The sequence below is a fragment of the Xanthomonas sp. DAR33341 genome (genome assembly GCF_003992815.1).
Classification (GTDB): Bacteria; Pseudomonadota; Gammaproteobacteria; order Xanthomonadales; family Xanthomonadaceae; genus Xanthomonas; species Xanthomonas cissicola.
Genome location: NZ_QEYV01000009.1, coordinates 1 through 57,671, shown reverse-complemented (window position 1 = coordinate 57,671; position 57,671 = coordinate 1). Strand labels below are relative to the sequence as shown.

At 64.7% G+C, this 57,671-nt stretch carries 42 protein-coding genes, 1 other RNA gene, 3 pseudogenes and 1 riboswitch (1 of these 47 running past the window's edge); of the genes and pseudogenes, 17 read left to right on the top strand and 29 right to left on the bottom strand.

Annotated elements, in window-relative coordinates; translation table 11 throughout:
* The 13 genes and pseudogenes from cbiB to EO156_RS00230 all read right to left on the bottom strand — a co-directional run.
* Positions 1–243, bottom strand: partial view of an adenosylcobinamide-phosphate synthase CbiB gene (cbiB, locus tag EO156_RS00290; RefSeq protein WP_029828374.1) — the beginning only. It extends 672 nt beyond the left edge of the window; only the first 243 of its 915 coding nucleotides appear in the window; its start codon is at positions 241–243; the stop codon falls past the left edge of the window.
* Between the two features lie 70 nt (positions 244–313).
* The gene (gene cobO / locus EO156_RS00285) at positions 314–925 is read right to left on the bottom strand and encodes a cob(I)yrinic acid a,c-diamide adenosyltransferase (RefSeq protein WP_005913590.1); all 612 of its coding nucleotides are present in this window, start codon (positions 923–925) and stop codon (positions 314–316) included.
* A complete protein-coding gene (locus EO156_RS00280; protein WP_016850686.1) occupies positions 922–1,527 on the bottom strand; it encodes a hypothetical protein in 606 nt (201 codons plus the stop codon). Before EO156_RS00280 ends, cobO begins: the two co-directional genes overlap by 4 nt.
* A complete protein-coding gene (locus EO156_RS00275) occupies positions 1,527–2,111 on the bottom strand; it encodes a hypothetical protein (protein WP_016850687.1) in 585 nt (194 codons plus the stop codon). The genes EO156_RS00280 and EO156_RS00275 overlap by 1 nt, the downstream gene beginning before the upstream one ends.
* A gap of 127 nt (positions 2,112–2,238) precedes the next feature.
* Positions 2,239–2,314: non-coding RNA, sX9 sRNA (locus tag EO156_RS00270), on the bottom strand.
* A gap of 60 nt (positions 2,315–2,374) precedes the next feature.
* Entirely contained in the window at positions 2,375–4,252 is a 1,878-nt protein-coding gene (gene btuB / locus EO156_RS00265) for a TonB-dependent vitamin B12 receptor (RefSeq protein WP_033483105.1), read from the bottom strand.
* A gap of 113 nt (positions 4,253–4,365) precedes the next feature.
* Positions 4,366–4,589, bottom strand: a riboswitch (cobalamin riboswitch).
* A 147-nt stretch (positions 4,590–4,736) separates the two neighbouring features.
* The gene (clpB, locus tag EO156_RS00260; protein ID WP_005913582.1) at positions 4,737–7,322 is read right to left on the bottom strand and encodes an ATP-dependent chaperone ClpB; all 2,586 of its coding nucleotides are present in this window, start codon (positions 7,320–7,322) and stop codon (positions 4,737–4,739) included.
* Between the two features lie 277 nt (positions 7,323–7,599).
* Complete coding sequence (locus EO156_RS00255) at positions 7,600–8,427, bottom strand: ATP-binding cassette domain-containing protein (protein ID WP_016850689.1); 828 nt, start codon at positions 8,425–8,427, stop codon at positions 7,600–7,602.
* A complete protein-coding gene (ssuC, locus tag EO156_RS00250; protein ID WP_005913579.1) occupies positions 8,424–9,218 on the bottom strand; it encodes an aliphatic sulfonate ABC transporter permease SsuC in 795 nt (264 codons plus the stop codon). Before ssuC ends, EO156_RS00255 begins: the two co-directional genes overlap by 4 nt.
* A gap of 118 nt (positions 9,219–9,336) precedes the next feature.
* A complete protein-coding gene (locus EO156_RS00245) occupies positions 9,337–10,449 on the bottom strand; it encodes an aliphatic sulfonate ABC transporter substrate-binding protein (protein WP_026007149.1) in 1,113 nt (370 codons plus the stop codon).
* An 11-nt stretch (positions 10,450–10,460) separates the two neighbouring features.
* Positions 10,461–11,499: pseudogene (gene mgrA, locus EO156_RS00240) on the bottom strand (L-glyceraldehyde 3-phosphate reductase).
* Positions 11,500–11,515: 16 nt separating this feature from the next.
* Entirely contained in the window at positions 11,516–12,844 is a 1,329-nt protein-coding gene (locus EO156_RS00235) for an LLM class flavin-dependent oxidoreductase (protein ID WP_016850692.1), read from the bottom strand.
* Between the two features lie 68 nt (positions 12,845–12,912).
* Positions 12,913–15,072, bottom strand: coding sequence for a TonB-dependent receptor (locus EO156_RS00230; protein ID WP_026007150.1), 2,160 nt, complete (start codon positions 15,070–15,072; stop codon positions 12,913–12,915).
* Positions 15,073–15,441: 369 nt separating this feature from the next.
* Between EO156_RS00230 and EO156_RS00220 the strand changes: the two genes are divergently transcribed.
* A complete protein-coding gene (locus EO156_RS00220) occupies positions 15,442–15,750 on the top strand; it encodes a GIY-YIG nuclease family protein (protein WP_005915765.1) in 309 nt (102 codons plus the stop codon).
* A 45-nt stretch (positions 15,751–15,795) separates the two neighbouring features.
* Positions 15,796–16,503, top strand: coding sequence for a glutathione S-transferase (locus EO156_RS00215; protein ID WP_016850694.1), 708 nt, complete (start codon positions 15,796–15,798; stop codon positions 16,501–16,503).
* 226 nt (positions 16,504–16,729) lie between these two features.
* Here the strand turns inward: EO156_RS00215 and EO156_RS00210 are convergent, their stop codons facing one another.
* The 5 genes from EO156_RS00210 to EO156_RS00190 form a co-directional block, all read right to left on the bottom strand.
* Positions 16,730–17,548: a DUF3014 domain-containing protein gene (locus tag EO156_RS00210; protein ID WP_016850695.1), complete on the bottom strand. Its 819-nt coding sequence runs from the start codon at positions 17,546–17,548 to the stop codon at positions 16,730–16,732.
* Positions 17,549–17,889: 341 nt separating this feature from the next.
* Complete coding sequence (locus EO156_RS00205) at positions 17,890–19,056, bottom strand: lysozyme inhibitor LprI family protein (RefSeq protein ID WP_026007151.1); 1,167 nt, start codon at positions 19,054–19,056, stop codon at positions 17,890–17,892.
* Entirely contained in the window at positions 19,056–20,657 is a 1,602-nt protein-coding gene (locus EO156_RS00200; protein ID WP_003488646.1) for a hypothetical protein, read from the bottom strand. The genes EO156_RS00205 and EO156_RS00200 overlap by 1 nt, the downstream gene beginning before the upstream one ends.
* 137 nt (positions 20,658–20,794) lie before the next feature.
* Complete coding sequence (locus EO156_RS00195; protein WP_016850697.1) at positions 20,795–21,859, bottom strand: hypothetical protein; 1,065 nt, start codon at positions 21,857–21,859, stop codon at positions 20,795–20,797.
* Complete coding sequence (locus tag EO156_RS00190; protein WP_005915776.1) at positions 21,826–22,299, bottom strand: DUF3574 domain-containing protein; 474 nt, start codon at positions 22,297–22,299, stop codon at positions 21,826–21,828. The genes EO156_RS00195 and EO156_RS00190 overlap by 34 nt, the downstream gene beginning before the upstream one ends.
* Positions 22,300–22,525: 226 nt before the next feature.
* Between EO156_RS00190 and EO156_RS00185 the strand changes: the two genes are divergently transcribed.
* The 6 genes from EO156_RS00185 (at position 22,526) to EO156_RS00150 (ending at position 34,799) form a co-directional block, all read left to right on the top strand.
* On the top strand, positions 22,526–24,961 hold the full coding sequence (locus EO156_RS00185; protein ID WP_016850698.1) for a TonB-dependent receptor: 2,436 nt from the start codon (positions 22,526–22,528) through the stop codon (positions 24,959–24,961).
* A gap of 221 nt (positions 24,962–25,182) precedes the next feature.
* Complete coding sequence (gene otsB / locus EO156_RS00175) at positions 25,183–25,941, top strand: trehalose-phosphatase (protein ID WP_005915781.1); 759 nt, start codon at positions 25,183–25,185, stop codon at positions 25,939–25,941.
* 48 nt (positions 25,942–25,989) lie between these two features.
* Positions 25,990–27,768, top strand: coding sequence for a glycoside hydrolase family 15 protein (locus tag EO156_RS00170; protein ID WP_016850699.1), 1,779 nt, complete (start codon positions 25,990–25,992; stop codon positions 27,766–27,768).
* Positions 27,765–29,132, top strand: a complete 1,368-nt coding sequence (gene otsA, locus EO156_RS00165) for an alpha,alpha-trehalose-phosphate synthase (UDP-forming) (protein WP_003488630.1) — start codon at positions 27,765–27,767, stop codon at positions 29,130–29,132. Before EO156_RS00170 ends, otsA begins: the two co-directional genes overlap by 4 nt.
* A gap of 641 nt (positions 29,133–29,773) precedes the next feature.
* On the top strand, positions 29,774–32,212 hold the full coding sequence (locus EO156_RS00160; RefSeq protein ID WP_029828368.1) for a glucose/quinate/shikimate family membrane-bound PQQ-dependent dehydrogenase: 2,439 nt from the start codon (positions 29,774–29,776) through the stop codon (positions 32,210–32,212).
* Positions 32,213–32,930: 718 nt separating this feature from the next.
* The gene (locus EO156_RS00150; RefSeq protein ID WP_016850701.1) at positions 32,931–34,799 is read left to right on the top strand and encodes a methyl-accepting chemotaxis protein; all 1,869 of its coding nucleotides are present in this window, start codon (positions 32,931–32,933) and stop codon (positions 34,797–34,799) included.
* Positions 34,800–34,951: 152 nt separating this feature from the next.
* On the opposite strand, the gene EO156_RS00145 is transcribed toward EO156_RS00150, so the two are convergent.
* The 4 genes from EO156_RS00145 to rluD are packed head-to-tail and all read right to left on the bottom strand — an operon-like array spanning position 34,952 to position 37,709.
* A complete protein-coding gene (locus EO156_RS00145; protein ID WP_005921375.1) occupies positions 34,952–35,386 on the bottom strand; it encodes a thiol-disulfide oxidoreductase DCC family protein in 435 nt (144 codons plus the stop codon).
* Positions 35,373–35,879, bottom strand: coding sequence for a DUF4166 domain-containing protein (locus tag EO156_RS00140; RefSeq protein ID WP_005915793.1), 507 nt, complete (start codon positions 35,877–35,879; stop codon positions 35,373–35,375). The genes EO156_RS00145 and EO156_RS00140 overlap by 14 nt, the downstream gene beginning before the upstream one ends.
* 20 nt (positions 35,880–35,899) lie before the next feature.
* On the bottom strand, positions 35,900–36,712 hold the full coding sequence (pgeF, locus tag EO156_RS00135; RefSeq protein ID WP_026007152.1) for a peptidoglycan editing factor PgeF: 813 nt from the start codon (positions 36,710–36,712) through the stop codon (positions 35,900–35,902).
* Between the two features lies 1 nt (position 36,713).
* A complete protein-coding gene (rluD, locus tag EO156_RS00130) occupies positions 36,714–37,709 on the bottom strand; it encodes a 23S rRNA pseudouridine(1911/1915/1917) synthase RluD (protein ID WP_003488615.1) in 996 nt (331 codons plus the stop codon).
* Between the two features lie 120 nt (positions 37,710–37,829).
* On the opposite strand from rluD, the gene EO156_RS00125 reads away from it, so the two are divergent.
* Positions 37,830–38,711, top strand: a complete 882-nt coding sequence (locus EO156_RS00125; protein ID WP_016850704.1) for an outer membrane protein assembly factor BamD — start codon at positions 37,830–37,832, stop codon at positions 38,709–38,711.
* A 288-nt stretch (positions 38,712–38,999) separates the two neighbouring features.
* Positions 39,000–39,977 carry a hypothetical protein gene (locus EO156_RS00120; protein WP_016850705.1) on the top strand — a complete coding sequence of 326 codons (978 nt, stop codon included), beginning with the start codon at positions 39,000–39,002 and terminating at the stop codon, positions 39,975–39,977.
* An 18-nt stretch (positions 39,978–39,995) separates the two neighbouring features.
* On the opposite strand, the gene EO156_RS00115 is transcribed toward EO156_RS00120, so the two are convergent.
* The 5 genes and pseudogenes from EO156_RS00115 to sucC all read right to left on the bottom strand — a co-directional run bounded on the left by EO156_RS00115 (position 39,996) and on the right by sucC (position 44,578).
* The gene (locus EO156_RS00115) at positions 39,996–41,636 is read right to left on the bottom strand and encodes an NAD+ synthase (RefSeq protein ID WP_016850706.1); all 1,641 of its coding nucleotides are present in this window, start codon (positions 41,634–41,636) and stop codon (positions 39,996–39,998) included.
* A gap of 22 nt (positions 41,637–41,658) precedes the next feature.
* Positions 41,659–42,030 (bottom strand): endonuclease domain-containing protein, encoded by a 372-nt coding sequence (locus EO156_RS00110; RefSeq protein ID WP_016850707.1) that lies wholly within the window; start codon positions 42,028–42,030, stop codon positions 41,659–41,661.
* 54 nt (positions 42,031–42,084) lie between these two features.
* A pseudogene (locus EO156_RS24245) lies at positions 42,085–42,335 on the bottom strand (hypothetical protein).
* Positions 42,336–42,508: 173 nt separating this feature from the next.
* Complete coding sequence (gene sucD, locus EO156_RS00105; RefSeq protein WP_005921370.1) at positions 42,509–43,384, bottom strand: succinate--CoA ligase subunit alpha; 876 nt, start codon at positions 43,382–43,384, stop codon at positions 42,509–42,511.
* Positions 43,385–43,408: 24 nt separating this feature from the next.
* Positions 43,409–44,578: an ADP-forming succinate--CoA ligase subunit beta gene (sucC, locus tag EO156_RS00100; protein ID WP_005915812.1), complete on the bottom strand. Its 1,170-nt coding sequence runs from the start codon at positions 44,576–44,578 to the stop codon at positions 43,409–43,411.
* Between the two features lie 231 nt (positions 44,579–44,809).
* On the opposite strand from sucC, the gene EO156_RS00095 reads away from it, so the two are divergent.
* Positions 44,810–46,423, top strand: a complete 1,614-nt coding sequence (locus EO156_RS00095) for a HAMP domain-containing sensor histidine kinase (RefSeq protein ID WP_016850708.1) — start codon at positions 44,810–44,812, stop codon at positions 46,421–46,423.
* A 264-nt stretch (positions 46,424–46,687) separates the two neighbouring features.
* On the top strand, positions 46,688–48,142 hold the full coding sequence (locus EO156_RS00090; protein ID WP_016850709.1) for a sigma-54 dependent transcriptional regulator: 1,455 nt from the start codon (positions 46,688–46,690) through the stop codon (positions 48,140–48,142).
* Positions 48,143–48,772: 630 nt separating this feature from the next.
* Here EO156_RS00090 and pilB read toward each other — a convergent pair.
* Positions 48,773–50,509 (bottom strand): type IV-A pilus assembly ATPase PilB, encoded by a 1,737-nt coding sequence (gene pilB / locus EO156_RS00075; protein ID WP_029828360.1) that lies wholly within the window; start codon positions 50,507–50,509, stop codon positions 48,773–48,775.
* A gap of 134 nt (positions 50,510–50,643) precedes the next feature.
* Positions 50,644–51,051 (bottom strand): pilin, encoded by a 408-nt coding sequence (locus tag EO156_RS00070; RefSeq protein WP_016849608.1) that lies wholly within the window; start codon positions 51,049–51,051, stop codon positions 50,644–50,646.
* Positions 51,052–51,409: 358 nt separating this feature from the next.
* Here EO156_RS00070 and EO156_RS00065 point away from each other — a divergent pair, with 358 nt between their 5' ends.
* The 5 genes and pseudogenes from EO156_RS00065 to EO156_RS00050 form a co-directional block, all read left to right on the top strand.
* Entirely contained in the window at positions 51,410–52,663 is a 1,254-nt protein-coding gene (locus tag EO156_RS00065) for a type II secretion system F family protein (protein ID WP_026006934.1), read from the top strand.
* Positions 52,664–52,669: 6 nt separating this feature from the next.
* Positions 52,670–53,533 (top strand): A24 family peptidase, encoded by an 864-nt coding sequence (locus EO156_RS00060; protein ID WP_016849610.1) that lies wholly within the window; start codon positions 52,670–52,672, stop codon positions 53,531–53,533.
* A gap of 13 nt (positions 53,534–53,546) precedes the next feature.
* Positions 53,547–54,158 (top strand): dephospho-CoA kinase, encoded by a 612-nt coding sequence (coaE, locus tag EO156_RS00055; RefSeq protein ID WP_016849611.1) that lies wholly within the window; start codon positions 53,547–53,549, stop codon positions 54,156–54,158.
* Between the two features lie 394 nt (positions 54,159–54,552).
* Positions 54,553–54,819 carry a hypothetical protein gene (locus tag EO156_RS23840; protein WP_154666337.1) on the top strand — a complete coding sequence of 89 codons (267 nt, stop codon included), beginning with the start codon at positions 54,553–54,555 and terminating at the stop codon, positions 54,817–54,819.
* Between the two features lie 14 nt (positions 54,820–54,833).
* Positions 54,834–57,671 (top strand): annotated as a pseudogene (locus tag EO156_RS00050) (DUF6531 domain-containing protein); the annotation flags it as partial.

Genomic DNA, 57,671 nt, shown 5'->3' with positions numbered 1-57,671 from the left:
GGCAAACCCTGCCGCCGCCCAGGGCGACACGCACCACAGCCCCCATTGCACCACTGCAGCGACACAGGTCAACGGCAACACGCTCACGCACCACGCCAGGATGCCGGCGCTGCGACGGTCGCGGTGCAGGCGCGCTTCGACACGTTGGGCCCAGTTGCCGACCAGCACCAGCGGATGTCCGCGCCGCGGCTCGCCGAGCAGCAGATCCAGGAGCACGGCAGAGGTGGCAATCACCAGCAGCATGGCGTGCAGTCCCGGCGCATGCCAGCCAGCATGCCGAGCCATACGAGGCGTTGCGCGCGCACGCTCACGGCTACAGCTCGATGCCGAGTTGCGCCTTGATGCCGGCATTGAAGGCGTGCTTGACCAGGCGCATCTCGGTCACGGTGTCGGCGACCTCGATCAACCCGGCCGGCGCGCCGCGCCCGGTGATCACCACGTGCTGGCGGGGCGGTCGCACGGCCACGGCGGCAAGCACCTCATCCAGCGCGATGTAGTCTTTCACCAACGCGATGTTGAGTTCGTCCAGCAGCACGAAGTCGTAGCGCGCATCGGCCAGCATGCCGCGCGCGAGCTGCCAGGCGGCCTGCGCGGCGGCGATGTCGCGTGCGCGGTCCTGGGTTTCCCAGGTGAAGCCTTCGCCCATGACGTGATAATCGAGCAGATCCGGAAAGCGACGGAAAAACGCTTCTTCGCCGGTCGAAAACGTGCCCTTGATGAATTGCACGACGCCGCAATACAGGCCATGCCCAAGCGAACGCGCCAGCATGCCGAAGCCGGACGAGCTCTTGCCCTTGCCATTGCCGGTATTGACCAGCAGCACACCGCGGTCGATCACCGCACGTGCGATGCGCCGGTCGACCAATTCCTTCTTGCGCTGCGCACGTTCGCGATAATGCGCTTGATCGTGCTCGGGGCTGGTCATGCGCGCGCTCCAAGGGGTGGACGTGCGCCAGCGGAGCGTCGTGCAGCCAACAGCGCGAAGGCCAGGCCGACATAGCCGGCCAGGGTTGCAAGGGCGTGTGGATAGTCCGCCGGCACGCGCGCAATGAACCCGCCCGGCGTGGCATGCGGGTAGCGACCAGACAGGAAATAGAAGCCGGCTTTGGAGAGCAGATAGGCGGCGCTGCCGCTGATCAGCAAGGCCAACAGCGGCCCGACGACACGACGCCAGCCCTGGCGCTGCAGTTGCAACGCAGACAGCAGGCCGCCCCACCACAACGCGGCGTACGCCAACGCCAACGCCCAGTACGCCGGCGACAGGCACCAGTCGCTGCTGCTGCCCGAGGCCAGGCCGATCAGATCCAGCAGCGATACGATCCCGAACAGCAGCGGCAACATCCACAGCGGGCGTAACAACGCGCCGGCCAGAAAAAACACCGCCCATGAGGCCGTGGGCAAGGCATCCACATTCGCAAAATGCTCGCCGCGCGCACAGACCATCAAGACGGCAAGTGCGATGCCGCACGCTCTGGCCGCTGTGCCGTGCAACGGCAACGGCGTCGCAGCTGCGCGCGGCGCCACCATCATGACACTTCCGAAGGCGTGGAGAACGGCGTTGCGGCGCGCCAGCGCAGCGCGCACCATGCGGCTGCCAGCACCACCGCCAGATACAGCGCTGTCGTGCGCACGAACAGCGGTCCCCACTGCCAGGCGCGCTGCAGATACTGCGCCCAGTGCGGGTCGGTGTAGCGCCCGCCCCACCAGTAGAACGCGCCATTGGAGATCAAGAACGACAGCACAGCGGCCAAGGTGCCCAGACCCCAGGCGATGCTCAGCGACGCAGCGCTTGGCCGCAGACGTGCGTGAGTCGCGCGCCCGGCGTACCAGAGCACGCCATAGGCCACCGGCAATGCCGCGTAGGCCGCCGTGATGCAGAAGTCGCTGACGCCGGCAAGGCGCACCGCAGTCCAATCGATCGCCACCGACAACCCCAGCAAGGCGATGAAGTAGCCGTGCCGCCGCAAGGCCAGGCCGCCGAGAAAGAACACGGCCATGGATGCATCCGGCAGGTGCAGCCAGTCACTGACATGATGGAAGCGGGTCGCGGTCATCAGCAGCATCGAAGCGATGAACAACAGGCGTTCGGAAGAGCGGGATAACGGCGGCATCGATGGTCTCCTTCAGATTTTCGATCGCCACCCGGATGGCGCAACAGACATCAGGCAAATGATCGCCCCCTGCAAACCGTAACGATCCTTGCATCCAGCAGCAAGCGCCGACTGCGCGGCTTAGAGCGGCTAACAAAATGTCGCGGGCAATCGCCAGGTGAAACGCGGACAGCGCAAGCAACCGCGGTGTACGCCTGGTCCATGCGGATCCGGGCACCGCGCGCGCCCATCCGTTGGCTGCGCAGTCGTGTCGTCGGCTGCTCTCAGTGCGCCGGTTGGTAGCGCAAGGTCAGCAGATAATTGCGGCCTGGCTGGGCGTACCAACGTGCGGTTTCGTAGTGGCGGTCGAATACATTGTTGGCGGCCAGTTGCACCTTCCAGTCCGCATTCACTGCATAACTCACGCGCAGATCCAGCAAGCCGTAGCCGGCCAGGCGATCGGTATTGGCCAGATCGTCGTAGCGTGCACCCGATCCGAACAGGCTTGCGCCGATGCCGAATGCACCGATGTTGCGGTCGGCATCGATGCGCCCGCTCTGGCGCGCACGCCGCGGCAACCAGTTGCCATGATTGACCTCGCCATCGGCCTGCGGGGCAAGCCAGGTCAACGCGCTGCGCAGGGTCCAGCCGGCCAGTTCGGTGTCGTAGCCCGCTTCCACGCCGCGGATGCGCGCCCGATCGATATTGTTCGGCTGCCCGAACGGATGCGTCGCATCCACCAACGAGGCGTCGTAGGCGATGAGGTCGTCGATACGGGTCTGGAACGCGCTGAGCGTCCAGGTGCCCCAGTCGTAGCGACCGCGCAGGCCGAGCTCGGCACTCTTGGAGGTTTCCGGGCCGAGCAGCGGGTTTCCGTATTCGGGGTAATACAACTCATTGAAGGTGGGCGCCTTGAACGCAGTGCCGTAGCTGGCGGTCAGGCGCAGATGCTCGGCGACATCCCAACCCCACAGCAGGCTGCCGGTGGTCTTGCCGCCGAACTGGCTGTTGTCGTTGCGACGCAGGCTGGCCTGCAGCGATTGGCTGCCAAACGTCTGCTGCAATTGCGCAAATGCGGCGCGGTCGATGCGGCTGTCGGCATCGTAGGTATCGCTGCTGGCGATGGCGTCGCGCTGCCAATCGAAGCCGACCGTGAGCAGACCGGGGCCGGTGTCGAGATCGGCCTGCAACGCACCCTGCTTGCGGCGGGTGTCGTAGGTCGACAGATAGGCGCCTTGGTAGTACGCATCGCTCAGATCGGCGCTGCTGCCCACGCTGGCAGTGAGCTTGAGCGCATCGCTCGGCGCGTAACGCACGCGGCCGCCGATGGCCTGCTGCACGCCCTTGCTCAGATTGCCGCCGAATGCCGAACCGTCGTATTCGTTACGGCTCTGCGCGCGCAATCCATGCACATCGGCATCCCACTGGCGATTGAAACGCCAGCCGCCCTGCGCGCTCAACGAATCGTTGCGATAGCCGTCGCGGTCCGGGTCGTAGGCGCTGGAGCCGGTATCCAGATACGCGTTGATACCGTCGGTTTCGTCGTGCACGGCGTTCACCGAATACCAACCACCGGCGTCGCTCAGATCGCCCGGGCTGCGCCCCGCAATGCCCGCGCCGTAGCGTCGCGCGTTGTCGCTGCCGGCCGCCACGCTCAAGGTCGGCACCAAACCGCCTTGCGGACGCCGGGTAAAGATCTGGACCACCCCGCCCAGCGCTTCGGAGCCATACAGGCTGGAAAACGGGCCACGCACGATTTCGATGCGTTCGATCTGCTCGATCGGCAGATCCTGCAACGCCGCGCCGCCAGCGGTGGCCGAGCCGATGCGCACGCCATCGATCAGCACCACCACATGGTCTGCCTCGGTGCCGCGCAGGAACAGCGAGGTCGCCTTGCCAGGCCCGCCATTGTTCGCCAGCGACACGCCCGCTTCGCCACGCAACAGGTCCTGCAGCGAATTGACCTGACGACGCTCGATCTGCGCGCGGTCGATCACCGTGACCGGCGCCAGCGTCTGGTCCTGGGTCTGTGCGGTACGCGAGGCGGTGACCACGACTTTGTCCAGATCGATGGCGGCCTCGGCCTGGGCCACAGTGGCAATGCACAGCGACAGCCCCACGGCGAGCACGGCACGACGCGGCGAAACGGAAGAAAGGGACATCAACTGCTGCTCCTGGAACCGCGCCAACCCGCGCGTAGGCAATCGGGCGGCAGGCAGCAACGGGCCAAGCGTCCGGCGCGCAGCGTCAGACGAGCAAGGCCACGCCCACCGCGTGCCGGGTCAATCCCTCAGGCCGGTCTCCGGGCTTGCGAGTGGAAGCTGGCGCTTCCGATGCCGCGCCTTCCCATGCGACTGCACAGTGGCGTAGTGCGGCATCTGACCTCGCCCACCGTTGCGGGGGCAGCTCCGGAATTGCAGCTCGCCAAGGCGATCCGCGCACCGGATTCCCGTTTAAACCACCGGCCAACCGGCAGTCACCTCAGGGGCGCGCATGGTAGCAGGATTGGCGGACCGCGCCGCCGAGATCTGCGGCGGCCGGCCAGCCGCACGTTCCAGCTCGACGTAGGAGCGCACCTGGGCGCGATGGGCGTTCCCGGTGAAGCCATCGCGCCCAGTGCACTCCTACGCCGTGCGGGCCTCGCGCTCAGTCCTTGGTAAACACCAGCCGTCCGCCGTCGGCACGCACGCGCACGCTATCGCCGCTGAGATACTGGCCCGACAGGATCTGCTGCGCCAGCGGATTCTCCACCTGCGATTGGATCGCGCGTTTGAGCGGACGCGCGCCGTACACCGGGTCGAAGCCGACACTGCCCAGCACCTCCAGCGCCGCATCGTCCAGGTCCAGCTTGAGGCCGCGCTCGGCCAGGCGTTTTTCCAGGCCTTGCAACTGGATGCGCGCAATCGACTTGATCTGCGCCTTGTCCAGCGGATGGAACACCACGATGTCGTCCAGCCGGTTGATGAACTCCGGGCGGAAGTGGGCCTGCACCACCCCCATCACCGCGGCCTTCATCTGCGTGTACGCCTCGGCGCTATCGTCGCCGGACAGCTCCTGGATCTGGTGCGAGCCCAGGTTGGAGGTCATCACGATGACGGTATTGCGGAAGTCCACGGTGCGGCCCTGGCCATCGGTCAGGCGGCCATCGTCGAGCACCTGCAGCAGGATGTTGAAGACATCCGGATGCGCCTTTTCCACTTCGTCCAGCAGGATCAGCGAATACGGACGACGACGCACGGCCTCGGTGAGATAACCGCCTTCTTCATAACCCACATAGCCAGGAGGTGCACCGATCAGGCGCGCGACCGAATGCTTCTCCATGAACTCGCTCATGTCGATGCGAATCATCGCTTCGGTGCTGTCGAACAGGAAATCCGCCAGCGCCTTGCACAGCTCGGTCTTACCCACGCCGGTGGGACCTAAGAACAGGAACGAGCCACTGGGGCGGTTCGGGTCGGACAGGCCGGCGCGCGAGCGGCGCACCGCATCGGACACCACCTTGATCGCCTCGTTCTGACCGACCACGCGATGATGCAGCTCGTCTTCCATGCGCAACAGCTTGTCGCGCTCGCCTTCGAGCATCTTGTTGACCGGAATGCCGGTCCAGCGCGACACCACTTCGGCGATTTCCTCGGCGGTCACGCGGTCCTGCACCAGCTTGAAATCGTGGTGTTCCACCTCGTTGGCGAGCAGCATCTGCTTTTCCAGTTGCGGCAGCACGCCGTACTGAATCTCGCTCATCTTGGCGTAGTCCTGGCGGCGCTGCGCGGCCTCCAGTTCCAGCTTGGCGTGCTCGATCTGCTCCTTGATCTTGGTGGTGCCCTGCAGCGCCGCCTTTTCCGACTTCCACACTTCATTGAGATCGGAGAACTCGCGTTCGAGCTTGTCGATATCGCTTTCCAGATCGGCCAGGCGCTGCCGCGAGGCCTCGTCCTTTTCCTTCTTGAGCATCTCGCGCTGGATCTTGAGCTGGATCAGGCGGCGCTCCAGCCGGTCGAGTTCTTCCGGCTTGGAGTCGATCTCCATGCGGATACGCGATGCTGCTTCGTCCATCAAATCGATGGCCTTGTCCGGCAACTGGCGGTCGGTGATGTAGCGATTGGACAACGTCGCGGCGGCCACGATGGCCGGGTCGGTGATCTCCACGCCGTGATGCACGGCGTAGCGCTCCTTCAGCCCACGCAGGATCGCAATGGTGTCTTCCACCGTCGGCTCGCCCACGAACACTTTCTGGAAGCGGCGCTCCAATGCCGCATCTTTTTCGATGTACTTGCGGTATTCGTCCAGCGTGGTGGCGCCGATGCAATGCAGCTCGCCGCGCGCCAGCGCCGGCTTGAGCATATTGCCGGCATCCATCGCGCCGTCGGCCTTGCCGGCGCCGACCATGGTGTGCAGCTCATCGATGAACAGGATGATCTGGCCTTCGTTCTTGGACAGGTCGCTGAGCACCGCCTTCAGGCGTTCTTCGAACTCGCCGCGAAACTTGGCACCGGCAATCAGCGCGCCCATGTCCAGCGACAGCACGCGCTTGCCGCGCAGGCCTTCGGGCACTTCGCCGTTGATGATGCGCTGGGCCAGGCCCTCGACGATGGCGGTCTTGCCCACGCCCGGTTCGCCGATCAGCACCGGGTTGTTCTTGGTGCGGCGCTGCAGCACCTGGATGGTGCGGCGGATTTCTTCGTCGCGGCCGATCACCGGATCGAGCTTGCCGCTCTCGGCGCGTGCGGTCAGATCGATGGTGTATTTCTCCAGCGCCTGGCGCTGTTCTTCGGCGTTTTCCGACTGCACGGTTTCGCCACCACGCAGCTTGTCGATGGCCGCTTCGATCTTCTTCTTGTCACCACCGGCAGCGCGCAACGCCACGCCCAGCGGGCTGGCATCGTCGGCGGCGGCCAGCACGAACCATTCGCTGGCGATGAACGCGTCGCCATGTTGCTGGGCAAGCTTGTCGGTCTGGTTGAGCAGGCGATTGAGATCGTTGCCGATCGACAGATTGCCTTCCTGCCCGGACACCTTGGGCAGCGTGTCCAGCGCCTCGCCGAGGCGCTCGCGCAGCAGCGGCACGTTGACGCCGGCCTGCGACAGCAGCGGTCGGGTGCTGCCGCCGCTCTGGTCGAGCAGCGCGGCCAGCACGTGCACCGGCTCGATGATGTTGTGGTCGCGGCCCACAGCCAACGACTGCGCGTCGGCCAGCGCCTGCTGGAACCGCGAGGTGAGCTTGTCCATCCGCATGGGGAGATCCTCTGAACAGGTGGCCGGCACCGCCGGCGATACCGTGCAGATGCGGTTGCCGAGCGGGGTTTCAAGGTTTGCCGGTGCTGGAGATGGAAGCGGCCAGGCCGACGCTACCCAAGCGGGCGTGGCGAAGCGGGACGTGCAGGTGGGGCTCCCGCCGGGTGACGCACCAGCCAGTGACCCAGCGTGTCGCCGTGGGCGTTAGTGAAGCGGTGCGCAGGCGCCGGTATGGTCTCGGGAGCCGAGCCCGACACGCACGGGGCTAGAGACGGGGCTAGAGGATGCGTTGCAACGGCGAGGTGTCCTGTGCCGTCGCCCCGCGGGGCGGACCATGGCGCGTCTGCGCCTTCGGGGCAGCTGGCTCCGGCACCTGTGTCGTGCCCAGCAGACGCGACAGCACCTGTGCCTGGATCGACGCCAGCGCCGGCAGCCCGGGCGCACGCGGATGCGGCACCGGCACCGCCACATCCAGGCCAACCTTGCCGTGTTCGAGCACCACGATACGATCGGCCAGCGCGCTCGCCTCGGCCACGTCATGGGTGACCAACACCAGCGTAAACCCATGCTGCCGCCACAACTGCACGATCAGCTGCTGCATTTCGATACGGGTCAATGCATCCAGCGCCCCCAGCGGTTCGTCCAGCAGCAACAGCCGCGGCCGATGCACCAATGCACGCGCCAACGCCACCCGCTGACGTTGACCGCCCGACAACGCGGACGGCCACGCGTTGCCGCGCGTGCCCAGGCCCACCGCGTCCAGCGCCTGCTGCGCCTGCGCACGACCGGCCCGGCCCAACCCAAGCGCCACATTGTCGATCACCCGCTTCCACGGCAGCAGGCGGGCGTCCTGAAACATCAGCCGCACCGCATCGCGCTGCGCTGCCAATGGCGCGCGCCCGCTGTCGACCGTGCCGACATCGGCCGTTTCCAGCCCCGCGATCACGCGCAGCAATGTGCTCTTGCCGCAGCCGCTGCGCCCCACGATTGCCACGCACGCACCGGGCGCGATGTCCAGGTCGATGCCGCGCAACACGTCGCTGTCACCATAACGTTTCGCGATGCCGCGTACGCGCAGCGGCAGCCCGGTGGCGGCAGCGCTCATCGGCGTAGCTCCGCACGCTGTTGTTGCGCCGGATGCCAGCCCAGCCACCAGGCTTCCAGCCCGCGCGCGGCCAGATCGGCCAGCTTGCCGAGCAGCGCGTACAGCACGATGGCGACCACCACGATATCGGTCTGCAAGAACTCGCGCGCGTTCGTTGCCAGATAGCCGATGCCGGAACTGGCAGAGATGGTCTCGGCCACGATCAGGGTCAGCCACATCAGGCCCAACGCGAACCGCAAGCCCACCAGAATCGACGGTAACGCACCTGGCAACAGCACGTCCCAAAACAGCTGCGGACCGCGCAGGCCATAGTTGCGCGCCATTTCGATCAAGGCCGGGTCCACGCTGCGGATGCCGTGGTAGGTGTTGAGATAGATCGGAAAAAAGGTGCCCAGAGCGACCAGAAACAGTTTGGCGCCCTCATCGATGCCGAACCACAGGATCACCAGCGGAATCAGCGCCAGATGCGGCACGTTGCGCAGCATCTGCAGGGCGCTGTCGAGCAGGCGCTCGGCCACGCGGCAGACGCCGGTCAACAGGCCGAGCGCAAATCCGATGCTGCCGCCAATCGCCAGGCCGACCGCCGCGCGCCAGCTGCTGACGGCCAGGTGTTGCCACAACTCGCCGCTGCGCACCAGCGTGGCTGCCGCACGCAGCACCGCATCCGGCGCGGGCAGGATGCGCTGTGGCAACCAACCGCTGGACGCTGCAATCTGCCAGCCCGCCAGCAAGCCCAGCGGCAGCAGCCAGGGCAACAATGCGTTGCCCAGGCGGCGCGCGGCGGCGCTCATCGCGACACCTCGGTCGTGGCGCGCTGCAGCGTGTCGCGTACGATCGAAACGGCTGCACAGGCCCGGCCACGCGCAGCGCCATGGCCGCGGCTCCTGCATCTGCCTGCACTCCAACGCATCATTTGCTCACCGCCTGCGCTGCGCCAGCATCCGGCGCACGCCAGACCGCCGGTGCCACCAGGACACGCTTGGGCAACAGGCGCTGCGCGTAGAACAGATCGGCAGTGGCCTGCTGCGCCTTGATGACCTGCACGCTGAGCGGCTGCACGCTGGCCGGCGGGCGGTGCGCCAGCGTGCGCTCCACCACTGCGGGCGGCAGCCCACTCACCTGCGCCAATGTCTTGATGCTGCCGGCACGGTCGCGCTCCAGCAGGCCATCGGCCTGGTTGAGCGTGCCCATCACCTGCTGCACGAACGGCCCCCACGCCGTGGCATAGCGACGCGACGACAGGAAAAACCCACCGGTGAGCCCCAGGCCTTCGCCATTGGCGAGCAGGCGTGCGCTGCCATCCAGCGTCAACGCCGAATACCACGGGTCCCAGATCGCCCATGCGTCCACCTGCCCGGCTGCGAACGCCGCACGCGCATTGGCTGGCGACAGATACAGCGGCGTGATATCGCGCATGCTCAGACCTGATTTGGCCAACACCCGCAGCAGCAGATTGTGCGCACTCGAGCCTTTCTGAAAGGCGATACGCTTGCCCTTGAGGTCGGCCACCGTGCGCAGCGCGCTTTTGCTCGGTACCAGAATGGTCTCGGCCTTGGGCGTGGGCGGCACCCAGCCCACGTAGAGCAGATCGGCACCGGCAGCCTGCGCAAACAGCGGTGGAATATCGCCGGCGCCACCCAGGTCGATGCTGCCCACATTCAATGCTTCCAGCAGTTGCGGGCCTGCCGGAAATTCCACCCAGGTAATCTTGGTCTGCGCAAAGCGCTGCTCCAGCAAACGATGCTGCTTGGCCAACACCAAACTGGAGACTGCCTTTTGATAACCGATCCGCAACTGCGCCGGCTCGGCCGCCAGCGCAGGCTGCGCCCACACAAGACTCGCCAACAGCAAGGCGCTTGCCAACGCGGCGTACGCGGCCGCACGCGCGGCCACTAGCGAGCGATGCATCGCCCGCAGCAAGCCCGTAACCCGCATTGCGGCCGTTGCTTGCACACCCCGGCCACGCCGGCACGATGGCTGCATCGCAGCCTCGATGATGATTGCGGGAACGCGGTAGCGCATCGGCAGAGTCCTCATTGCCAATCGGTGGACGGCTTTTCCCAGAGGTTGATGCCGCCTTCGACCGCATGGCGATCGATCTCGGCCAACTCTTCTGCACTGAATGGCGGCGCCTGCAATGCCGCCACGTTTTCGATCAGTTGCTCCGGACGGCTGGCGCCCAGCAACGCCGAGCTCACGCGCGCATCGCGCAATACCCACGCCAACGCCAGCTGCGCAAGGCTCTGCCCACGCCCGCGCGCAATCGCATCCAGCCCACGTGCACGTTGCAGGTTGTCATCGGACAGATGTTCCGGCCGCAGCGACTGACCGCCGGGCCGGTTGACCCGCGCGTCGGCCGGCACGCCGTCGAGATATTTGCCGGTCAACAGGCCTTGCGCCAGCGGTGTGAAGGCGATCACTCCAGCGCCGAGCTCCGCAGTGGCATCGAACAGCTCGTGCTCGGCCCAGCGGTTGAAGAGGTTGTACGCCGGCTGATGGATCAGCAGCGGCACCTTCCATGCGCAGCAGCGCAGCAATCTCACGTGTCCGCGCGGCCGAATACGACGATATGCCGACATACAGCGCCTTGCCCTGCTGCACCGCGCTGGCCAACGCACCGGCAGTCTCTTCCAGCGGCGTCTCCGCATCGAAACGGTGCGAATAGAAAATATCCACATAGTCCACGCCTAGCCGCTGCAGGCTCTGATCCAGGCTGGACAGCAGGTATTTGCGCGAACTGCCGCCCTGCCCGTACGGGCCCGGCCACATGTCCCAGCCGGCCTTGGTGGAGAGGATCAACTCATCGCGATACGGCTTGAAATCTTCACGCAGCAGCCGGCCGAAATTGATTTCCGCGCTGCCATAGGGAGGGCCATAGTTGTTGGCCAGATCGAAATGGGTGATGCCCAGATCGAACGCGGTACGCAGCAGTGCGCGTTGCGTGTCGATCGGCGTGCTGTCGCCGAAGTTGTGCCACAGGCCTAGCGACAAGGCCGGCAACACAAGGCCGCTGCGGCCAACGCGGCGGTAGGCGATACGGTCGTAACGATCGGGATGTGCGAGATAGCGCATGGGGATGTCCGGTTGGTCAGCGTGGGCTGAAGCGATTGACGGGGCGTTGCAGCCCCAGATGATCGCGCAGCGTGCGCCCGGCATATTCACGCCGGAACAGTCCACGTCGCTGCAATTCCGGCACGACATGCGCGGCCACATCGGCCAGGCCACCGGGCAGATGCGGCACCAGCACATTGAAGCCATCTGCAGCGCCCTGTTCGAACCAGGCCTGCAGCTCGTCGGCAATCCGCGTGGGCGTGCCGATCAGGCTGTAATGGCCGCGCCCGCCCGCGATACGCCGGCCGAGCTGGGCGATGCTCAACTGCTCCTGTCCCGCCAGTTCGGTGAACAACTGCTGGCGGCTGCGCTGGCCGGTTTCGGTGAGCGGTAAATCCGGCAGCGGGCCATTCGGCGGATAGGCCGACAGATCGAAATTGCCCAACATGCGCGACAGCAATGCGATGCCCACCGCCGGTTCCACCAGGTCCTGAAACTGCTCGAATTTTTCCTGCGCTTCGGCCTGGCTCTGGCCCACCACGATGAACACACCGGGCAACACCTTCAACGCATCGCGTGGGCGACCGAACTGGTCCAGCCGGCCCTTGAGGTCGGCATAGAACGCCTGTGCCTTGGCCAATGAGGACTGCGCGGTGAAGACCACCTCGGCGGTCTCGGCGGCCAGCGCACGCCCAGGCTCGGACGAACCGGCCTGCACCAGCACCGGATGCCCTTGTGGGGCGCGCGCAATATTGAGCGGGCCACGCACCTGGAAATGCGTGCCGCGGTGATCCAGCACATGCGCCCGCGCCGGGTCGTGATGCAGGCCGGCGGCCTTATCCGCAATGAAGGCATCGTCGTCCCAACTGTCCCACAGCCCGGCCACCACCTGCTGGAATTCGCGCGCACGCGCATAGCGCTCGGCGTGCACGTAATGCGCATCGCGGTTGAAATTCAGCGCTTCATCGGCGGCGTCGGAGGTCACCAGATTCCAGCCGGCACGCCCGCCGGAGAGATGATCCAGCGAGGCGAACTTGCGCGCCACGTGATACGGCTCGTTATAGCTGGTGGTCACGGTGGCGATCAGACCGATGCGCTCGCTCACCACTGCCAACGCGCTGAGCAGGGTGAGCGGCTCGAACAGGCTGGAACGCGCCATGCGCGAGGCCACCGGCCCACCGGCCGCAGCCAAACTATCGGCAACGAACACCGCATCGAACTTCGCGGCTTCGGCAATGCGCACCATCTCGCGGTAATGGTCGAACACCAGCGTGTCGGCACTGGCCTGCGGATGCCGCCACGCCGCCACATGGTGACCGGTGGCCATCAGGAATGCGCCCAGCGACAGCTGACGTGGCGCGCTCATCGCAGCGCACCGCGGACGGCAGCCATGTCACTGCTCACAGCAACATCAAGAAACATCACACCCATTCGTCAAAAATCCTTATGCACTTGCAGCCCGACATAACGCTGATCGTCGCGTGGCACCAATCGATAGACGTTGCCGGTCGCATTGGCCAGCAACGGTGCATATGCGCGGTCGCCGAGATTGCGACCCAGCACCGCCACCCGCCAGCCATGCAGATCGTCGGCCAACGCAATGCTGGCATTCCAGATTGCGTAAGGGCCCTGAATGGTTTGTGCGGTCTGGCTGAGGTCGTACTGCACACTGTCCTGCCAGCTCACATCGCCGTTGAATTCCAGCGCCAGACTGCCGCGCAACGGCACGCGATAGCCCGCGCGCAGGTTGCCCTTCCAGTCCGGCGAGAACGGCAACGGCTTGCCATCCACGTTGCAATTGGCTGCCGCAGCTGCCGGGCAGGCGAAGCGCTGGATGCGCGCCTGCGTATAGGCCAGCGACGCCGCCAGGCTAAGCCGCTCGGTGGGCCGATACTCCAGATCCAGCTCCACACCCTGCGTGCGCACCTGTCCGGCGTTGATCAGCCGCGTCACCACCTGCCCGGCCACGGTGTCGAAGAAATTGGCCTGGTAGTTGGCGTATTCGGTATGGAACAACGCAAGGTTCGCACTCAGGCGGTCGTCCAATGCGCGCGTCTTCAGGCCCAGCTCCCACGCGTTGGAGGTTTCCGGCTTCAGCGCCGGCGTATCGCGCGGCTGCATGTTGAAGAACACGTTGTAGGCCGGGCCCTTGTAGCCGCGCGAATAGGTGAGGTAGCCGGTGGTTCGCGCATCGACGTCGTACTGCAGCCCGGCACGGCCGGAGACGCCGTTTTCTGAGGTGCTCCCGCTGCTGGCGGTGGCGGGCTGGATACCGGTGACCGCGCTTGCAGAGCTGGACACGCGCTGGTGTTGATAGTCGAGCGTGTCGCGGGTGAAGCGCGCGCCGAGCAAGGCGCGCAGATCCGGACGCCAATGCCAGGTGGCCTCGCCGAACGCTGCATAGGTTTCGGCCCGGGTATCGTAATCGGCCACGCCCACGTTGCTTGCGGTCGGCGAGGTCACCGTGCGCTGGTAGGTTTCGTCGCTGCGCGCGTGCAGGTAGTACAGGCCGGCCACCGCTTCCACCGCACGGTCGCGCGGCGTCTCGATGCGCACTTCCTGCGAGTATTGCGTATACCCCAGATCGCCACGGTCGTGCGAGGACGGAAACGTTGCGCTGCGTTGCGCGGTGCGGTCGCCATCCTGGAATTGGGTGTTGTCCCACTGCCGCCAGGCGCTGATCGAGGTCAGCAGCGCATCGCCGAGCTGCTGGTCCAGCTGCAGCGAGGCGCCCTTGTTGATGTCGTCCAGGTACGTGCGGTAATCGCTGTTGATCTGCCGGTTGTCGTCCCTGGCGATGACCGGTGCCAGCGCCGCGGCGAAGTCGGCACGCGTGCTGTCCACCACCACACCGCTGGGCGCGTCGCTGTGCGATTGCAGGTAGTCGGCCAGCAGCGTCGCGTTCAAGCCAGGGTTCGGGCTCAGGTCCAGCCGCAAGCGCGCGCCGGCGCGGCGGTAGCCGTTGACGGTCTGGCCGTCGGCCACATTCCGCACGTTGCCGCCGTACTCGGCCCACAATGCCGACACGCTGGCCTTGAGCAGCTCCGGCACCAGCGTGCCGCCGACGCTGGCACGCAGGCGGTCTTCGTCGCCGCCACCGAAGTGCGAATAATCCACAGACCCGCCGAATACCTCCGGCGCCGGCTTGCTGACGATGTTGAGCACGCCGGCGGACGCGTTCTTGCCGAACAAGGTGCCCTGCGGCCCGCGCAGTACTTCGATGCGCTCGACATCGAGCAGATCCAGCGTGGCCTGGCCCGGCCGGCCCAGCACCACGCCATCGATCACGGTGGCCACGCTGGGCTCCACGCCCGGCGAGGTCGAAATGGTGCCGACGCCGCGCAGGAACAACGAGGTGTCCTTGTTGGATGCACCGGTGCGGAAGGTCAGGCTGGGCACCAGCGCCGGCAGGTCGGCCACGTTGTTGCGGTTCTCGCGCTCCAGGGTTTCGCCCTGCACCACGGACACCGCCACCGGCACTTGTTGCAGGGTGGTTTCGCGGCGCGTGGCGGTGACGGTCACCGCCCCCAGGGTCTGCGCCGTGCGCTCCGGTGCTGCGTCGGCATCGCCCACTTCGTCGGCAACGGCCGGCATGCAGGCGCATGCCAGGCTCCATGCCAGCAACTGCGGTGTCCCCCACCATCGGGAAGCAGAAACGATGCCCGCCGGGCTCCGGTGTCGCGCAATCATTGACGTCCTTTTGTATGGGCTGGTTGGTGCGCAGCGTTGCTGCGGCCGGCATGCGCCGTAGGGTCGCCGCGCCGCGTGGTTTACGTAGCGCCAGCCAAGCCGGTCTCGACCGCGCAATGCAATACGGCATGCTGTTTGCCGGCGTCGCGAGCGTCAAATAACCAATGTTTAGGTGGTTATTCACTCCTGTGGCGGATCGCGCCTGGCCGGCAGCCGGATAGCCCGTCGCGCAGCCACGCTGCGCAAGCCCAGGCGAGTGGCGATAATGCGCGGATGGATGCACTCAAGCCCTGGCACCTCTACCTGCTGCTGTGTCGCAACGGCAGCTACTACGCCGGCATTACCAACGATCTGGAGCGGCGCTTCCAGGCGCATCTGCGTGGCACCGGCGCGCGCTACACGCGCGCCAATCCGCCCGTGCAGATGCTCGCCAGCCACCCCTACCCGGACCGCGCCAGCGCATCACGCGCAGAGTGCGCACTCAAACGCCTGCCGCGTGCGCGCAAACTGGCCTGGCTGCAGGCGCAGCCGCGCACCGTCCACGAGTCACAACCTGCTGACGCGTCGATCACGCGCGTCTAGCCGGGAGTTTCCTACGCTGCGCTGCCCTCGATCGCGGAGCCGCGCATGCACTATCAACTGTATTACTGGACCGGCCTGCAGGGCCGCGGCGAGTTCGTGCGTTTGGCCCTGGAAGATGCTGGCGCCGCCTACACCGATATGGCGCGGGTGCAAGGCGACGAGGTCATGAATGCGTTTCTGGAAGGGGAACACGCAGGTGCGCAGCCGTTCGCACCGCCTTTTCTAAAAGCGGGTGACATCGTGGTGGCGCAGGTCGCGACGATCCTGCACTTCATCGGGCCGCAGCTGCAATTGGTGCGCGATTCGGAGCCGCAGCGCCTACAGGCGCTGCAATTGCAGCTGACCATTGCCGACCTGGTGGCCGAGGTGCACGACACGCACCACCCGATTGCGACTGGCCTGTATTACGAAGACCAGCAAGCCGAAGCGGCCAAGCGTGCGAAGGACCTGCGTGAGAACCGCCTGCCCAAATTCCTGGGCTATTTCGAGCAGGTACTGCAACACGCCGGGGGCACGCATGTGCTCGGCACGTATTCGTACGTAGACCTATCGCTATTCCAGCTGGTCAGCGGCCTGGAGTACATGTTCCCCAAGCGCATGGCGACGCTGGCAAAAAACGTTCCAGGGCTGAAGGCGCTGCAGCAGCGCGTGGCCCAACGGCCGCGTGTTGCGGCCTATCTGGCGTCCAAACGACGTGTGGCTTTCAACACCGATGGCATCTTCCGTCATTACCCGGAGCTGGATGCGGCATAGGCAGCGGCGCCGGTCGCCTCGGTCGATGGTAGTACGCGAGCGCCACATGAGGGTGTGCCGCGGGCCGTATTGCTGATTGCTGCTTCCGATCATGCAGTAAAACCGCCCGCCGTCGATCGCGCTGTGCAGCATGAGTCGATGTACCGACGTACTCACTTATGTGCGAAAGCCGCACGGCAGTCTGGCGTGCGGGCTTTGGCGTCAGAGGAGTGGGACGCCAGCGGCCTCAGCGCCCCTGCAGCAGGGCCGTGCGAATCCGCTGCAGTTGCGTTTTGACTGCTGTCGCCTGCGTCGGTCCCAGCCGCAGCAGCGCCTTCTGCCCCACCGACAGCGACTCCAGCGATGGGTCGACGAATCGGTAGCGGCCACGTTCGTCGCGTTGCACGGCGATCGGCTGCGTCGGCTCGGGCGTGCGCAGCAGGTGGTCGATCACATCGACGACGCGGTCGTTGAAGTAACGATCCGGCGCGCCCAGATCCGCGTACGCCTGCTGAAACAGTGGGTAAAAGCGCACATAACTGCGCGCCATGGCTTGCGCGTCCACGCCGGTGAACGCGGCTACGTAAGGTGCATAGCGCGCCGCATTGGCCTGATCGAGCACCTGATGATCGCCGCTGCCAGAGACCTGCAACTCGCCAGGCACCGGCTGCAGCAGCGAGGCACGGCGGCTGATACTGGGCTGGGTGAGATTGTCGATCATCACCACCACGCGTTCGATCAGGTGCTTGCGCAACACGATCGACAACGCGTCATCGTCCTGCACCAACGCCAGCAGCGCTTGCCACGCGGCAGCGTCGCTTTGCGCCAACGCAGGAATTGCAGCATCCGCCGCGTCGTCCGACGCTGCCGGCACCGGGTGACGTGGCTCGCTATTTACGGGCGTCGGCTGTGGGCTGACCGCGGCGGCCACAGCACTGGCGGTACGGCTGATGGGTGCAGGCAAGGTGTCCTGCGGATCGGGCGGGCCGCTGAACAACCACCACGCGGCGCCAGCGATCAATGGGACCGCCAACAACCACGGCCAGCGCAAGGATTTGCTTTGCATCTTGGAACTCCTGACATCGACAACATCCCAAGGTGTGACCGTGGGATGCTGCGGTGGTTCCATCGATTTACGGTGTCGCTCGTTTAGCCGCTTGAGTTGAGGCGTAGCGCGATACGCTCGCGATTTCCGGGAAACGCAGCGGCCGGCTCGCCGCTGTGTGTGGGACGTCCTACAGTTCGACCAGTTCAATTGGTCCTTGCCTGCCCGCTATCGCGGCACCTTGTGCAGCATGGATGCCGCCAAGGAGCTACAGGGACGGACTTGCAGCGTGTCCTGCGATGGTGGGCGGGCCAGGGCCCGACAGCGAACCGGAAGAACCTCCGCTGCGCGATCCACTTCACTTAGCCCGCGAAATCCAACCGCGCATTCACCCAGGCCGCGACAATGGCAGCGGCAACCTGTTCGGCCTGCCTGGCCGGCATGCGCTTTTCGCTTGCCAGCCAGGCGGCTGTCTCGGCGCGCACCTTGGGCAACAGCGCGCGCACGGCGTTGCGCTCGGCTACCGGCCAGTCGCTGTCCTCGCCGGACCACGCAGCAATCGCCTGATCCGGATCGTTGCCGTAGCGCTTGCGCAATTCCGGCTGCAGATACAATGCCGGCGACACGGCAGCGCGCAGCGCGATGATTTGCCACTCCGCGTAGCTGGCGTAGCGAATGGTGCCCGCGTCCTTGCTCAAGGCTTCGATCAGCCCTGCGAACCCGGCATCCAGCTGTTTCCAGCTCGGTCGCGCGAACAGCCCACCAGGCGGCTCGCAGATCGGCGCGAAACTGTCGCGGGTCGAGCCATAGAGCGGACCGAACGCGTCATAGGCCGGCTCGCCCACTGCAGCGAAGATGAAGCAGTGCACATACGGCCGCTCGGAACGATCCTCGCGCTCGATCCACATGCGCAACAGGGTCAGCACACGCTGTTGCTGTTGCATGGCAGGCGCGCCATCCACATCGTCGAGCAAGGACGCCGCGAAATCGTCGGTCTTGCGTAGCGCCTTGCGTGCGCTTTCAAAACGCGCGTTCGCCAACGCCGCATCCACGCCTGCGGCAGGCACGAAGTGATGCAGATACGCCAGCCATGCCGATGCCAGCGGCGCGTCGTAGCCCTGCAATTGGCGCGCAGCGTCCGCTGGCGTTTTCGGGATGCTGGCGATGATGCGGTCCAGCGTTTGCTGCTGGGCGTCGAGTGTCTTGCCCAGCGCATCGACCCTGGCCTTCAAACTGCGTTGCAGGCAGTCATCCACCTTGGCGTCCTGCGCGCAGGCATTGCGCTGGCGCAACCAGGCGCGTTGCTGATCGCGTACTGCCGTGAGCGAGTCACGCGGCGCGGTATCCAGCACGCCGCGATACGCCTCATCCAGTTGATCGTCCAGTTGACCGAGCGCAGGCACGGCGCACAGCCGCCTTTCCACCGGCGTACCCGCCTGTTTGCAGTCGAACGATGCCGACCATGCGGCGCCAGCGCTCAGCACTAACGCACCACCCACAATGCACCGCACAACCCGCATCCGACCAATCACTGCAACGCCTCCTTGCGCGCTGGCAGCAGCGACAGCAACAACAGCGTCGCCGCCAGGGTCACATAGGCACCGACGAACTGCCAGCTGATCACCCGCGCCAGGCCTTGCAGCGACCACGGCAGATAGATGCCGCCGCGCGGGTCCACCGAATGGATCAGGCCGAACAGGGTCAGCCCGGCAGCCACCAGCAGGAAGACCGCGCCGCGTCGCAAGCGGCCATCGATCATCGCCGCCACCGTGGCGATCCACAGCATCGCGGTGATGATGAAGCCATTGCCCAGCGCGAAGATGACTGCCAGCTCCGGCAGGCCGTGGCCATCGACCTTGGTGGTCAGCGCGACCAGCTGATCCGGCGCAATCCAGCCCGGCGCCTTGATGGTCAGCAGGTACGCGACCGACGGCAGAAAGCCCAGCACCATCGCGCCGGCGTGCTGCTTGGGCGTGGCCTGAAATGCCTGGGTGGTGATATCGATGGAGACATACACGATGATCGGCGCCAGCACGGCCAGCGGCAGCCATTGCACCAGGCCGCTGATCACGCCAAGCATGCCACCGATCCCGACGAACACCCCGGTCAGCAGCGTATAACCGGAGCGCGCGCCCATGTGTTTGTACGCGGGCTGGCCGATGTACGGCGTGGTCTGCGCGACGCCGCCGCAGACGCCGGCCACCAGCGTGGCCAAGGCTTCCACCAGCAGGATGTCGCGGGTGCGGTAATCGTCGCCTGCCGCGCGCGCGCTCTCGCTGACGTTGATGCCGCCCACCACCATCAACAAGCCGAACGGCAACAGCAACGGCAGGTACGCCACCGTGGCCGGCAGGCCGTCGATAAAGCCCAGCGTCGGCAGCGGCAGCACGATCTGCGGCGGATTCCACGCCGGCAAGGCGAAGCCGGGGGCGCCCCATCCCGCCAGGCCAAGCCCGTAATACAACGCGGTGCCGATCACGAACGCCACCAGCACGCCGGGCAATTTGGTCGGGAGGCGGCCCTTGGCGAGCAGCACGTACAGCAGCAGGCCCAGGGTGACGAAGCCGGCCACCGGCGAACGTAGCGTTTCCAGCAACGGCAACAAGCCCATCAGCACCAGCGCGATACCGGCGATGGAACCGAGCAAGGCCGCACGCGGCAGCGCGCGCGTCACCGCTTCGCCTGCGAACGACAGCACCAGCTTGAGCAGGCCCATCACCACCAACGCGGCCATGCCGAGTTTCCAGGTGGCGATCGCGGCGGCCTGCGGGTCCAGCCCCTGCGCCTTGAAACCGGCAAATGCCGGGCCGAGCACCAGCAGCGCCATGCCGATGCTGGTGGGCGCGTCCAGGCCCAGCGGCATGGCGGTGACGTCGTCGCGCCCGGTGCGCGCGGCCAGCCGCCGCGCCATCAAGGTGTACAGCAGGTTGCCGACCAGCACACCGAATGCGGTGCCGGGGAACATGCGCGCGAATACCACCTCGGCCGGGAACTGGAAGATGCCGACCAAGGCCATCGCGATGAAGCCGAGGATGGACAGGTTGTCGACCACCAGGCCGAAGAAGCCATTGAGATCGCCAGCGACGAACCAGCGCGGCGGGGCCGCAGGACGCGAAGAAGGAGCCGACATGAGAACCAAGGAAGCGTGGGGGTCGGCCGATGGTAGCCGCTGCACTGCAGGGGCGACAGCGGCGCGGTGGATCAGAGCGTGTCGTGGCCAGAGGCCATCGGGCTGTCCGCGAGCAGGCAGCCCGGCGCCATCGCCCGCTACTGCATCGCCGCATCCACATCGATCCAGCCCACGCTGTCGCTGCGGCCGGCACTGCGATAACGCACCTGCAGCCGCGCGCCGTCGGCGCTGACGTCCAGCGCATCGGCCTGATCGCCGCGCACCAGATAGCGTTTGGTGGCGGTGGCCGTCGGCGTGGCGTACAGCGGCAAACGCGTCACCTGTACGTGCAGTTGCACCGGCATGGGTTCCTCGAGCGTGGTGCCGATTTCGCTTGCCACCTTGACGCCACGCGGGTCGTACATCGGCCACACCGACAACGGCATGCCATCCTCGCTTCCCGACTCCAGCAAGGTCTGGATCTGCGGCGACTCGATCCGCTGCTGCGTCCGCCAAACGTACAACCGCCCGCCAGCGTCGTAGCGGTAGACATCGGCATACCACATCGGCCCACCGCGGCAGGAACTGGTCAGACTGCGCTGCTGTTGATCGGCAACCAGATTGAAGAATCCTTCGCACTGCACCGCCGGGCGCGTCGGTGCAGCGAGCGCATGAAAGCGTCGCTGTGCAGGATCGAACACAAAGACCCAGACCGCCTCGTTGACCTGACCCAGCATCGCCGACACCGCAAGATCCGGGCGCCCGTCGAAGTTGTAGTCGTCGCCGCGCAGCTGCACGCCGCCTTCGCCATCGTCCACATTCGCGTCGAACCACTGTTCGGCATCGCCGGGAGACAGCACCACATGCAGGCGCTGGCCGACCAAGGTGGCGGTCGCACGGGTCTGCGCATCCAGCGTTAAGCGAAGGCGTGTGTCGTCTGCCGCAGCGCCGAACGCCAGCCCGCCTGCCATCGCAATCAACAGTGCGCAAGCGGCGCGGATGGAAGGCAAATGCAACGAGGTGAAGCACATGCGCAGCTGGTTCGGAACAGTGGGCAAACACCCGCACCCCGGCTGCGCACGCGATGGGCGCCAATGCCGAAGGACGCGCGACAGACGCCGATCGACGCTGGTGAGCGTGGCGGCCGGCAACCGCACGGACCTGGCAGTGCGCAAGCCGGCCAGCCGACTCAGAACGAGACCTCCACCGGCTGCCGCGACCACAGCACCGACTGGTGCCCGGTGGCCTGCTTCCAGGCCAGCCGGATCGCTTCGATGTCGTTGCGCCGTTGCGGGGTGTCTTCGTGCAGGATCACCAGTACCTTGGTCCCCAGCCGGTTCGGCTCCTTGGCGCCGCGGAACAACCATTGGCCGTAGGCGTCGAACACGGTCAGGCCATCCGGAAAGCGCGGTGTCACTTCCTTGTCCAGAAACGCGCGCCACTGGGTTTCGTCGATGGTGCGAGTCTGTGGGCGGTCGGCCGGGCCGGATTCTTCGCCCACGCCGAAATACAACTCGCTGCGCACCCAACCCCGTGCCGCCGCTGGCCGCGCCGCATCGCCCTGCAGGCTGGCAGTGGTCGCGGTCGGCGTGACGCCGGGCGTGGTGGCGCAAGCGGTCAGCGCCAACATGGCGGCAAGCAGGCAAGACGGCAGCAACTTCATCGACTTCTCCACAAAAGATCGGGGGGCGGGCGCAGGATTGGGGGCAGGCTCATGCAAGGCCGATATCAGCTCATGCTGTCGCGCACGCACTGTGCCATCTCGCACCGCCCTGAACAACGCGATAACATCTTTCCATCCGGATGAATGTGGACAATCCGCCCCCTTGCGCCCAGCCCGGCCGGATGCCGACCGCGCGGCGCGTTGCAGTTGCAGGAGAGAGAACAGCATGACCCGCCCCACCCTTTCGGTGATCGGCATGGCTATCGCCGCCGTGCTCAGCGCCAACGCGCAAGCCCAGCAGGCCGATGCCGGCGCCACCACCCTGGACACCGTGATCGTCACCGGCACCCGTGCCAGCGACCGCACCGTGCTGGAATCCACCGTACCGGTGGACGTGCTCACCGCCGAAGACATTCGCAAGGCCGGCGTGGTCAACGGCGAGCTTGGCAGCGCGCTGCAGGCGCTGCTGCCCTCCTTCAACTTTCCGCGTCAGTCCAACTCCGGTGGCGCCGACCATATCCGCGCCGCGCAGCTACGCGGGCTCTCACCCGACCAGGTGCTGGTGCTGGTCAATGGCAAACGCCGCCACACCTCGGCGCTGGTCAACACCGACAGCAAGATCGGCAAGGGCACCACGCCGGTGGATTTCAATTCCATCCCGATCAACGCGATCAAGCGCATCGAAGTGCTGCGCGACGGTGCCGGCGCGCAATACGGCTCGGATGCGATTGCCGGCGTCATCAACGTGATCCTGGACGACAACCCCGAGCGCGGCGAACTGGAAGCCAGCTTCGGCGCCTATAACACCGATGTCGCGCCGATCGACCGCCGCGTCACCGACGGCCAGACCAGCTATGCCAGCGCCAAGGTGGGCACGCTGCTGGGCGACGACGGCGGCTTCTTCAAGGTCGGCCTGGAGCTGAAAAACCGCGAGGCGACCAACCGCGCCGGCTTCGACCAAATTCCCTCGTTCGAAGAACAGACCCCGGCCAATCTGGCGCTGCGGGGCCAGCGCAATTACGTGCTCGGCGATGGCGCCACCAAGGGCCTGAATGCCTGGCTCAACAGCAAGGTTCCGTTCAGCGCCAACGGCGAGTTCTACGCCTTCGGCACCTACAACCAGCGCGATACCGAAGGCGCCAATTACTTCCGTTACCCGGACAGCAGCGCCAACTGGCGCGAGATCTATCCCAACGGCTACCGCCCGATTTCCGAAGGCGAGAATCGCGACCTGCAACTCGTGGCCGGTGCGCGCGGGCAATGGGGCAATTGGGATTACGACGCCAGCGTCAACTACGGCCGCAACGACTTCACCTACCGGCTACGCAACTCGCTCAATGCATCGCTGGGGCCCGGCAGCACCACACGCTTCAAGACCGGCGACTTCGCCTTCGCGCAAACCGTGGGCAATTTCGACCTGACTCGCGTGTTCGACGCCGCCGGCGCTACCCATACCTTCGGTACCGGCGCCGAGTTTCGCCGCGAGCAATACCGCACCCACGCCGGCGACCCTGCCAGCTACGCGGCCGGCCCGTTCACCGATCGCCCCACCGGCTCGCAGGCCGGCGGCGGGCTCACTCCGCAGGACGAAGCCGACCTGTCGCGCAACGTGGCCAGCGCCTACGCCAACGTCTCCAGCCAGTTCGGCGACAAGTTTTCGACCGACCTGGCCGGCCGCTACGAGCATTACCAGGATTTCGGCAGCCAATGGACCGGCAAACTGGCCGCGCGCTACGCGTTCGCACCGGCCTTTGCGCTGCGTGGCGCCATCTCCAACAACGTGCGTGCGCCTTCGCTCAGCCAGATCGGGTATGAAGCCACGTCCACCGGTTACGACGCCGCCGGCCGCCTGACCCAGGGTCGCCTGCTGTCGGTCAACAACCCCATCGCGCGCGGACTCGGCGCCACCGATCTGAAGCCGGAAAAGTCGGTCAATTACAGCCTGGGCTTCACCAGCAAGGTGGGCGATCACTTCGACGTGTCGCTGGACTTTTTCCAGATCGATATCGACGACCGCATCGCGCTGTCCGAAGACATCACCGGCGATGCGCTGACCAGCTTCGTGCAGCAGAACTACGGCGTCACCGGCGTGCAGAGCGCCAGCTATTTCCTCAACGCCGCCGACACCCGCACCCGCGGTGCCGAGCTGGTCGCCAACTGGCGCCAGTACGCCTTCGGCGGCGACCTGCTGCTGACCGGCACCTACAGCTACGCCAAGACCGAGCTGGAAAACATCATTGCCACCCCGGCCCAGTTGCTTGCATTGAACCCGGAGTACGTGCTGTTCGGCGTGGAAGAAAGCAACACGCTCACCGACGCCGCACCGCGCACCCGCGCCTCGCTTGCCGCGAACTGGAGCAACGAGCACTGGAACCTGCAGACACGCGTCAACCGCTACGGCAGCGCCACCCGCGTATTCGATTTCGGTGGCGGCTTCGTGCCGCGCCAGACCTACGGCGCCGAGTGGCAACTGGACCTGGAAGCCGAATACCACCTGGGCACGCAATGGACGCTGGCCATCGGCGGGCAGAACATTCTGGACAACTACTCGGACCGTTCCATCGACGACATCGCCTACTTCGGCAACCTGCCCTACGACGTGCTCTCGCCGATCGGCAGCAACGGCGCGTATTGGTATGGGCGGGTGCGGTACTCGTTCTGAGCAACGGCGTTAAGCCCCTCTCCCCTCGGGAGAGGGGTTGGGGTGAGGGTACGGGCGAAGCCTCGCGTCATAAGTCACTACAGGAGGCTTCGCCCGTACCCCCATCCTCCCCTGCGGGGCACCTTCCCTCCCATGAAGGAGGACAATGCCCCAGCGGGAGAAGGGGCAATCCCCGCCGTTCCATAACCTGAATCTCACACCCCATTGCGCACACTAGCCCAATGGCAGACGCGCAATCCCCCCTACCGTCGCCGCCATTGCTGGACGATGCCTGTGCATTGTTTCTGGACGTGGACGGCACCCTCATCGACTTTGCCGACCGCCCCGAGGCGGTGCAGCTATTGCCCGACGTGCGCGAGGCCATCGGCCTGCTGAGCGAGCGCCTCAAGGGCGCCGTCGCACTGGTCAGCGGCCGGCCACTCGCCCAGCTGGATGCCCTGTTCGCTCCCTTGCTGCTGCCGGCCGCCGGTCTGCACGGGCATGAGCTGCGCAGCGATCTCGCGGCACGCGCGGCAATGCCCCAAGACACGTCCCAGTGGCTGCACGGCCTGCATCAACGCGCCGCGGCGCTGACGCACCACCACCCCGGCGTGCTGGTCGAAGACAAGGGCGCCAGCGTGGCGCTGCACTGGCGCGCCCGGCCGCAGGCCGGCCCCGAAGTGCTCGCCTTCGCGCAGCAGGAAATCGCACAGCTTTCCGGCTATCGCCTGCAGCCTGGCGACCACGTGGTGGAATTCGTTCCCGAAGGCAGCAACAAGGGTCTGGCGGTCGAGCAACTAATGCAGCACGGCACCTTCGCCGGTCGCACGCCGGTGTTCGTCGGCGACGATCTTACCGACGAATTCGGCTTCGACGCCGCCAACCGGCTCGGCGGCTGGAGCGTGCTCGTCGGCGATCGCGCGCAGACCAGCGCGCGCTTTCGCGTCGGCGGCACCCCCGACGTACACGCGTGGTTGCAACGCAACGCACGCAGCCGCTGAGCACAGCGCACCTGCTCTCATTCACTTCAACAGGATCGTTTGCACTCCATGACCGAGCCAAACCTGGATCTGGGCGTCATCGGCAACTGCAGTTTCGGTGCATTGGTCGATCGTCAGGCGCGCGTGGTGTGGAGTTGCCTGCCGGCATTCGACGGCGACCCGGCCTTTTGCACGCTGCTTTCGCCCAAGACCGAAGGCGGCGACTTCGCCGTGGAACTGGAAGATTTCGCCAGCAGCGAGCAGCACTACCTGCCCAATACCGCTGTGCTGCGCACGGTGTTGCGCGATCGCCACGGTGGCGAGCTGGAAGTCATCGACTTCGCGCCGCGCTGGCGCAACAACGGGCGCTTCTATCGGCCGGTCAGCATCATCCGCCAGATCCGGCCATTGAGCGGCAACCCGCGCATCATCGTGCGCGCCCGCCCGCTGGCCGACTGGGGCGGCCGCACGCCGGACACCACCTGGGGCAGCAATCACATCCGTTGGGTGTTGCCGGAATTCACCTTGCGCCTGACCACCGATGTGCCGGTGCGCTTCGTCCGCGACGGCTTGCCGTTCGTGCTCAGCCATCCGGTGAGTCTGGTGCTGGGCGTGGACGAATCGCTGACCCGCTCGCTCACCGGTTACGTGCAGGAAGCGCAGGAACGCACCGAAGAATACTGGCGCGAATGGGTGCGCTACCTGTCCATTCCACTGGACTGGCAGGAGGCGGTGATTCGCAGCGCGATCACGCTGAAGTTGTGCCAGTACGAAGACAGCGGCGCGATCATCGCGGCGATGACCACCTCGATTCCGGAAGCGCCCAACACGCCGCGCAACTGGGACTACCGCTATTGCTGGCTGCGCGATGCCGCCTTCGTGGTGCGTGCGCTCAACCGGCTCGGCGCAACCCGCACGATGGAGCAGTTCATCGGCTACATCTTCAATATCGCCACCACCGACGGCACCATGCAGCCGCTATACGGCATCGGCTTCGAATCGCAGCTGGAAGAACACGAAGTGGACACCATGGCCGGTTACCGCGGCATGGGTCCGGTGCGGCGCGGCAACCTGGCGTGGATCCAGCAGCAGCAAGATGTCTATGGCAGCGTGGTGCTGGCGTCCACGCAGCTGTTCTTCGATCTGCGCCTGAAGGATCAAGGCGATGCGGATACCTTCCGCCGGCTTGAGCCGCTGGGCGAGCGCGCCTATGCATTGCATAACGTGCCCGATGCCGGCCTGTGGGAATTTCGCGGCCGCGCCGAAGTGCATACCTACACCGCCGCGATGTGCTGGGCGGCATGCGATCGCCTGTCCAAGATCGCCGACCGCCTGGTGCTGCCCGAGCGCAGCACCTACTGGCGCGAACGTGCCGACGGCATCCGCGAGCGCGTGTTGAACGAGGCCTGGAGCGAGGAGCGCGGTCATTTCACCGACACCCTCGGCGGCCACCGGCTGGATGCCTCGCTGTTGCTGCTGGCCGATATCGGCATCGTGGCCAATGACGACAGCCGCTTCGTGCGCACGGTCGAGGCGGTCGGTCGCGTGCTCAAGCACGGCGATGCGCTGTACCGCTACATCGCACCGGATGACTTCGGTGAGCCGGAAACCAGCTTCACCATCTGCACCTTCTGGTACATCGACGCACTGGCCGCGATCGGGCGCAAGGACGAGGCACGGGAATTGTTCGAGCGCATCCTTTCGCGCCGCAATCACCTCGGCTTGCTGTCGGAAGATCTATCGTTCGAGGACGGCGAAGCCTGGGGCAATTTCCCTCAGACCTATTCGCATGTTGGCTTGATCATCGCAGCGATGCGCTTGTCGCGGAGCTGGCAGGAGGCGTCATGAGTCGTTTGGTGGTGGTATCCAACCGCGTTGCGGTGCCCGGCGAGAACCGCGCCGGTGGCTTGGCGGTTGGCTTGTTGGCGGCGCTCAAGGAGCGCGGCGGTGTGTGGTTTGGCTGGAGCGGCAAGACCGTGCGCGGCGACAGCGGCGGCATGCACGAGCAGACCGAAGGCGACATCACCTTCGTCACCATGGACCTCAACAAGCGCGACATCGATTCGTACTACAACGGCTTCGCCAACCGCACGCTGTGGCCATTACTGCACTTCCGCCTGGACCTGGTCGATTACGACCGCGCCACGCGCGAAGGCTACATGCGCGTCAATCGGCTGTTTGCCGAAAAACTCGCGCCGCTGCTGAAAGACAGCGACACGCTGTGGATCCACGACTACCACATGATTCCGCTCGGCGCGATGCTGCGCGAGCTGGGCGTGGGCTGCAAGATGGGCTTCTTCCTGCACGTGCCGATGCCGTCGGCCGATCTGGTGCAGGCCATGCCCGATCATGCGCGTTTGTTCAGTACCTTCTACGCATACGACCTGGTCGGCTTCCAGACCCAGCGCGATGCCGAACGTTTCAAGGCCTATGTGCGCCTATTCGGCGGTGGCCGCATTCTGGAAGGCGATCTGGTGGAAGGCCCGGGTGGGCGCCGCTTCACCGCCTCTTCGTTCCCGATCGGGATCGATACCGACCTGATTGCCCACCAGGCCAAGGCCTCTGCCGGCAAGCAGGCGGTGCGTGATCTGCGCGAAAGCCTGCGTGGCCGTCAGTTGGCCATCGGTGTGGACCGCCTGGATTATTCCAAGGGATTGCCGGAGCGCTTTCAGGGTTTCGAGCGCTACCTGGAGCGGTATCCGGATCAATCCGGCAGCCTGACCTACCTGCAAATTGCGCCGGTTTCGCGCGGCGATGTCACCGAATACCGTCAATTGCGCAGCCAGCTCGAACAGATCGCCGGCCACATCAACGGCGGACATGCAGAGCCGGACTGGACGCCGCTGCGCTACGTCAACCAGAACTTCAGCCATGCCACGCTGACAGGCTTCTATCGTGCGGCCTCGGTGTGTCTGGTCACGCCATTGCGCGACGGCATGAACCTGGTTGCCAAGGAATTCGTAGCCGCGCAGGATCCGGCAGACCCGGGTGTGCTGGTGTTGTCGCTGTTTGCAGGTGCAGCCGACGAAATGAAAGAAGCGTTGCTGGTCAACCCGCACGATCTGGATGGCGTGGCTGACGCGATCGCCACAGCGGCAAGCATGCCGCTGGCAAGCCGCATCGAACGCTGGCACGCGATGATGGATCACCTGCGCAAGAACAACATCAACCACTGGCGCCAGCGCTATCTGCAAGCGCTCTCTGAGGTGTAGAGCGACGACCCGTCCCCTACCGGGACTTGTCCTCCTTCAGGCGGACAAGGTCCCCAACAGGCAGAGGACGACATGGCCGCCATCAGCGTGAAGTCTGCGATTTCCAGAGCGTTTGGCTGCCCGACGCCGACGCATTGAGCAGCTGCGCCCCCTGACCATGCGAACCCTGATTGCAGTGGGAAAAGACGTCGGAGGTCGACAGTGTGCAGGTGCTGTGCAGGTGCGATCGACGCGGCACTAACCGGCCACAGCACGTGCGCCGCAACGCTCTGCCCTGCAATCGCGGGCGCGCTCAGCGCAAGCGCATATCAACTCAGGTCTGCAGGCAACGCCGCGCACACTGCAAAGCGTTCAACATCCGCGTGTTTCCAGTGTGCCAAACGTGCAGGTTGGAACGCTGGTTCCTATTCCGTCACGGACAAAGGGCGTCCGGGGGTCTAAAATATTCACATGATTAGCGCTGAGGACCCTGGGAGGGGCTGCGCGTTCATAGCGTTCGACGTGCGTATCTAGATCCGGGCCGCGTGATGGCGCCTGCGATCGCTCTCCCTCCACGACTCGCCACCGCTCGCTGGTGCCTGAGTCCTTCCTGACATCTCAAAATGACTGATCAATCCTCAAAACGTGGGCTAGGCACCTGGTTGCTGGTGGCCTATGCCGTGGTGATCGCCGTGCTTGGCGCGGTGCTCGCCTACCAGGGCGGCCGCCTGGTGGCCGTGGGCGGCTCCTGGTATTACCTGATCGCGGGTATTGCCCTGTTCCTGGCGGGCGTCCTGCTCGCGCTGGGCAAGCGCGCCGGGCTCTGGCTGTTTGGCGCCACGCTGGCCGGTACCATCGCCTGGGCGCTGTGGGAAGTGGGCCTGGATGGCTGGGGCTTGGTGCCGCGCCTGGCCATGATGTCGGTGCTGGGGCTGGTGCTGCTGCCGTTCTGGGGTGTGGCGCGTCGTCGCATGCAGCCGTTGTCCGGCCTGAGCTATGCGCTGGTGACCGGCGTGCTGCCAATCCTGGGCGCCGCGCTGATCCTGTGGCCGCTGCTGATGCCGCGCAATGTCGAGCTGGCCGATGCCTCCAAGCTGCCGGCCGACAGCGCCACGGCCTTCAGCCGCGGCACCGTGCCCAGCCCCGACGGCAACGTCGCGGCCAATCATGACGCCAGCAACTGGACCTCCTATGCGGGTTCCAACCTGTCCAACCACTACACGCCCGGCGCGCAGATCACCCCGGACAACGTGAAGAATCTCAAGGTGGCCTGGGAATTCCACACCGGCGACCTCAAGCCCAAGGACTCCAAGCTGGGCTACGCCTTCCAGAACACCCCGCTCAAGGTCGGCGACCTGCTCTACATCTGTACCCCCACCCAGAAAGTGATCGCGGTGGAAGCGGCCAACGGCAAGGAGCGCTGGCGCTTCGATCCGCAGACCAACCCAAAGGCGATGGCGGGCGTGGCTGCCACCACCTGCCGTGGCGTGTCGTACTACCAGGCGCCCGAAGGCACCGCCGAGTGCCCGACCCGGATCTTCTGGCCGATGGTCGATGGCCGCCTCGGCGCGCTGGATGCGCAGACCGGCAAGCTGTGCACCAGCTTCGGCAACAACGGCTATGTCGATCTGAATGCGGGCACCGGCAACACCAAGCCGGGCTTCGTCGGCCCCACCTCGCCGCCGGTGGTGATGCGCGGTGTGGTGATCCAGCCGACCGGCCAGGTCCGCGATGGTCAGGAAGGCGATGCGCCGTCCGGCGTGGTGCGTGGCTTCGATGCGCTCACCGGCCAGCTGCGCTGGGCCTGGGACCTGGGCAACCCGGCGATCACCGCCGAGCCGCCGGCCGGCCAGACCTACACGCGCTCAACCCCGAACGTATGGTCGCTGATGGCCGCCGACGACGAGCTGGGTCTGGTCTATCTGCCCACCGGCAATGCATCCGGCGACTTCTTCGGCAAGGGCCGCACCCCGCAGGACGAGGAATACACCGCCTCGCTAGTTGCGGTGGATGCCGCCACCGGCAAGGAACGCTGGCACTTCCGTACCGTCAACCACGACCTGTGGGACTACGACATCGGCCCGCAGCCGAACCTGGTCGATTGGCCGGTCGCTGGCGGCGGCACGCGTGCTGCGGTGATCCAGGCCACCAAGTCCGGCCAGGTGTTCGTGCTGGACCGCGCCACCGGCGAGCCGATCATGCCGGTCAAGCAGATTCCGGTACCGCAGGGAACCGACCACGGCGACTGGACCGCCGCCACGCAACCGATCTCGCCGGGCATGCCCAACACCGTGGGCGCGCCGAGCCGTGAGTTCGAAAAAATCATCGAATCCGATGCCTGGGGCATGACCCCGTTCGACCAGTTGGTCTGCCGTATCCAGTTCAAGCAGCTGCGCTACGAAGGCATGTTCACCCCGCCCACCCTGCAGGGGTCGCTGGCCTTCACCGGCAACCACGGCGGCATCAACTGGGGCGGCGTTTCGGTGGACCTGCAGCGCGGCATCATGGTGATGAACAGCAATCGCCTGCCCTACACCTTGCAGGTGTATACCCGCCAGAAGATGGACGAGCTGGGCGTGGTGTCGGTGTTCGACGGCAAGAGCAAGACCCCCGGCTACATGGCGCAGAAGGGCCTGGCCTACGGCGCCCGCAAGGAGCCGTGGATGTCGCCGCTCAACACCCCGTGCGTGGCACCGCCGTGGGGCTACATCGCTGGTGTGGACCTGCGCACGCAGCAGGTGATCTGGCGTCGTCCGCTGGGCACCGGTTACGACCAGGGTCCGATGGGCATCCCGTCCAAGACCAAGTTCGAGATCGGCACGCCCAACAACAGCGGCTCGCTGGCCACTGCTGGCGGGGTGACCTTCATCGGCGCGACCTTGGACGACTTCATGCGCGGCTTCGACACCCGTACCGGCAAGCAGGTCTGGGAAACCCGCGTCCCCGCCGGGCCGCAGGCAGCGCCGATGAGCTACACCATCAACGGCAAGCAATACATCGTGGCCGCCGTCGGTGGACACGACCGCATGGAAACCAAGTCGGGCGACAGCGTCATTGCCTGGGCCCTGCCCGACGATGCGCAGGCCGCGCCTGCCAAGTAACGGCAGTGCTGGAAGCCGCATGCGGCCAGGCGGTGCGCTGATGCGCACAAGCCCATGCAGTCTGCACTGCATCGGCCGCTGCGCCTCACCCGCCCGGCAACGCTCTGGCGCATGGGCTACCTGCCGTCGGTCCAGGGCCGACGGATGCACCAGTCAAACCGGTCGTCGCGAGACGGCCGGTTTTTTTATGCGCGCGCTTCACGGGGCGGCGAAGGCACATCAGGTCGAAGCCGGCGATGTCAGCCGAGCGTATGACGCGCGGCCGAGGCGCACTGGCTCTCAAAGCTGAGTTTCAGACGTCCGAACCCAGGCCGAGCTCCGAAGCCGGCGATCCCACGCAACAGTCCAAGGCCTGCGCGACTACAAATCCAGAGCGCACCCTGCCGACAACCGAGCCAGCCCCACGCTCGGATGGATGTGTCCGTTCCAAATTGCAGGTCGCTGACATTGCCGGGCATTCGCGCAGGCATTTTTCACGCGAAATTTACAATCGAGTCGTCGTGGTGGGTCGTTTGATCGCACCCGGCGCGCTTACCCGGTGCACTGAAATCGCTTTCGTATCAATGACATCAGGCTATTTCGCGACCTGGTTGCCATATTCCGACGAACGGCGTCTTCACATCATCATGATTCGGACTCAGCCGCCGATACCCCAATTGCAGGCCATGGACTGCCGATGCCGCTCCCCCTTCTCAGATCACCCAGCTGGACTCAGCCTATGTCGCTTGCACACGATGCCGCCCCCGTCGTCCAACCGCCCGCCGGTCGGCACGTTGCGCGCGCCACCTGGACTGCATGGCTGCCCGCTGCTGCGCATATCGGGGTGCTGGCATTGCTCGCCTGCTACGCCGCCACGCTGGTACCCGGCGGCTTCCTGAGCGGGCTCGGACGCCTGCTGCCCGCCCTGTTGGTGCCGGGCGCGGCAAGCGCCGGGCTCTGGTGGTGGTCGCGCCGTCGTCACGACACGCAGTTGCAGCAGGCAATGCGTGCGGTGGTGGCGATCGGCGACGGACGCACCCAGCGTCTGGACCTGCGCAACGCCTCCGGCGACCTCGCACCGTTGCTGCACGCGCTGCAGGATGCCCAGGACAAGCTCGCCATCCGCATCGATGTGATGGAGCAAGGCCTGCGCCATGGCCAGTTCGTGATCAAGGCGCTGGACGATCTGGACACCATGATCCGCATCGCCGACGACGATGGCCAGGTGCTGTTCGCCAACCGCAAATTGCTCGCCATGCTCAAGCTGATCGAGCCGGATGTGCAGAGCTTCCGTCCCAGCTTCCATGCCGAAGGCTTCGTCGGCGGCAGCATCGGCGACATCTATCCCGACAGCCAGGCCGCGATCGACCGCATGCGCGCGTTGAATGCCTCCAAGGCCGTGCGTGCGCCGTTCTTCGGCCGCCAGATCGACTTCGTCTACAGCCCGATCATCGCCGCCGACGGCACCAAGCTCGGCACCATCGCGCAGTGGATGGACGTCACCGCGCAGGTCAACGCCGAGCAGGCACTGATCCAGATCATCGACGCCGCCTCCGCCGGCGATTTCAGCCGCCGCATGCAGATCGACGGCATGGACGGTGTGCTGCTGACCCTGGCGCAAGGCATCAACCGCATCTACGACTCGGTGGAAACCCATCTGGCCGCATTGGCGCGCGTGATCGGTGCACTGGCCGAAGGCGACCTCACCCAGCGCGTGGACGGCGATGCGCACGGTATCTTCGCGCGCTTGCGCGACGACACCAACCAGACCGTTACCCGCCTCACCGAGATCATCGGCGGCATCCAGGCCGCATCGGACACCATCCGCCAGGCCGCGGTGGAAATCGCCGCCGGCAACATGGATCTTTCCGAGCGCACCGAGCAACAGGCGGCCAATCTGGAAGAAACCGCAAGCTCGATGGAAGAGCTCACCTCCACCGTGAAGCAGAACGCCGAGAGCGCGCTGCAGGCCAATCGCCTGGTCGTCGGCACCGGCGACGTGGCGCAGAGCGGCGGGCAGGTGATGGACGAGGTGGTCGCCACCATGGGCCAGATCAGCACCGCCTCGCGCAAGATCGGCGAGATCATCGGTGTGATCGACGGCATCGCGTTCCAGACCAACATCCTGGCGCTCAACGCCGCGGTGGAAGCCGCGCGTGCCGGCGAACAGGGCCGAGGCTTTGCGGTGGTTGCCTCGGAAGTGCGCGCACTGGCGCGGCGCTCTGCCGATGCGGCAAAGGAGATCAAGACGCTCATCGCCGACTCCACCGACAAGGTGGAGCTGGGTTCGGGCCTGGTGCACCGCGCCGGCGCGACCATGCGCGAGATCGTCGGCTCGGTCAAACACGTCACCGACATCATGAGCGAGATCACCTCGGCCAGCGCCGAGCAGTCCAGCGGGATCGAGCAGGTCAACCGCACGGTCGCGCAGTTGGATGAAGTGACCCAACGCAACGCCGCGCTGGTGGAAGAAGCCACCGCCGCCGCGCGCAGCCTGGAAGAACAGGCGGTGGAACTGGCCGATGCGGTCTCGATCTTCCGCCTGCAGTCCGACGCGCGCCCCGGCGCCTCCAACATCGCGCGCGCCAGCTTCCACAACGCGGCATAAGCCCGGCATGCGTAGCCATTCGTAGGAGCGCGCCCGGGCGCGACCGGGCGTTCCCCGGAATGCTCCTCGCGCTCAGGCGCGCTCCTACGCGCCATTGGTCGGGATCGCCGGGTGCGCCAGCCAATCGCCGCGCACGACGCACGTGTAGTGCCTCAGTCCAGAAACCGCGCGTGTTGCTCGGGCGTGGGCAGCATGCAGTGATCGCTGCGGCCGAACCAGCGATAACGATTGCGTGCGATCAGCCGGTAGCCAAGATCGCGCACGCGACGTGGGACCAGGCGCAGCACCCCACTCAGCCGCCAGAGTCCGCCCAATCCCGCAAGCACGCGCACGATCGCGTCGCTGTCGGTCCAGGCACCGGTGGCGTCCACCAGTAGAAACGACAGGGGGTCGTCCGGGTCCAGACCGTGCTGCTGCAACAGTGCGCGCCCGGCTTGCCCTTGCATGGCAGCAAAGCGATAGCGCCCATGCCGATCGTGGCGCAGCAGGAATTTGACCCAGCCATTGCAGAGCAGGCACACGCCGTCGAAGACGATGGTGGCGCGCGCCGCAGGCGGCGCAACAGGCGATTGATCAGCGCGGTTCAAGCCAGCCCTCGTAACGAATGAACGGTCCTACCAGCGGCAACTGCACGTCCACCAGAAACCCGTAACGGCCACCGTCGGCATGCTCGCGGCAGCGCACCTGCCGGAACCAGCGTGCAGGCAAGCGAATCATCCCGAACGCCCACACGCGAGTAGCCTGCCAATACAACGATTGCGCATCGGCCTGCAGCGAAAATTCAAAGCGCACCGCACCCAGGTGTTCGCGCAAGTTTTCGCCATGGCGCCATAGCCGCGAATGCATCGGCATGCCGTCAAAGCGCCGATGCCAGCGCTCGCCGTGCGTGTCGGCCAGAAAGTCCACTTCCACCGCCACCTCGCCGCTACGCGGCAGACGGCTCAACAGCGCCAGCAACGGCACCAGCGCATGTCCACCACGCTGAATCTGGGCGCGCCCGGCAAAGCGCTGCCGCTGCCGCACCGAGTGCAGCGCGCGCACTGGCGCAGGCAGTTGCGCGAACGCGTCCTGCCCCAGCACCTGTGCGAACAGTGGCGTGTTCAGGGGACAATCCAGGCCAGTGTGGCCATGCGTCCGCTGCGGCGATCGCGACGGTGCGAGAAAAAACGTTGTGGATCGGAAATGGTGCACAACCCGCCGCCATGCACCGCATCGGCCGGCACGCCGGCCTGCTGCAGCCGCTGGCGTGCCAGCGCATACAGGTCCACCCGCCAGTGCCCCGGGCGCGTGGCGACAAACGCGCGTTGCGCCTGTGCATCGTGCGCAACGAAGGCGTCGAACACGTCCTCGCCGATTTCATACACCTGCGGTCCCGCGGCCGGCCCCAGCCAGGCCACCAGTCGCTGCGGTGGCGTCCGCATTGCGGCCACGCTGCGCTCCAGCACGCCGTCGGCCAGCCCGCGCCAACCGGCATGCGCAGCAGCAACTTCGCTGCCATCGACGGCGGCGAACACAACCGGCAGGCAATCGGCCGTGAGGATTGCCAGTACCACGCCAGGCACCGACGTCACGGCAGCATCGGCGACCGGTTCGTGTGCGCCTGGTCGCTGGTCCGCCGCGCGGTCGGTGGAATCGGGCGCAGCGGACGGTGCATCCAGCCGCACCACGTCCACGCCATGGACCTGCCGCAGCCAATGCGGCGTGCTCGGCAGCTGCAGTGCCGCGGCCAGCAGCGCTCGGTTGCGCTCCACCTGCTCGGGCACATCGCCTTCGGCGCTGTTGCGGTTGCCAAGGTTGAGCGTGTCGAACGGCGGCAGCGAGCCGCCCAGACCGTGACGCAGCGTGGTCAGCGCACGGATGCGCGGCGGCACCGGCCAGTCGGCTGGCAGGACGAAGGGCGCAGCCATGGACATCTCAGCGGCGCGCCAGCTCGGCGGCGCGTGCACTGTCTTCGCGCAGCACGGTCATCAGGCGCTGCAGATCAGCCGGCACCGGCGCGCTGGCGCGGACCGGCTCGCCGCTGACCGGATGCAGGAATTCCAGGGTTTCAGCGTGCAGCGCCTGGCGCTTGAAGGTGCGCAGTTCGTGCACCAGCTCATCGGTGGCGCCCTTGGGCAGCTTGAGCGCGCCGCCGTACAGCGGGTCGCCGACGATCGGCGATTTCAGGTGCGCCATGTGCACGCGGATCTGATGGGTACGCCCGGTTTCGAGCCGACATTCCAGCGCGGTGTGCGCACGGAAGCGCTCGCGCAGGCGGTAATGCGTGACCGCATCGCGGCCATCGTCGCGCACCGCCATCTTCAGGCGGTCGCGCGGGTGGCGATCGATCGGAGCATTGGCGGTGCCGCCGGAGACCAGCGCGCCCACCACCACGGCCAGATACTGGCGATGCACCTCGCGCGCGGACAGCTGCTCCACCAGCGCGGTCTGCGCCTGCACGGTGCGCGCCACCACCATCACGCCGCTGGTGTCCTTGTCCAGGCGATGCACCACCCCGGCGCGCGGCACCGAGGCCAGCGCCGGGTCGCGGAACAGCAGCGCATTGACCAGGGTCCGGTCCGGATTGCCGGCGCCCGGATGCACCACCAGGCCGGCCGGCTTGTCGATCACCAGCACCTGCTCGTCTTCGTACAGCACGCTCAGCGGAATGTCCTGCGGCGCGGCGTGAGTCTGGGTTTCCAGCACCACCTGCACCTGCACGCTCTCGCCGCCGCGCAAGGTATCGCGCGGGCGCGCCATTTCGCCGTCCAGCAGCGCGTCGCCGGACTTGATCCATTCCGACAGCCGCGAGCGCGAAAATTCCGGGAACAGCTCGGCCAGCACTGCGTCGAAACGGCGTCCGGCGGCGTTGTCGGGCACGATCGCCTGGCGGATGGACGGGTCGAGGGGTTCGGCAGATGGGTCGGACATGGACACGGGCACTCGGGCAAAAGCGGGAATTTGGGGGTCCGGGCGGCGGGAGTCAGTCGCCGGACAGGCCACTAGGCTATCATCGCGCTCTCGTTTTCCTGATGCGTCCTGCCCAGACCCATGATCCGACGGTCCACGTTTTCCGCGCCTGCGCGCCTGATTGCCCTCATGCTGGTCATGGCGTTCGTCGTCACCGGCTGCCACCGCGGCGCCAAGGACAAGAATCCCGACGAGGGCATGCCGGTCGAGCAGCTCTACGGCAAGGGTCATAACCTGATGGAGAAAGGCAACTGGGCCGGCGCCGAAGCCAGCTACAAGCGCCTGATCGCCCAGTACCCCTATGGCCCGTACACCGAGCAGGCGATGATCGAAACCGCCTACTCCCAGTACAAGGCCGGCAAGCACGACGACGCCGTCTCCAGCGTCGACCGCTTCATCCGTACCTACCCGACCCACCGCAACATCTCCTATCTGTACTACCTGCGCGGGCTGGCCAACAGCAACCGCGACACGGTGTTCCTGCGCCGCGTATGGTCGCTGGACCCGAGCCGCCGCGACCTGTCTTCGCCGCAGCAGGCCTACAACGATTTCAATACCGTCACCGATCGCTACCCGAACAGCCGTTACGCCGCCGACGCACGCAAGCGCATGATCGAGTTGCGCGACATCTTCGCCCAGCATGAATTGGACAACGCGCTGTACTACCTGCGCCGCGATGCCTGGGTGTCGGCCGCCGGTCGTGCCAACTACCTGCTCGAAACCTATCCGCAGAGCGCCTTCCAGTACGACGCGGTCGCGGTGCTGGCAGAGGCCTACACGCACCTGGGCAACAAGACCTTGGCAGCCGACGCACGCCGCGTGCTGGAGCTCAACGACCCGCAGCACCCGTGGCTGACCGGCAACTGGCCGAAATACCCGTGGGCCATCCGCAAGCTCAACCCGTTTGCCGGCGAAAAATCCGCCGCGACCGGGCAAAGCAATTCGCAGATGAATCGCGACTGAGATATCAGGCGCAGCGCATGACCGAAGAGAGGCCGCAAGGCCTCTTTTTTGTTGCGGCGACGATGACGGCAGCACGGCAAGTGCAGTACCGACGACGACACGGCGGCGATTGCCGCCGCCGACGCACCTGCAGCCTTCAGTCGCTTCCCCTGCGCGCAGACGCATTGCCGGAGTCGCGCGCGTGCGCATCCTGGAACCGGTCCCAGGTCACCAAATGCCTCCGGGTCCCCTGTCTATACTCATCCCCAACCAGCTCCGACTCCTGCGAGCGCCAGCCAAGGAAGCCGCATGTCTCGTACCATCATCGCTTTGCTGCTCATGCTCTCGCTGGCTGCCGCGACCGTCAGCGCCACCGCAGCCCCCATCGTCTACGGCGTCAACGCGCACGACAGCCGTCCCGGCTACGCCATGACCCAGGCCGAGGCCCGCTTCAAACTGCTGGCAGCGCGCAACCTGCGCAGCTATCGGTTTGATGTCGACCCGCGCGACTACGCAACGCTGGATGCGCTAGTTCCCTTGGCGCGCAAGTACGGCATCACCCTGCGCCCGATGGTCTACCCGATGTCGCGCGAGATCGGCTACCAGCTGGCACGCCGCTATGCGGCCGACATCAAGGTCTGGGAGATCGGCAACGAACAGGATCTGGTGCGCGCCGAGGCCGATGCCCGCATCGCGGCAATGACCACGATGTACCTGGGCATGCGCCAGGCCTCCAACGAACTGGGTGCCGGCCTGCGCTTCACCATCAACATCACCGCCTGCAACAGCGACGACCGCAGCGCCAACGCACGCTGCCCCGGCGACCGCAATGGCTCGCTGTGGTTCCTGGCCAAGGCCAAGGCGGCCGGCTTCAATTTCGACCACATCAGCTTCCACTATTACGCCTTCCACCAGGATGCCGGCTACTGGAGCGCGTTGTACCTGGGCCAGCTGCGCACTGCCGCACGTACCTACAACACCCCGGTGTTCTTCAACGAGCTGAACTGTGCGGAGATTTATACAGGCAGCACCACTGGGGGCACCGCAGGTGATCGGGGCTGTTACGACAGCCTGGCGCAGCTATTGCGCAACGTGCGTGACAACTACGCCGACGTGGTGGCCGAGGTGAATGTCTATGAATTACTGGACCAGGCCACCATCCAGGGGCCCGAAGGCCATTTTGGCCTGATGTACGACCTGGCCCGACCAAAACCGCCCCTGGATCTGCTCACGCGGTTCGCCCAGCCGCCGGCCACCGCAGCGGCAGCCACGGCGTCAGCCGAGTGATCGGATTAGCCGTTCGCACTACTGCCCGCGATATCCGTTGGTGATCGGATAGCGCCGTTCGCGACCGAATGCACGCCGCGACACCTTGGGCCCGGGCGCGGACTGATGGCGCTTCCACTCGTTGAGCCGTACCAGGCGCAGCACATGCTCGACGGTATCGGCCGCGTAGCCTGCCGCAACGATGTCGTCGCGCGACTGCTCCTGATCGACGTAGCGATACAGGATGCCGTCGAGCACATCGTACGGCGGCAGCGAATCCTGGTCGGTCTGGTTGTCGCGCAACTCGGCCGACGGCGGGCGCGAGATCACCGCTGGCGGAATCACCGGCGCGCCGCCGACGGTGTTGCGCCATTTCGCCAGGCCGAACACCTCCGTCTTGTACAGGTCCTTGAGCGGCGCGTAGCCACCGCACATGTCGCCATAGATGGTGGCGTAACCCACTGCGTATTCGCTCTTGTTACCGGTGGTCAGCACCAGTCCGCCGAACTTGTTCGACAGCGCCATCAGGATCACGCCACGGCTGCGCGACTGCAGGTTTTCTTCGGTGATGTCCGGCTGTGTGCCGTCGAACATCGGCCCCAGCGCGCCGAGCAGGCCTTCGAAAGCCGGCTCGATCGCGATGGTCTCCAGCTTCACGCCCAGCGCGCGACATTGCTCGTCGGCCAGGTCGTTGGACAGATTGGCGGTGTAGCGCGACGGCAACCGCACGGCGGTCACGTTGTCGCCGCCCAGCGCATCCACCGCCATCGCCAACACCAGTGCCGAGTCGATGCCGCCAGACAAGCCCAGCCAGACCTTGCTGAAGCCGTTCTTGCGGCAATAGTCCTGCAGCCCGCGCACCACCGCGCGCCAGGCCAGCGCGTCCATGCTCTCGTCGCCGTCATCCACCCACACCACCGGAGTGAAGCTGCGCTCGCCGGCCGCGTAGTCCACCACCAGCCACTGGTCCACGAAGGCTGCAGCGGCGGGGTGCACGGTGCCGTCGCCATCGGCCACCACCGAGGCGCCATCGAACACCAGTGCATCCTGCCCGCCCACGACGTTGAGATAGGCAATCGCCGCCCCGCTCTCGCGGGTGCGTTCGGCCAGCAATGCATCGCGTTGCGCATGCTTGCCGCGCTCGTAGGGCGAGGCGTTAGGCACCAGCACCAACTCCGCGCCCGCCCGTACCGTGTTGGCCAACGGCTCGGCGAACCAGAGGTCTTCGCAGATCACCACGCCCACCCGCACGCCCTTGACCGTGACCACGCAGTTCTCGCCATCCGGGTCCACGTCGAAATAACGACGCTCGTCGAACACCGCATAGTTGGGCAATTCGCGCTTGCGGTAGGTGGCTTCGATCCGCCCGTCGCGCAACACGCTGGCGGCGTTGTAGACCACGCTGCCCGCGCTTTGCGGCCAGCCGACCACTGCCACGATGCCGCGCGTGGCGGCCGCAATCCGTGCCAGCGCCTGTTCGCAATGAGCGAGGAATCCCGGCCTTAACAGCAAGTCTTCCGGTGGATACCCGCTGATCGCCAACTCGGGAAACAGCACGATGTCGGCCTCGAACTCGTCGCGCGCCGCTGCGATGTACTCGATGATGCGATCGGTGTTCTGCGTCACGCCGCCGACCGGGAAGTCGAACTGGGCCATGGCGATGCGGAGGGTCTGGGACATATCGGCAGCCTTTTGCAGATTCCTACCGAACGCCGGAAGGAGGAAGAGAGAAGCGGGCAACGCACAGCCGTTGCGCAATCGCGTCGCAGAAAGCATCGGTGCGCGCCAGCACTTCATTATTCCAGAAGCGCAGCAACTGGAAGCCTTTTCGGTGCAGGAAGGGCTCGCGCGCGGCATCGGAGGGCGCCTCCAGATGTTGGCTGCCGTCAAGTTCTACGATGAGCGCACGTTCCAGGCAGGCGAAATCGGCGACATACGGGCCGACCGGACACTGCCTGCGGAACTTGAATCCCAACAGACGCCGATCACGCAGGCGGTACCAAAGCAAACGCTCGGCAGCGGTCATCTCGCGCCGCAAGGTTTTTGCAAAGCGGATCTTTTCACCGGTGCGCATCGGAAGCTCCCAGGTCTGGGGAGCTCACAGCTTGGTGTAGAGCGCCACTGCTCGCTATCGGCTGCGGCCGTTGGCGGGTGTAAGGAAAGCGCCCTCACCCCTGCCCCTCTCCCGCACGCGGGAGAGGGGAAATCCAGGGCGAATGGCAGTCGGTGGATCGGTCTGCGTATAACCTTCTGCTACTGCTACTGCTGCTGCTGCTGCTGCTGCTGCTGCTACTTCTGCTACTGCTACTTCTGCTACTGCTACTTCTGCTACTGCTACTGCTACTGCTACTTCTGCTTCTGCTTCTGCTGATGCTGCACAGTCGTAGCTCCTATCGCCACAACACTCACACCTGCGCTCGCCACTCCCTTCTCCCGCCTGCGGGAGAAGGTGCCCGAAGGGCGGATGAGGGCAAGCCGCCACGCCCCAACAACAAGAAAGGCCGCCCGAAGGCGGCCTTTCTGACGCTCACACGCTTGCGCGTGGGGCGTGCTTACTTCACCAGCGCAGCGATCGCCGCACCCAGATCGCCCGGCGAACGGACGGTCTTGACGCCAGCGGCTTCCATCGCCGCGAACTTGCCTTCGGCCGTGCCCTTGCCGCCCGATGCGATCGCGCCAGCATGGCCCATGCGCTTGCCGGCCGGCGCCGAAGCACCGGCGATGAAGCCGACGACCGGCTTCTTGACGTGGTTCTTGATGTACTCGGCACCGGCTTCCTCGGCGTCGCCGCCGATTTCGCCGACCATGATGATGCCTTCGGTCTGCGGGTCTTCATTGAACAGCTTGAGGCAGTCGACGAAGTTCAGGCCGTTGATCGGGTCGCCACCGATGCCGATGCAGGTGCTCTGGCCCAGGCCCACTTCGGTGGTCTGCTTGACCGCTTCATAGGTCAGCGTGCCCGAACGCGAGACGATGCCGATCTTGCCCGGCTTGTGGATGTGGCCCGGCATGATGCCGATCTTGCACTCGCCCGGGGTGATCACGCCGGGGCAGTTCGGCCCGATCAGCACGGTGTCCGGATGCGAACGGGTCAGCACGTTCTTGACGCGCAGCATGTCCAGCACCGGGATGCCTTCGGTGATGCACACGATGACCTTGATGCCAGCCGCAGCCGCTTCCAGGATCGCATCGGCCGCATACGGCGGCGGCACGTAGATCACCGAGGCGTCGGCGCCGGTGGCCTCGACCGCATCGGCGACGGTGTTGAACACCGGCAGATTGATATGGGTGGTGCCGCCCTTGCCGGGCGTCACGCCGCCGACGACCTGGGTGCCGTACTCGACCATCTGAGTGGCGTGGAAGGTGCCCTGCTGGCCGGTAAAGCCCTGCACGATCACCTTGGTGTTCTTGTTAATCAAAACGGACATGGATAATTCCTTCGGTGGCGTGGATCAGGCGGCGTTCTTGACAGCTTCAACGACTTTCTTGGCGCCGTCGTTGATGTTGTCGGCCGGGATGATGGCCATGCCGCTGTCGCGCAGCAGCTGCTTGCCTTCTTCCACGTTGGTGCCTTCCAGGCGCACCACGACCGGAACCTTGACGCCCACTTCCTTGACTGCGGCGATGATGCCTTCGGCGATCATGTCGCAGCGCACGATGCCGCCGAAGATGTTGACGAAGATGCCTTCGACCTTGTCCGAGGACAGGATCAGCTTGAACGCTTCGATGACGCGCTGCTTGTTCGCACCGCCGCCCACGTCCAGGAAGTTCGCCGGCTCGCCGCCATTGAGCTTGATGACGTCCATGGTGGCCATGGCCAGGCCTGCGCCGTTGACCATGCACCCGATGTTGCCGTCCATGGTGACGTAGTTGATGTCCAGCTCCGAAGCGGTCACTTCGGTTTCGTCTTCCTGCGTCTTGTCGCGCATGGCGACCAGCTGCTTCTGACGGAACGCGGCGTTGTCGTCGCTGTCGAACTTGCCGTCCAGCGCGTACAGGTTGCCGTCGTCCAGGATCGCCAGCGGGTTGATTTCAACCAGCGCCAGGTCCTTTTCGTTGAACAGCTTGTACAGGTTCACCATGATGCTGGCGAACTGGCCGGCCTGCTTGGCGTTCAGGCCGAGCTTGAAGCCGAAATCGCGGCCGTGGTAGCCCTGCACGCCTTCGACGAAATCGACATTGAGCGCGTGGATCAGCTCCGGGGTTTCGGCCGCCACCTGCTCGATCTCCACGCCACCCTCGCTGGAGGCGATGTAGGTGATGGTCTTGGTACCGCGGTCGACCAGGATCGACAGGTACAGCTCCTTGACGATCTCACCGGCGGTGGTGACCAGCACCAGGTTGATCGGCAGCTCGACACCGGCGGTCTGGTAGGTGGACATCTTGGTGCCGAGCATCTTGGCGGCTGCGGCCTTCACATCGTCGGTGGTCTTGCAGAACTTGACGCCGCCAGCCTTACCGCGGCCGCCCGCGTGGATCTGCGCTTTCACCATCCAGGGGCCATTGCCCAGGGAATTGGCGACTTCAACCGCTTCGTCCGGGGTCGCCGCGACCTTGCCGGCCGGAACGGGGATGCCGTACTCGGCAAGCAGCTGTTTTGACTGGTATTCGTGGAAATTCATGCGTCACCGTGGGAAAAGGAAACGACCGCTGCGTGCAACGCAGACCGCCGGGGCGGCACGTCATGGGACGCGAACGGGCCGCCTATTGTGGCCGACCACGCCGTGCGGCGCAAAATTGCCCGGGATTGGCCGCCCGATCGCAGCGCTTGCGCGCAGGCCGACTCTGTGCGCAGGCGCTGCGCAGACCGCGCACCTGCCTATACTCGCGGCTCGCTCCAGCGGGGAATCGGCTTGGCATCCATCGCATCGCTCATCGCCCGGATCCAGTCCGCGCCGCAGCGCGAGCTGTACTTTTTCTCGCTGTACCGGGTACTGGTGGCCGGCCTGATCGCCGCGCTGGTGTTCAGCCCCTTGTCCGACGCCATCCCCGAGCCGCGCTACCCGCGCCTGGCCGCCGGCGTGGCGATCGGCTACCTGTGCATGGCGATCCCGCTGCTGTTCTGGGGCCGCGGCGAACGTCGCCTTACCCCCACCGTGCTGTGCGCGGTAGTGGCCGACATCCTTGCCGCCACCCTGGCCACGCACGCCCTGCCCGGCGCCAGCGCCGGCATTGCGATGATGCTGCTGTTCAACGTGGCGGCCGCCTCCATCCTGCTGCGACTGCGCTACGGCATGAGCATCGCGGTACTCGCCAGCGCCGCCATCCTGCTGGAATACCTGTGGACCCTGCTCGAAGGCGGCGGCGCCACCCGCCCGGTGGCCGAACTTGCGATGTTTGCCACCAGTTACGTCGCGGTGGCCTTCATTTGCGAACAAATCGCCGCGCGCGCCCGTCGCAACCAGATGCTGGCCGAAGAACGCGGCGCCCAGGTCGCCAATCTGTACGAGATCAACGAGCTGATCATCCGGCGCATGCGCACCGGCGTGCTGGTGGTGGATACCCACAACCACATCTCGTTGGCCAACGAAGCGGCGCTGAGCTTGCTGGGCGATGGCGACCAACGCACCCCGTCCACCGACCTGTCGCTGGTGGCGCTCACCCCGGAACTGGCGCGCCGGCTGCAGCGCTGGCGTAGCGGCTGGCGCGAGGAAGAGGCGCCTCTGCAACTCGGCGCCGAACGCCCGGAAGTGCAACCGCGCTTCGTGCGCCTGCTTGCCGACAGCGACCTGGCACTGGTGTTCCTGGACGACGCCACGGTGGTGTCGCGACGTGCCGAATCGCTAACCCTGTCGGCCATGGGGCGCTTTTCGGCCAGCCTGGCGCACGAGATCCGCAACCCGCTGGCCGCAATCAGCTACGCCTCCCAATTGCTGGAAGAATCGCCGGACATCGGCGATGCCGACCGCCGCCTGCTGCAGATCATCCACCAGCAATGCCAGCGCACCAACGGCATCGTCGAAAGCGTCCTCGCGCTGGCGCGCCGGGAACGCGCCACCCCGGACAATCTGGACCTGGCCGCATTCGTGCGCCGCTTCGTGGTCGAATATCGCCAGACCTTGTCGATGGAAACCGACATCCTGGAGGCCAGCATCCAGGGGAGCTCCGTGCATGCGTTGGTCGACCCCAAGCACCTGCATCAGATCCTCACCGCGCTGGTGCACAACGCCCTCAAGTACGGCCGGGTGATGGACGAACCGGCACGCGTCAAGCTGCACGTCGAACGCCTCGAGCGCAAGGCAGTGATCGACGTGATCGACCGCGGGCCAGGCATCCCCGACGCCGTGGCGGCACAATTATTCCGCCCGTTCTACACCACCTCCGAGCACGGCACCGGCCTGGGCCTGTACATCGCCCAGGAACTCTGCCGCGCCAACCAGGCGCAACTGGACTACGTCTCGGTCCCGGGCGGTGGCGCGTGCTTCCGGATTTCGTTGCAAGGACCCAACGGATTGCTCGGCAAGTGAGTGCTCGGCTGTCGGCTGAGCGGGATGCCTGATGTGGCGATATCCAGCAGAGCAGCGACTTGTTCGATTGCAGAACATCGCATTGGCGAAGACGCAAACGCCATGCGGTACCTGGCCTGCAGGTCTTGCGGGCTTACGCAAGCAAGGCTTTCGTAGGCAGATGCGTTTGGCAACGCAGCGCATCGACAGCCATCGCCGACTGGCATCGGCAGCTTGCAAACGCGCTGAAAGCCGCAGTGACGCGCCCGCGCAGCAGGTGAATCGTTGGGCCGCCACCTGCTCGACAATTGTCGACCATCATCACGCTGGGCTATCGTGCGTCCCATGAACGAACCCAAAAGCGCCCTGGTTGTCGATGACGAGCGTGATATCCGCGAGTTGCTTGTTCTCACCCTGGGCCGCATGGGCCTGCGCATCAGCACTGCTGCCAACCTGGCCGAAGCGCGCGAGTTGCTGGCCAACAATCCCTACGATCTGTGCCTGACCGACATGCGTTTGCCGGACGGCAACGGCATCGAACTGGTCACCGAAATCGCAAAACACTATCCGCAGACGCCGGTGGCGATGATCACCGCGTTCGGCAGCATGGACCTGGCCGTGGAAGCACTGAAAGCCGGCGCCTTCGATTTCGTCAGCAAGCCGGTCGACATCGGCGTGCTGCGCGGCCTGGTCAAGCACGCGCTGGAATTGAACAACCGCGACCGCCCTGCTCCGCCACCGCCGCCACCGGAACAGGCCAGCCGCCTGCTCGGCGACTCCAGTGCCATGGAAATCCTGCGCGCCACCATCAGCAAGGTCGCGCGCAGCCAGGCGCCGGTCTACATCGTTGGGGAATCGGGCGTGGGCAAGGAGCTGGTCGCACGCACCATCCACGAACAAGGCGCACGTGCCGCCGGCCCGTTCGTGCCGGTCAACTGCGGCGCCATTCCCGCCGAGCTGATGGAAAGCGAATTCTTCGGCCACAAGAAAGGCAGCTTCACCGGCGCGCATGCCGACAAGCCCGGGCTGTTCCAGGCCGCGCATGGAGGCACGCTGTTTCTGGACGAAGTGGCCGAATTGCCGTTGCAGATGCAGGTCAAGCTGCTGCGCGCGATCCAGGAAAAGTCGGTGCGACCGGTCGGCGCATCCAGCGAATCGCTGGTGGATGTGCGCATCCTCTCGGCCACCCACAAGGACCTGGGCGACCTGGTCTCCGACGGCCGCTTTCGGCATGACCTGTACTACCGCATCAACGTGATCGAGTTGCGTGTGCCGCCGCTGCGCGAACGCGGTGGCGACCTGCCGCAGCTGGCCGCTGCCATCATCGCGCGCCTGGCGCACAGCCACGGCCGCCCCATTCCGCTGCTGACCCAATCCGCACTCGACGCCTTGAATCACTACGGCTTCCCCGGCAACGTGCGCGAACTGGAAAACATCCTCGAACGCGCCCTGGCCCTGGCCGAAGACGACCAGATCAGCGCTACCGACCTGCGCTTGCCCGCGCACGGCGGCCACCGGTTGGCCGCCCCCCCAGGAGGCGCCGCGGCCGAACCGCGCGAAGCCGTCGTCGACATCGACCCCGCCTCGGCCGCGCTGCCGTCCTACATCGAGCAACTGGAACGCGCCGCGATCCAGAAGGCGCTGGAAGAAAACCGCTGGAACAAGACCAAGACTGCTGCGCAGTTGGGCATCACGTTTCGGGCGCTGCGTTACAAGCTGAAGAAGCTGGGGATGGAGTAGCAGAGCAGGGAATCGGGAGTGGGGAATCGGGAATCGTAAAAGCGCAGTTGCCGGTCTCGATGGCCTGTGTGGGAGACACTGCGGTGGACTGGCTCATGCGTCAGCTCCCGGTAGTCGGCTGGAATGCTCGACGCTGTTGTCCAGACAAAACAGCCTAGACCGTATGGGTCCCAGGCTGTTCGGGGTCACCAAGCTGTTCCGATTCCCTGATCCGACTCCCCGATTCCCAGCCCTTCGTCCTTGGTTACTCGAGTGATTTCCGCCAGGCCGGTCACCGCGTGCGCAGCCTTCATCAACGCCGACTGCCGAAAATCGCGGATACCGATCGCCTGCGCGGCCTCGGCGATCTGCGTCGCCGTGCCGCCCTCTTCTCCCGCTTACCGAAGATCGCGTTGCAGCTTTCTTCTCCCGCTTGCGGGAGAAGGTGCCCGAAGGGCGGATGAGGGCGCTTAGTCCTTCGTCACACGATTGATCTCGGCCAGGCTGGTCACCCCATGCGCAGCCTTCATCAACGCCGACTGCCGCAAATCGCGGATACCGATCGCCTACGCGGCCTCGGCAATCTGCATCGCCGTCCCGCCCTCTTCTCCCGCTTGCGGGAGAAGGTGCCCGAAGGGCGGATGAGGGCGCTTAGTCCTTCGTCACACGATTGATCTCGGCCAGGCTAGTCACCCCATTCGCAGCCTTCATCAACGCCGACTGCCGCAAATCGCGGATACCGATCGCCTGCGCGGCCTCGGCGATCTGCATCGCATCGCCGCCTTCCAGCACGATCGCGCCGATCTCGTCGGTCATCGGCATCACCTGGTAGATACCGGTACGCCCCTTGTAGCCTTCGGTGCACTCATCGCAACCGACCGCCTCATACAGCTCGATCCCGGCGGCAAGCTGGGCAGGCGTGAATCCTTCGGCCAGCAATGCGTTGTCAGGCAGCGTCGACTTGCGCTTGCAGTTGTTGCACAAGCGCCGCGCCAGACGCTGCGCGATCACCAGCGTCACCGACGAGGTGATGTTGTAGGGCGCGATGCCCATGTTCATCAGACGCGCGATGGTCTGCGGCGCATCGTTGGTGTGCAATGTCGACAGCACCATGTGACCCGTCTGCGCCGCCTTGATCGCAATCTCGGCAGTCTCCAGGTCACGGATTTCGCCGACCATGATGATGTCCGGATCCTGTCGCAGGAACGAGCGCAAAGCCGCGGCGAAGGTCATGCCACGCTTGTTGTTCTGCTGCACCTGATTGACGCCAGGCAAGCGGATTTCGACCGGATCCTCCGCGGTGGAGATATTGCGCGTCTCGTCGTTGAGAATTCCCAGCGCGGTGTACAACGACACCGTCTTGCCCGAGCCGGTCGGCCCGGTCACCAGCACCATGCCATAGGGCTTGTGGATCGCTTCCAGGAACAGCTTCTGTTGGTCCGGCTCGTAGCCCAGCTTGTCGATGCCCAGCTTGGCCGCGCTGCCGTCCAGGATACGCAGCACCACCTTCTCGCCGAACAGGGTCGGCAAGGTGCTGACACGGAAGTCGATCTGCTTGGTCTTGGACAGGTTGAGCTTGATGCGCCCGTCCTGCGGCACCCGCTTCTCGGCGATATCCAGCTGCGACATCACCTTCAACCGCGCTGCGATGCGCTGGTTCAGCTTCACCGGCGCCTTGGCCACGTTCTTCAACAGGCCATCGATGCGCAAGCGCACCCGGTAGTCGTCTTCATACGGCTCGAAATGGATGTCCGAGGCTCCCCGCCGGATCGCATCCACCAGCACCTTGTTGACGAACTTCACCACCGGCGTGTCGTCGCCCTTGGCATCGACCCCGGAATCCCCGCCGGCGCCCATGTCCTCGTCCCCGACCGACACGTCCAGGTTGTCCATCCCCTCGTCGTCGTCGCCGAGCGACGCACCCAGCGCCGCATTGCTGGCCTGCCACTGCTCCAGCGTGCGCCGGATCTGGTCCTCGTCGACCAGGATCGGCTCGACCACCAGGTTCGTATGGAACTTGATGTCGTCCAGCGCCCTGGTCTGGGTCGGGTTGCTCACCCCCACGAACAACCGGTTGCCGCGCTTGAACAGCGGCAGCACCTGGTGCTTCTGGAGCAACTCCTCGCTGACCAGCTTGACCGCATTCTGGCTGGCATCGAATACCGACACGTCCAGCAGCGGCATGCCGAACTCGACCGCGTTGGCGGCGGCGAGCTGCGATGCGGTGACCAGCTTCTTCTCGGAGAACCATTGCGGCAAGGGAATCTTGGCTGCCGCAGCCTGGTCCATTGCAGCGCGGGCAGCGGACTCGTCGATCGCGCCATCCTGAACCAGACGCCGAGCGATTCCAGTGATACCAACCAGATTAGCCGTTCCCATGACACTCATAGCAATTACTCACGAGCGATATAGTCGAGGATATCTCAAACTCAAGGCGATTTGAGCTATTGTTCGCTCAAAAAAATGGCCCCACCTGTTAAGTGGGGCCATCCTTAAGCATTATTACGCACCAATACTATGCATTAGGTGCACTTACCCGGCTTGTACTTCGCGTCCAGATCAGACGAGCAGCTCCACAGACCAGTCGCGGCGTCGCGGGTCCAGGTCAAGTTCTTGCCATTGAACTTCGTCGCGTTTCCACCACGGGTGGCGCAAACGATGGTGGTGGCAGTGACCGTCACGGTGCAATACGAGGTAGTACCACCCACGCCGATGTAGCCTGCGTCAGCAGCGGCGGTGCTAGGGGTCTTACCTTCGTTGGTTGCCTGCTCGAAGCCAACCTTTCCGGGAGTGATTTCAGCAAGGGCAGATGCGGCCTGCGACTTCACCACATAGTCCTGATAGGCCGGCAGCGCGATGGCGGCCAGAATGGCGATGATCGCAACAACGATCATCAGTTCGATCAGCGTAAAACCTTGCTGCTTTTTCATAGATATCCCCAAGAAGATGTTGAGTTAAGTTGTTCGCCCGCGGGCACTCCCTTCGGACAGCGCGCGGCCGTATACCGCGTTGCAAGAGCATGCCAAGCAGGAACTATGCCAAGTCCACAATCATCCGCCTGTTCTGCGCTTGCGACAGATGATGCCAGGCATTTCATCGATTGCATGTACCAAACAACCAATCTGCGAGCAAGTCGCCAGTAGGACAAACAAGGTCCAAAGGTGACACAAACTGTCAACCACATCATCACATCCTGAAGCCCCCCCCCTTCCTCCGGGGATGCCATCTTTGCTGGAACCCGCTACCATCGTCCCGTAATTCGCCTGGGGAAGGCGGATGGGGATCGATATGTCAACAGCACCTAGCGCTTCAAAAAATAGACCAGCACCCGCAACTCAATTGAGCCCGTTTGTCTGGGAGGGGAAAGACAAGCGCGGCGCAACAATGAAGGGAGAGCAGACAGCGCGCAACGCCAACCTACTGCGTGCCGAATTACGTAGGCAGGGGATCACACCCACTGTGGTGAAACCCAAGCCGAAACCTCTTTTTGGCGCAGCGGGCAAGAAGGTTACCGCCAAAGACATTGCTTTCTTTAGCCGGCAGATGGCAACGATGATGAAATCTGGCGTGCCAATCGTCGGCGCCTTGGAAATCATCGGCGAAGGACAAAAAAACCCTCGCATGCGCACGATGGTCGGTCAAGTCCGCACTGACATTGAAGGCGGATCTTCGTTGTACGAGGCGATCAGCAAGCATCCTGTGCAGTTTGACGAGTTGTACCGGAACTTGGTCCGAGCAGGTGAAGGCGCTGGCGTGCTTGAAACGGTGCTGGACACCATCGCCAGTTACAAGGAAAACATCGAGGCGCTCAAGGGCAAAATCAAAAAGGCACTATTCTACCCCGCCATGGTAATGGCTGTAGCTCTTCTGGTTAGTTCTATCCTTCTGATCTGGGTTGTTCCGCAATTTGAAGACGTTTTCAAAGGATTTGGTGCCGAACTCCCCGCTTTCACTCAAATGATCGTCAGCGCGTCGCGCTTCATGGTCTCATGGTGGTGGGCACTGTTACTCCTAATCGTCGGAGCGATCGGAGGAATGATATTTGCCTATAAACGCTCTCCGGCGATGCAACACAGCTTGGATCGACTTGTATTGAAGGTTCCGGTCATTGGGCAGATCATGCATAACAGTTCTGTCGCCAGGTTTGCCCGAACAACAGCAGTTACCTTTAAGGCAGGTGTCCCTCTGGTAGAGGCACTGAGTATTGTTGCGGGCGCCACTGGGAGCTCGGTCTACGAGGCAGCAGTGCTTCGTATGCGAGACGATGTTTCGGTCGGATATCCAGTAAACGTAGCGATGAAGCAAGTTGGCCTCTTCCCGCACATGGTGGTGCAAATGACCGCTATCGGTGAAGAAGCAGGCGCGCTCGACACCATGCTTTTCAAGGTCGCGGAGTACTTCGAGCAGGAAGTTAACAACGCAGTCGACGCTCTAAGCAGTCTCTTAGAGCCACTGATCATGGTGTTCATTGGTACCATCGTCGGCGGCATGGTCATCGGCATGTACCTGCCTATCTTCAAGCTCGCCTCGGTGGTTGGATAAGACGTAATGGCATTTCTCGACCAGCATCCCGGTCTCGGCTTTCCCGCCGCGGCCGGACTGGGACTGCTGATCGGCAGCTTCCTGAACGTGGTGATCCTGCGCTTGCCCAAGCGCATGGAGTGGCAGTGGCGGCGCGATGCGCGCGAGATCCTAGAGCTGCCGGACATCTATGAGCCGCCGCCGCCGGGGATCGTGGTGGAGCCGTCGCACGACCCGGTCACCGGCGACAAGCTCAAGTGGTGGGAGAACATCCCGCTCTTCAGCTGGCTGATGCTGCGCGGCAAGTCGCGCTACAGCGGCAAGCCGATCTCGATTCAGTATCCACTGGTCGAGTTGCTCACCTCCATCCTGTGCGTCGCCAGCGTGTGGCGCTTCGGCTTTGGCTGGCAGGGCTTCGGCGCGATCGTGCTGAGCTGCTTTCTTGTGGCAATGTCGGGCATCGACCTGCGCCACAAGCTGCTGCCCGACCAGTTGACCCTGCCGTTGATGTGGTTGGGGCTCGTCGGATCGATGGACAACCTCTACATGCCGGCCAAGCCTGCTCTGCTGGGCGCGGCGGTCGGCTATGTGTCGCTATGGACGGTGTGGTGGTTGTTCAAGCAGCTCACCGGCAAGGAAGGCATGGGCCACGGCGACTTCAAGTTGCTGGCCGCGCTTGGCGCGTGGTGCGGGTTGAAAGGCATCCTGCCGATCATCCTGATCTCCTCGCTCGTCGGCGCCATCCTCGGCTCGATCTGGCTGGTGGCCAAGGGCCGCGACCGCGCCACCCCGATCCCGTTCGGCCCCTACCTGGCCATTGCTGGCTGGGTGGTGTTCTTTTGGGGCAACGACCTGGTGGACGGCTACCTGCACTTCGCAGGCCTGCGTTGACCCTGGCGCGACGATGAGCGACTTCATCGTCGGCCTTACGGGCGGCATCGCCTCCGGCAAGAGCGCGCTGGCCGCCGAGTTCGAGAAGCTGGGTGTACCGGTGATCGATGCCGATGTGATTGCGCGGCAGGTCGTGGAGCCCGGCCCCATCCTTGATGCCATCGCCGATCGCTTCGGGCGCGCCATCTTGTTGCCGGATGGCATGCTGGACCGCCAAGCCTTGCGCCAAATTGTCTTTGCCGATCCAATTCAACGGAAGGCGCTCGAAGCCATCACTCACCCCGCCATCCGCGCCGAGCTGCATCGCGCGGCACTGGCTGCTCGGGGACCGTATACGATCGTGGCGATCCCGCTGCTCGCTGAAGCCGGGGGACGTGCCACCTACCCATGGCTGGACCGCATCCTAGTCGTCGATGTCCCGGCCGTCTTGCAGCACGCGCGCCTGATGCGGCGCGATGGCGCAACACCCGAATTGGCGAACCGGATGATCGCCGCGCAGGCAACGCGCGAACAGCGAGAAGCCATCGCCGACGATGTTGTTAGCAACGACCGCACTCCGGAACGATTGGAGCAGGAAGCTCGCAGGTTGGATGTTGCCTATCGGGTAGCCGCCTCAGAGCGTTAGCGCTTGATCGTAGGCAAAGATGGTGCGGCCATGGTTGCAAACGATGTCACGAGCATCGGCGAAAACGCTACTTTTCGTACTGCAGGAGTGCAGACAATGCGCCCAAGTGACACTTCGGGCATAGTTGCATGAATACACCCCTTACCCCAGCCATTATTTTAGCCATCAAGGAAGAGAGCAATGCATGCCCGAAGCAGTAATTCATGTATCACCCAATCGAATAATTCACCGGTACTTTCTCAAAAGCGTTTGACGGGAATTGCGCTGCAACAAGTATCAAGACTTATTTTAATGACGGCGCTCTGCCCTTCTGCATCTGCTGTGCTCGCTCAGGACTTCGAAGTTAGCAAAATCCCACCGCTACCCGGTGAATTCAATCCGGAGATTGATAATTATGGAGCTGGCTGCCGGATCCTCCAATGTGGAGGACAAGGAAATGGACTATGGAATGGACAACCCGCATCAATCGTGGTTATCAGCTACACAGGGCCGGAGGGACCAGAACTTCGCCCGTACATTGCGGCTGGATTTTCAAGTGCAAATAATTGCACCACAGACAATTCCACTTGCCGACCTTCAAGCAGCGGTTATTTCCCTACATTGTTGGCAAAACATTGGCAATGCCCAGCTGGATTTGACCCCAATCCAAGCAACTTCATGACATGCATTCGTCGGCCCATCGATCCGGGCAAGAACAATGAGTGCGATTCTCCAACATCGGGTTCCTGCACCGCAGGAAATCCGGTCAATTTTTTTACTGGCAGCAAGCTACAGAAAGATATAGATTTCTCTGCACCCACAACTAAACTCCAATTCGCTCGCTTTTACACCAGCGGAAATATTGGGCTTGATGCCGGCTCTCCGCTAGGCATTGAGTGGCGACATTCTTATATGCGGTCCATCAGAGCCAACTTAACGTCAGGCGCAAAAACCGTTCTGCTCACAAGACCAAGTGGCAACTCTTATTTGTTCAAGGACGAGGGAAGTGGCGAATGGCATGCGGAAAGCGACGTGCGCTATGTACTCGAGGAAGTTAGGGAGGACGGGACGCTGGTGAGCTGGCATGTCCACGCTCCCGATCAGACCATTGAAGAGTTTGATGCAGCTGGCAACTTGCAGAAAATTGACTACCCTGACGGCGATTTTATAACCCTTCGCTATAATGAAGGAAAAGTTTCAATAGCGACTGATGCAAGCGGGCGAAGTATTGCCTTTTCGTACAAATATGGGCACCTAGATTTTATTACGCTGCCGGATGGGGGGAGGCTGACATATGCGTTTGATGATAAGAACCGATTGCAAAGCGCCTCGACGCAGGATGGCTCAGTCAGATCCTATCTCTACCAAGACAACAACTTCCCCAGTGCCCTGACGGGAATCGTCGATGAGCAAGGCACCCGATTCGCATCCTGGGAGTACGATCAGTCAGGCCGCGGAACACGCAGCTATCATGGCGCAGCCTCGGATCCGGTGGATGACACAAAGATCGCCTACGACCAGAGCTCGGCGACGGTAACGAGCGCGCTAGGCGCTTCCTCTTCGTTTGCCATGAACGTCAGCTACGGGCGAGCCAAATTTGCGTCGGAAACTGCCAATTGTCCTACGTGCGGTACCTCGCAGAACATCAAGAGCCAAACTTACGATGTCTTGGGCTATGCCGATGTCAAGCAGTACTTCAATGGCACGAAGATAGATGAAGATTACAACGCGCGCGGACTTCGCACCCTGGAAACAACATCGCGCGACGGCCTGACCATAAAAAAAGTTGCAGTCGACTGGCATCCCACTCTCCCCACCCCCATCGCCAGATCGATTTATTCTGGCGCTGGCGACCTCTATCAGAAGCAGGAATGGACGCTCACCCAACGTGGACAGATCCTGACTTCCGCTATCACGGATGGTAAAACCGGTACTGTCAGAAAAGATGTGAGCAGCTTCTGCGAACAATCAGATGTTGATGCGGGTTCCAATTGCCCACGCGCGGGGTTGCAACTGACAGCCCAGCACTACGATGGCACTCAATGGCGAATTACGCGCTTCAACTACTACATGACCGATGACGCAGGCTGCGCTTCTTCCACCAGCAGCTGCCCGCACCGCAAAGGCGACCGATGGAAAATCACCAACGCCCTCGGCCAAGTCATCGAGTACCTCGCCTACGATGGCGCAGGCCGTCCGCTGTCCGTTAAGGACGCCAACGGCATCGTCACCGACTACAGCTATCACCCGCGCGGTTGGCTGACCGCCGCCAAGGTGCGTGGCGCCGATGCCTCTAGCGAGGCCGATGACCGCATCACGCGCATCGACTACTGGCCCACCGGCCTGGTCAGGCAGGTCACCCAGCCCGATGGCGCGTTCACTGCCTTCACCTACGATGCGGCGCATCGGCTGACCGACATCACCGACAACGCGGGCAATACCGTCCACTACACGCTGGACAACGCCGGCAATCGCGTCAAGGAAGACACCAAGGACGCGGCCGGCACGTTGAAGCGCACGCTCTCGCGCGTGTACAACCAGCTCGGTCAGCTCAAGACCCAGGCCACTGCCGCCAGCGACCCCACCGACTTCGCGTACGACGCCAACGGCAACGCCACCAAAGTGACCGATGCGCTGGCAACCGCGACGCAGAGCGAGTACGACCCGCTCAATCGCCTCTCGCGCACGCTGCAGGATGTCGCCGGCATCAAGGCCGACACCAAGTTCGAATACGACGCACTCGACAACCTGACCAAGGTCACCGACCCCAAGGGTCTGGACACCACCTACGACTACAACGGCTTCGGCGAGTTGGTGAAGCTCACCAGCCCGGACACCGGCGTCACCAGTTACACCTACGACAGCGCCGGCAACCGCGCCACCCAGACCGACGCGCGCGGCAGCACCACCGCCTACAGCTATGACGCGCTCAATCGCCTGACCAAAGTCACCTACCCCACCACCAGCCTCAACGTCACCTACACCTACGACGTGACGCAGACGGCGTGCACCAGCGGCGAGACGTTTTCGATCGGTCGCCTGACCAAGATGCAGGACGGTGGCGCCATCACCCAGTACTGCTACAACCGCTTCGGCGATCTGGTGCGCAAGGTACAGACCAGCAACGGCACCGCGCTGGTGCTGCGTTACGACTACACCGTCGGCGGCCAGTTGCGGCGGATGACGTATCCCGACGGGGCTGTGGTCGATTACGTGCGCAATGCACAAGGCCAGACCACGCAAATTGGCGTCACGCCCGCCGGCGGCAGCCGGCAGGTGCTGTTGGGCAACGCCAGCTACTACCCGTTCGGCCCCGCTGCCGGCTGGACCTATGGCAATGGCCGCACCCTCGCCCGCCAGTACGATCTGGACTATCGCCCGCAGGCCATCCAGGACACCCGCCCGGGTGGGCTGGACGTGGGCTTCGGTTTCGACCCGGCCGGCAACCTCACCGCGCTGACGCCCGCAGGCAATCCCACGCCGGAGATCGGCCTGGGCTACGACGCGCTGGGCCGCCTGACCGGCCTCAAGGAC

Bases quoted from the DNA above. Each gene is read 5' to 3' on its own strand.
- EO156_RS00125 (WP_016850704.1), top strand. From the start codon at position 37,830: ATGATCCGACGGTCCACGTTTTCCGCGCCTGCGCGCCTGATTGCCCTC.
- btuB (WP_033483105.1), bottom strand. From the start codon at position 4,252: ATGTCCCTTTCTTCCGTTTCGCCGCGTCGTGCCGTGCTCGCCGTGGGG.
- pilB (WP_029828360.1), bottom strand. From the start codon at position 50,509: ATGAGTGTCATGGGAACGGCTAATCTGGTTGGTATCACTGGAATCGCT.
- EO156_RS00115 (WP_016850706.1), bottom strand. From the start codon at position 41,636: ATGTCCCAGACCCTCCGCATCGCCATGGCCCAGTTCGACTTCCCGGTC.
- EO156_RS00245 (WP_026007149.1), bottom strand. From the start codon at position 10,449: ATGCGCTACCGCGTTCCCGCAATCATCATCGAGGCTGCGATGCAGCCA.
- EO156_RS00210 (WP_016850695.1), bottom strand. From the start codon at position 17,548: ATGCAAAGCAAATCCTTGCGCTGGCCGTGGTTGTTGGCGGTCCCATTG.
- EO156_RS00185 (WP_016850698.1), top strand. From the start codon at position 22,526: ATGACCCGCCCCACCCTTTCGGTGATCGGCATGGCTATCGCCGCCGTG.
- EO156_RS00060 (WP_016849610.1), top strand. From the start codon at position 52,670: ATGGCATTTCTCGACCAGCATCCCGGTCTCGGCTTTCCCGCCGCGGCC.
- EO156_RS00120 (WP_016850705.1), top strand. From the start codon at position 39,000: ATGTCTCGTACCATCATCGCTTTGCTGCTCATGCTCTCGCTGGCTGCC.
- EO156_RS00255 (WP_016850689.1), bottom strand. From the start codon at position 8,427: ATGAGCGCTGCCGCCACCGGGCTGCCGCTGCGCGTACGCGGCATCGCG.
- sucC (WP_005915812.1), bottom strand. From the start codon at position 44,578: ATGAATTTCCACGAATACCAGTCAAAACAGCTGCTTGCCGAGTACGGC.
- EO156_RS00230 (WP_026007150.1), bottom strand. From the start codon at position 15,072: ATGCCGGCCGTTGCCGACGAAGTGGGCGATGCCGACGCAGCACCGGAG.
- EO156_RS00190 (WP_005915776.1), bottom strand. From the start codon at position 22,299: ATGAAGTTGCTGCCGTCTTGCCTGCTTGCCGCCATGTTGGCGCTGACC.
- EO156_RS00070 (WP_016849608.1), bottom strand. From the start codon at position 51,051: ATGAAAAAGCAGCAAGGTTTTACGCTGATCGAACTGATGATCGTTGTT.
- EO156_RS00170 (WP_016850699.1), top strand. From the start codon at position 25,990: ATGACCGAGCCAAACCTGGATCTGGGCGTCATCGGCAACTGCAGTTTC.
- cobO (WP_005913590.1), bottom strand. From the start codon at position 925: ATGACCAGCCCCGAGCACGATCAAGCGCATTATCGCGAACGTGCGCAG.
- EO156_RS00200 (WP_003488646.1), bottom strand. From the start codon at position 20,657: ATGTCGGCTCCTTCTTCGCGTCCTGCGGCCCCGCCGCGCTGGTTCGTC.
- sucD (WP_005921370.1), bottom strand. From the start codon at position 43,384: ATGTCCGTTTTGATTAACAAGAACACCAAGGTGATCGTGCAGGGCTTT.
- EO156_RS23840 (WP_154666337.1), top strand. From the start codon at position 54,553: ATGGAGCTGGCTGCCGGATCCTCCAATGTGGAGGACAAGGAAATGGAC.
- EO156_RS00110 (WP_016850707.1), bottom strand. From the start codon at position 42,030: ATGCGCACCGGTGAAAAGATCCGCTTTGCAAAAACCTTGCGGCGCGAG.
- pgeF (WP_026007152.1), bottom strand. From the start codon at position 36,712: ATGTCCATGGCTGCGCCCTTCGTCCTGCCAGCCGACTGGCCGGTGCCG.
- EO156_RS00065 (WP_026006934.1), top strand. From the start codon at position 51,410: ATGTCAACAGCACCTAGCGCTTCAAAAAATAGACCAGCACCCGCAACT.
- coaE (WP_016849611.1), top strand. From the start codon at position 53,547: ATGAGCGACTTCATCGTCGGCCTTACGGGCGGCATCGCCTCCGGCAAG.
- ssuC (WP_005913579.1), bottom strand. From the start codon at position 9,218: ATGAGCGCCGCCGCGCGCCGCCTGGGCAACGCATTGTTGCCCTGGCTG.
- EO156_RS00215 (WP_016850694.1), top strand. From the start codon at position 15,796: ATGCACTATCAACTGTATTACTGGACCGGCCTGCAGGGCCGCGGCGAG.
- rluD (WP_003488615.1), bottom strand. From the start codon at position 37,709: ATGTCCGACCCATCTGCCGAACCCCTCGACCCGTCCATCCGCCAGGCG.
- EO156_RS00220 (WP_005915765.1), top strand. From the start codon at position 15,442: ATGGATGCACTCAAGCCCTGGCACCTCTACCTGCTGCTGTGTCGCAAC.
- otsA (WP_003488630.1), top strand. From the start codon at position 27,765: ATGAGTCGTTTGGTGGTGGTATCCAACCGCGTTGCGGTGCCCGGCGAG.
- EO156_RS00235 (WP_016850692.1), bottom strand. From the start codon at position 12,844: ATGAGCGCGCCACGTCAGCTGTCGCTGGGCGCATTCCTGATGGCCACC.
- EO156_RS00275 (WP_016850687.1), bottom strand. From the start codon at position 2,111: ATGCCGCCGTTATCCCGCTCTTCCGAACGCCTGTTGTTCATCGCTTCG.
- EO156_RS00150 (WP_016850701.1), top strand. From the start codon at position 32,931: ATGTCGCTTGCACACGATGCCGCCCCCGTCGTCCAACCGCCCGCCGGT.
- otsB (WP_005915781.1), top strand. From the start codon at position 25,183: ATGGCAGACGCGCAATCCCCCCTACCGTCGCCGCCATTGCTGGACGAT.
- clpB (WP_005913582.1), bottom strand. From the start codon at position 7,322: ATGCGGATGGACAAGCTCACCTCGCGGTTCCAGCAGGCGCTGGCCGAC.
- EO156_RS00280 (WP_016850686.1), bottom strand. From the start codon at position 1,527: ATGGTGGCGCCGCGCGCAGCTGCGACGCCGTTGCCGTTGCACGGCACA.